This is a genomic window from Nocardia jejuensis NBRC 103114 (assembly GCF_001613145.1).
GTDB classification, from domain to species: Bacteria; Actinomycetota; Actinomycetes; order Mycobacteriales; family Mycobacteriaceae; genus Nocardia; species Nocardia jejuensis.
The window spans coordinates 1-46,616 of the sequence record NZ_BDBU01000067.1; the positions used below are offsets into that span (position 1 = coordinate 1).

Sequence of the window (46,616 nt, forward strand, 5' to 3'; positions counted from 1 at the left end):
GTGATGGGCAAGGATTCGGAGTTCCCGGGGCGCACCGGCTGGATCGCACCGGAGCACATCGACCCGTCCGGTACTCCGAAGGTGAACCATCGTCATCATCCCGGGGAGATGCTCGCCGCTGCCCAAGCACGCCGTCTCGAGCGTAAGCGGCGTGAGAAAGTGTGCCGCCAAGGGTTGTTGGCGCATCGCGCGAAACCCTTCCCACGCAGCTAGCCTGCAAGGCCAGGGCTCCGACAACGTCGGTTTCAGCGCGCGAGCGGTAGTCGACAGGCCGGTTGAGTCGCGGCCGCGATGTCGGTGGGCCGTGGCCATGACCGGCCACTCCGCCCCGTCCGACGCTCCCGGCGCAGATGGTGCGGAAATACGAACGCCCGGCTGGTCGATGCAGCCGGGCGTTCGTCGAAACCGTTGTCAGGACAGGAGTTTCGCCTTCAGGGCCGAGATGTCGGCGGGCGAGAGCTTCAGGCCGTCGCGGACGTAGTTGTCGAAGCTGCCGTAGGTCTGGTTCGCCTGGTCGAAGGCGGAGTCCAGGGCCGCGGCCGAGACGCCGTTGAGGGCGTCGCCGTCCTGGGCGTTGCGGTAGTAGTTCGACAGGAGGTAGTCGTAGGTGACCGTGTCGCGGTCCACGCCGAGAATGGTGAGCAGGACCGCGGAGGTCCAGCCGGTGCGGTCTTTGCCCGCGGTGCAATGGAAAAGGACCGCGCCGGGGTTGGTCGCGATGTCGCGCAGGACGCCGGAGAAAGCCTCGTTCGCGCCGGGGGCGGTGATGAAGGCGCGGTACAGGTCGGTGCCCGCGGACAGGGTGGACGCCATGACCTGCGGCGGAGCCTGGCCGATGACGTCGTCGTGGAACTCGGTCGCGCCGGCGGGGACCTTGTCCACGCCCATGAGCTGCTGCTCCATGGTGGTGCGCAGGTCGTGCACGGAGCGGACGTCACGGCGGGTCAGCTCGGCCAGGTCCGCATCGGTGGCCTTGGTCAGTTCGCCGGTGCGGTAGACCAGGCCGGTGCGCACGGTGTGACCATCGGCGGTGCGGTAGCCGCCGGCATCGCGGGCGTTCACCACGCCCTGCAGGTTCAGCGAGCGCGCGTCGGTGTTCACGAGCACGTTGCCGGTCGGGGCGGGCGGCTGGACCTGCTGCTGGGTGGCGGCGGGCGGGTCGGCCAGCGCGACGGTGGGCAGTGCGCCCAGCGACAGGGCCGCGCTCAACATCAGCGAGGCGCCGAGCGTGCGATTCACCTTCATACGAACTCCCTTTCGTCGAACACCCAGCTTGTGGCCGGGTGGTCGCCCGGCCGGTCGCCGGGCGGCGGGTCTCGCACAGGTCGCGAGACCCAAGTCTGTGGCGCGGTCAGCGCGTGGCAGGGCCGCCGCCGACCGGTCAGGCCGCAGTCGCCGGGGCTTCGAAACGGGAGAGCGCGAGCAGACGCGAGATCGCGCGCAGGTACTTCTTGCGGTATCCGCCGTCCAGCATCTCCTGCGAGAAGATCTGGTCCAGTTTGGCTCCGGAGACGGTGACGGGTGTGCCCGCGTCGTAGAGGCGGTCGGCCAGCACCACCACGCGCAGCGCCACGGCCTGATCGGTCACCTGGTGCACGCCGGAGATGTACACCGCCGAGACCCCGTTGATCAGCGCGTTGTAGCGCGAGGGGTGCAGGGTGCTCAGGTGCGCGAGCAGCTCGTCGAAGTCGTCGAGCGTGGAACCCGGTGTGGCGGAGGCCTTCTCGACCAGCTGCTCGGGCGAGGCCGGCTCGGGGGCGGGCGGCAGGTCACGGTGTCGGTAGTCGGGGCCGTCGACGCGGATGGGCTCGAACAGCGCGCCCAGCTTCTTGATCTCGCGCAGGAAGTCCTGGGCGGCGAAACGGCCCTCGCCCAGCTGGCCGGGCAGTGTGTTGGAGGTGGCGACGATGGACACGCCGCGCGAGGTCAGCTCGGACAGCAGGCGGGACACCAGCATGGTGTCGCCCGGATCGTCGAGCTCGAACTCGTCGATGCACAGCACGCTGTTGCCCGCGAGTCGCTCGACCGCGTTGTTGAAGCCGAGCGCGCCCACCAGATTGGTGACCTCGCCGAAGGTGCCGAAGGTCTTGGGCGCCGGGACCGAGTGGTAGATCGAGGCCAGCAGGTGGGTCTTGCCCACGCCGAAGCCGCCGTCCAGGTACAGGCCGATGCCGGAGACCGGCTTCTTCTTCCCGAACAGGGGCTTCTTGGATGCCGCCTTGTGCAGCTTGGTCACCGCCCCGGCGAACTCCTCGGCCTTGCGCACGGCGGCGGCCTGCGAGGGTTCCTTCGGATCCGGGATGTACGAAGCGAAGCTCACCTCGTCGAAGGTGGGCGGGGGGACCATCTGGGCCACCAGCTGGTCAGCCGGAACCTCCGGGTGGCGATCGACGAGGCGTTGTTGCACGCGGTTAGCGTACGGACGTGGTGAGATCGGTTCTCATGCAGCGTATGCCCAATGCGATCCAGCTCACAGATCTCAGCCCCGACGAACTGGTGGGGCTGTACGCGTACCCGGCCGGACCCGCGGCGCCGTACATCCGGGTCAACTTCGTCACCAGCATCGATGGGGCGGTTTCGGTGGACGGGCGCTCCGGCGGGCTGGGTACGCCCGCGGACAAGCGGGTGTTCGGGTTGCTGCGGTCGCTGGCCGATGTGATCGTGGTGGGAGCGGGCACCGCACGGGCCGAGAACTACGGTGCCGCACACACGGATTCGACGCTGCGGACGCGGCTGTGGCATCACGGATTCGGCGGCGATCCCGACGGCGCCGCGCCCCGCGTCGCGGTCGTGACCTCGAGCGCCGCGCTGGATCCGACGAGCCGGTTGTTCACCGACACCGGCGCGCGGCCGATCGTGATCACCACCTCCGCCGCGCCCGCCGAGAACAAGCGGGCCCTCGCCGAGGCGGGCGCGCAGGTGATCGAGGCGGGCGAGGCGACGGTCTCCGCCGACCGACTACGGGACGCGCTCGCCGAACTCCGATTGCGGCGGGTGCTGTGCGAGGGCGGACCGGCGCTGTTCGGTGATCTGATCACCGCCGGAGCAGTGGACGAACTGTGCCTGACGGTGTCTCCGATGCTGGTCGCGGGGACGGAGCGGCGAATCGCCGTGTCCCCCAATGCCATGCCCACACCGATGCACTGCAGGCATCTCGTGTTCGCCGAGGACGGCACGATTCTCACCCGATGGGAACGCTCGCACACCCGGTAAGTGAAACCGGCCGCCGGACCTGGCAGGCTGTAGCGCATGCGCTGGACTCGGGCCGCTCTGCTGGCGTCGACACTTTCGGTACTGGTGACCACCGGCTGCGGAGCCGGACCCTCGGACCGTCCCGCCGTCGCGGTCGAACGCCCGCATCAGGCCGGGGCCGTGGAGACCACCGCGCCCGCCGATGCGACGCCGCCCGCGCCCGAGGTGCCCAAATCCGAACTGAGCTGGCACGAATGCACCGTGCCGACCTTCAACCTGCTGGGACTGGGCACACCGCCCACCGGACTCATCCTCGATTGCGCGGAATACACCACGCAGGTCGACGCGGCCGGGGCCGTCGGCGGCAATTTCCGCAACGCGGCCATGCGCGCCCGCTATGACCGCACCCCCAAGGATGCCGCCCCGCTGGTGCTGACCTCGGGCTCGGACCGCTCCTCTACCGCGACGCTGGCCGGGCTCGCCGCAGGGTCCGGCAGTGCGCTGCTGGCGGCGCGGCCCGTGGTCGCGGTGGATCGGCGCGGCATCGGCAGCTCACAGGCGGTCAGCTGCCTGACCAACGAACTGCGCGACAAGCTCGGCAATCAGGCCCAGTTCACGCGCGGCACAACCGATCCCGTCGACGCGGTCGCCACGGCCAGCAAGGACGCCACGGTCGCGTGCCTGGACTTCCTGTCCCCCGCCCAGGGCACCTTCGACGCCGCGCACGCCGCGGACGACATCGAACAGCTGCGCAAGCAGTGGCAGGTCGATCACATCGGGCTGTTGAGCACCGGGTCCGGATCGGCCGTCGCGGTCAACTACGCGCGCAAGTACGGCGATCACCTCGGGCGGCTGGTGCTCGACTCGCCGCAGGCGATCGGGCTCGACGCGGTGGGTCGCACCGAACTGCGGGTGCAGGGTCAGGAAGCCGCGCTCACCGCGTTCGCGCAACGATGCGTGGCGCTGAACTGCTCGCTCGGTGCGGATCCCCCTGCGGCCGTGCTGGATCTGGTGAACCGGGCCGGTAGCGGCGGGTTCGGGGATCTGTCGGCGGCGGCGCTGGTCACCACGATCAGTGGCTACCTGGGAGATTCGCGTACGGCACAGAATCCGCAGATCACCGAGTTCGCCGACGCGCTCTCGGCGCTCGGGCGCGGGGACCGCGGGGCGATCACGCCGTTCGTGCAGCGCCAGACCACGGCCATCGCCAACGACGGCGAATTCGTGAATCGATGCAGCGACAACACCGAACCCGCCACGCCCGGACGCGCCAAGGAACTCGGGACCGCATGGGGCACGAAGTATCCGGTGTTCGGCAAGACCGCGGCCATCGATCTGATGACCTGCTCGGCATGGCCGGCCGCCGCGCCGTCGCCCGCGCTCGCCAAGTTCGACAAGCCGGTGCTGGTGCTCGGCGGCAGCGCCGACCCGGTGACCGGACAGGACGGGCGGGCATCGGTGACCGGCGCGCTCGGCGCGGCCGGAGCCCGCGCGGCCACGGTGGTGTGGCAGGGATGGGGGCATCCGACCTTCGCGCACTCCGGGTGCGCGCAGCAGGCCGTATCGGACTACCTGGGCAACGGCAAGCTGCCCGCCGACGGAACCGCCTGCCCGGCCTGAGCCCGACCCGCTGACAATCGGGGCTCGACCGGCGAGTCTCGTGCGCGCCACGGCACGCCAACGACGGGTCCCCGCACCCGTGACGGTGAGTTCCGGTGTACCGTGCCCGAGTGTTCCTTCGCCAGCTCGAGCCCCGCACGGCTCGCACGACCTCCGAGGTTCTGAACTTCGCGCTGTGGCCGTTCGCGGTCCTCACGGTGCTGAACCGGGTGATCATCAAGGCGGTCAACTACAACATCACCGACGACTTCAAGCCGGTGTACAACGCCTCGCTGGCGTTCCTCAACCACAAGCCGGTGTACGGCGCCAACTTCGACTCCGTCGATCCGCACTACCTGTACCCGCCCAGCGGGACGCTGCTCATCTCGCCGCTGGCGGTCATCGATCCGGAGAAGTCGCGCTGGTGCTTCATCCTGCTCAACGCGGCGGCGATCATCCTGGCCGGTTATCTGCTGCTGCGGCTGTTCAAGTTCAGCGTGCGCTCGGTCGCCGCGCCCGCGCTGCTGCTGGCCATGTTCGCCTCCGAGACCGTGACGAACACACTGGTGTTCACCAATGTCAACGGCTGCCTGCTGCTCGCGGAGGTCGGGTTCATCCACCTGATCCTGCAGCGCAAGGATCTGTGGGCGGGCGTGGTGCTGGGGTTGACGATCTCGATCAAGGGACCGCTGCTCGCGCCGCTGCTGTTCATTCCGCTGGTGCGCGGGCAGTGGAAGGTGTTCCTCACCGCCCTGGGCGTACCGGTGGCGCTGAACCTGATGGCGTGGCCGTTCATCGTGGACTACAAGCAGTTCTGGACGCACACGCTGCCGTACCTGACCGAGTCGCGGGACTACTTCAACAGCGCGATCGTCGGCAATGCCGGGTACTACGGCGTCGCGGACTGGCTGACCTGGACCATCCGAATCGCGATGGGGCTCATGGTCCTCGCCACACTGTGGATCCTGTACCGCTACTACCGCGATGACGAGGTGTTCTTCGTCTGCACCATCACCGGCCTGGTGCTCACCGCGACGCTGCTGCTCGGTTCGCTGGGTCAGATGTACTACTCGATGTTCCTGTTCCCGATGCTGATGACGGTGGTGCTGCGCAATTCGGTGATGCGCAACTGGCCGGCCTGGGTCGCGGTGTTCGGATTCATGTCGTACGACAAGTGGCTCTCGGATCAGTGGCAGAGTTTCGGGCGCACGCTCGAATACCTGCGCACCACCTTCGGCTGGGGACTGCTGCTCATCGTGGCGTTCTGCGTGCTGGGCGAGCGATACCTCGCCGCACGACGGGCCGGGACGCTCGAGCCGGGCAAGTCGCTGGATCCGGCGTGGATGCATCCCGAGACGGCAGCGCCCGTGGTGCCCGCCTCGCGGAACGGGCATACCCGGGACACCATCGCCGAACCGGTCGGCTGAAAACCCCTTCCGATACACCGACGGCCCGCCGACTCGACTTCGGCGGGCCGTTCGCGTCTCTCCCCGTGCAGCTGGGAGGGTCGGGAGCGATCGGAACGAGACGCCGATCGATGCGCGTATTAGCGTGGGAGCATGAGTTCCGACGCTGATACCTCGCTACCGGCACCGCGCATCCAGCTCACGCCGCAGGAGTGGCGCGCCAAGTTGAGCCCGGACGAGTACCGGGTGCTGCGGGAAGCCGGCACCGAACGCGCCTTCACCGGTGAATACACCGACACCGAGACCGACGGGGTGTACGAATGCCGGGCCTGCGGGACCGAATTGTTCCGCAGCGGTGAGAAATTCCACTCGCACTGCGGCTGGCCGTCGTTCTTCGATCCGGCGAAATCCGAGGCGGTGATCCTGAAGACCGACGACACACTGGGCATGCGCCGCGTCGAGGTGCTGTGCGCCAACTGCCACAGCCATCTGGGGCACGTGTTCGAGGGCGAGGGGTACCCGACGCCCACGGACAAGCGCTACTGCATCAACTCCATCTCCCTGCGGCTGAAGCCCGCACCGGGCTCCGACGGCTGAACCGCCGAAGCCCGGTCGCCGACCCGGGCCCCGGCGGCGCCGATCGGGAGCTGTACCGCGGGGTCGACCAGCGCCGGGTCGATTCAGCGCCGGGTCGACCAGTGCCGGGTCGACCAGTGCCGGGTCAACGCAGTGGAATCTCCAGGTGGACCGTCTGGAAGCGGCGCTCGGGCGCGCGATCGTCGTGGACGATGACGCCGAGCGACTTCCAGAAATCCAGCGCACCCGGCACACTCGCATCCGTATGCAGGTAGAGACGCTCGAAAACCGTTGTCCCGCGCGCGAAGTCGATGGCTCGCCGCACCAGCTCGGTGGCCAGCCCACGGCGGCGGTGCTCGGCGCGGACATAGACGCGGAACAGCTGGGCGGTGCTGTGATCCGGATAACGGTCCGCGAGCCAGGCCGGGTGCGGCGGGATTCGTGGGCCGCGCGCCCGGATCGCCGTGGTCGCGACGACCTGGTCGTCGTGGCGAGCCACCCACAGTCGCTGCCGAGGGTGGCAGAGGTAGGCGCGACCCGGGTCGATGACATCGTCGTGATGTTCGGGCAGGTAGCCGTAGCCCAGGTCGGTGTAGAAGGTGTCGAGCATGACGCTGCGCGCGCCCGCCAGGTCGTGCGGCAGCGCCTCGCGGACGACATAATCGCTCATTGGAGCGCACCGAGCTTGGCGGACAGCACTTCCAGCCCCTCCACGGCGACCGGTCCCGGGCCGGTGTAGCCGAAGGGGACCGCGATGACGCGATCGTTGCGAATCGCGCTGAGCGAGGCCAGTTCCGGGCGATCGCGCAGGGCTGTGCGCACCGAGTCCGGGGTCTGCTCGCCCTGAGTCAGCACGATCAGCACGTCCGGATCGCGGGCGATCAGCGTTTCGGTGTTCGCCTCGAAGCTGCGCTTGGCCACATCGCCGAAGACATTGGCCAGACCCAGCATTCCCATCTGGGTGTGCACGGTGCTGGTGCTGCCGTAGGCGCTCAGGGTCGCCCCGTCACGGGACAGGATGAGCGCCGCGGCGGGCCGGGCCGGGCCACCGGGCCGGTGCGCGTCGGCGATGGCGGCGACCCGGCCGCGTAGTGCGGTGAGCGTCGCGGCCGCCTGTTTCTCGGTGCCGAAAAGCCTTCCGTACAGGTCGATGTCGGCGAAAATGTCCTCGTAGGTGCCCGCCGCGTTCTTGCAGTAGCCACGAGTGACGAGCAGCGGGATGCCGGCCGTGGCCAGATCCTCGGGTCCGACGGCCGCGCCTTCGAAACTCACCACTACGTCGGGGCTGCGGGCGATGATTTGTTCACGAGCGAGATCCGCTGTGACGGTGACCATTTCGGCATTCTTCAGCGCCTCGCCGTATTCGCCGGGGAACGGTGCGGTCTCGAACGTCCGGGTGACGACGCGATCGGCGGCTCCGGCCGCGGCGATGAGCGGCGCCGCCACCGATCCGACGGTGATCACGCGGTCGGGTGCTCGTTCGAAGCGCACGTCCCGGCCGCAACTGGAGATGGTGAGCGGGAAGCCACCGGCCGCGGACGCCTCCTGGCGGGTCGGTGGTGCGCCGCACGAGCTCGTTGCGACGATCGCCGCGAGAGCGACCGGAACGATCGAGAGAGCGCGGTTGAGCACGATGGAACCAGACATATCGGGAGATACCTATCGGATAGTCGAAACGGGGAGGTTCAGGCGACCGGCTCGCGAAAACGCCGGACGAGAACGAGCAGCAGTGGCGCACCGACCACCGCGGTGACGATGCCCAGCGGTAATTCCCTGGGCGCGAACGCCGTTCGGGCGACCACGTCGGCGAGGACCAGAAAGTTCGCGCCCAGCAGCGCGGACATCGGGATCAGCCGCCGGTGCGCGCTCCCGGTCGCCAACCGCGCCACGTGCGGAACGATCAGACCGACGAAGCCGATGGCCCCGGCCACCGCGACCACCGCACCGACGCACAGCGCCACCACCGCCAGCGCCCCCACCCGCCAGCGGGTCGGCGCGATGCCGAGGGTCCGCGCGGTGTCGTCGCCCACGGCGAGCGCATCGAACCGGGTGGCCATGAGGAACAGCGCGGCAATAGACGCTCCCACCGCGGCGGCCGTGGTCACGACCGCGGGCCACGCCGCCGACCCGAGCGAGCCCAGCAGCCAGAACAGCACGGCCCGAGCGCCTTCCGGCGAATCGGAGGCGAAGATCAGGAAGCTGGTCGCCGCCGAGAAGATGTAGCCGATGGTGACACCGCCCAACAGCAGGCGCAGCGACGTCAACTGCCCATTGCTGCGGGCCACGGCGAACAGCAGCCCTGTCGCGCACAACGCACCGGAGAACGCGCTCGCGGACAGCATTCCACCCACGCCGAAGCCGAACAGCAACGACAGCGCCGCCCCGGTCGAGGCGCCGGAGGTGACGCCGAGAATGTGCGGATCGGCCAGCACGTTCCGCACCACGGTCTGCAGGACCGCGCCGCTGACGGCCAGGCCCGCGCCCACGAGCGCCCCCAGCAGCACCCGGGGCACCCGCACCCGCCAGACGATGGCATCCTGCGCCGCCGTCCACTCCGCGAGCGCGGGAATCCCGAACATATGGTGCCCGACGATGCGCGCCACCGTCAGCGGCGGCACCGTCACGGGTCCGATTCCGCACGCGCACACCAGCACCGCCGACAGGATCGCGGCCAGTCCCGCGATCCACATCACGGTGTGCCGACGGCGGCGCGCATGACCGAGATCGTCCGGTATCTCCTCGGACACCGCCTGTACCGATGTCATCGCGGAAACGCCCTTTCCGCGTCGGTGCGTGCTCCGAAGAGGAGCTGGGGTGCGCCGAAGGCCGACGAGCGGCGTACGCGGACGCCGTAGACGGGTTCGAGTATCTCCGGGATCAACACGTCGTCGACCGACCCGGCGGCGGCCACCCGACCGCGCTCGAGCAGGACGATGCGGTCGCAGTAGCGGGCCGCGAGGTTCAGGTCGTGCAGCACGATCACCGTGGTCACCGCGAGTTCGCCCAGGAGACCGAGCAATTCGTGCTGGTAGTGGATGTCGAGGTGGTTGGTCGGTTCGTCCAGGAGCAGATGATCGGCCTGCTGGGCGAGTGCGCGCGCGACGAGGACGCGCTGACGTTCGCCGCCGGAGAGGGTCGCGAACGCGCGCTCGGCCAGATCGCGCGCGCCGACCCGGTGCAGGGCGGCCGCCACGACCACGTGGTCCGCGTGGGAGTAACCGCGTACCGGCCCCGCCCAGGGCGCGCGTCCCAGCATGACCATGTCGGTCACCGTGAGCGGAGTCTGCGCCGGGTTCTCCTGGGTCACGACGGCCAGGCGCGCGGCGAGCTGTCTTCCGCGCAAATCGGATACGGGTCCATCGTCGATGAGCACGGTCCCGGTGCGTGGCCGCAGCGCGCGGTAGATGATCCGCAGCAGGGTCGATTTCCCCGACCCGTTGGGCCCGATCAATCCGAGAGTCGAGCCGGTCTCGGCGATCAGCCCGGCACCGGACAGTACGAGCGAGTCGCCGTAGCCGAAGCTCACATCACGCGCGGTGATCATCGGGCGACCGCCGCGGGCCAGTCCGGCGGGCCGGGACGCCAGCTGCGATGAACGCTCACCGCGGTCGCGTAGTCGGCCGAAATACGCTGTGCCTCAGCCAATTTACCCTCGTAGTCGGGGTCGTCGTCGGCGAGCAGAATGCCCGTGGTGGTCCCGCTGTGCGCGATCACCACGCCCAGCGCATCCATGCCCCGCGCCCCCGCGAGCGCCACATCCAGGTGCGGGCGTTCACGCAGCACCGAGTTCATCAGCGCGCTGCGGGTGGCGATCTCGCCGATCCCGCGGTGATCGCGCCTGGCCACCGCGTCGGTCAGGCCGCTCAGCAGACGCGTGTACTCGCGCTTGTCGGCGTCCGTGAAAGGCTTGTCACGACGGTTGAATTCGACGGTGTCGAGCTGACCGCCCTCGTCGGCGAGCACGACGGTCAGCCGGGGCAGCGTCCGCAGCCGAGTGAGCAGCCGTACCTCGCGGTGGTAGAAGGCCACCGGACCCGGATACATGACGCCGTCCGACGGCTCGATACCGCGCAGCAGGTCCTCGATCTCGGTGGCCTCGATCCGGCGTCCCGCCGCGTCGGCGACAGCACGGGCGGTGGCGACCAGGTCAGCGGTCGAACTGGCGAGTCCCTTACCCTCGGCGAGATCGCTCATGATCCGCAGGCGCCCGCCGCCAAGTGCGCCCGAGCGCGCCAGCATGAGTTCGGCCAGTGCGCGGGATTTGCTCTTGTGCGGCGGATCGACGTCGATACCGCCCGCGGTCGCGTCCGGTTCGAAGACGACGACCGATCCCTGTCGAATGGGCAGTGTGACCAGGAAGTCTCGATCGTCACCGGCGGTCACGCCCTGCAGCAGTTCACCGCAACTGCCGAAGGCGCTGCCGACGCCGATTCGGTCCGGCCGGTTCACCGGGCCCCGGACAGTGCCCGGCGGCGGGCCACCACATGGAGACGATCGCCGGTCAGCGCGCTGGATCGCACAGCGTCGGCGGACCACGCGGATCCGGCGAGCGGGCCGGGTTCGTCGAAAAGAGCGAGCGTCTCGAATCCACTGCTGTGCAACAGGTATCGAAGCTCCTCGGGAAAGAGCAGACGCCACGCGGTGTCCTGGGTCACCGGACCGCCGCCCGCCCAGGTCCACACTCGCCGACGGCGCAGCAGCTGAGCCGCGAGGTCCAGCGACAGCGCGGTGCGGGAGGTGTAGGCGACTCCCTCCCACTCGATGTCACGCACCGACACCTCGTCGAGCAGTTCTCGCCGCCCACGATCGGTGAGCAGGAAAGCCCCGTTGCGCATCTCGAGCACCAGGAGTCCGCCCGGTCGCAGGCAGGCGGCGAAACCGGACAGTGCCGTGACCACGTCGACGCTGGAATGCAAGTGCAGCAGCGTGCTGCCCAGGCAGGTGAGGACCTCGACCGGTTCGACTGTCCGGACCCGGCGCGCATCGCCGACCGTGAAGTCCACGCCCGGGTACGTCGCGCGCGCGTAGGCGACCATGCGCGGCGAAATGTCCACGGCGGACACGTCGTAGCCGAGTTCGGCCAAGCGCGCCGCATCACGTCCGGTACCGGAACCGACATCGAGCAGTCGCGGCGCGGTGCCCGCGGATCCGGTGGCGAATTCGGTCACCAGGTCGTGGACGAAACGAGCATTGCGCGCACCCGTATCGGGGAATGTCTTCTCGTACAACGCCGGATTGTCGGTGAGGAGGTTCTCGGTGGCCAGCACCGGTCCGGTCGCAGGGCTGCTCATCGGGAGCCTCGACTTTCTTTGTCAGGGGGTGCCTCGACAGCGGATACCGCTGTGATGACTGCTGTTTCGGTGGCGGGCGCGGGGAGAAGCCGGCGGTGATCGAGTGCGCGCACGGCGAGTGCGGAGAGGAATCCGGTTCCGGCGCACAGTGCCGCGGGCAGCCACCCCAGGGGGCCGCCGCCCCGATCCACCGCGGCGCCGACCAGCGAGGTCAGGCACACGGTGTACACGCCGGACACGAGATAGAAAGCGCCGAAATAGGTTCCGGTGAGACGCTCGCCGCCGAAGGCCGCGATCAGCTCGTTGACGAAGGGTTGCACGAGCATGACGCCCACCGTGAGCACCACGACGGCCGCGAGAATCGGAACCATCCGCAGCGCGGCGCCCGCGGCCGCTCCCCCGGTGCCGGAATCGACGAAAGGCGCTGCCAGCGGCGGGATCACGAAGGCGGCGCCCATGACCGCCATACCGCGGGCCATGGCAGGACCACGGGCTCCGCGCGCGATCCGCTGGGTGATCCGCACCTGCAGAAGCAGAATCACCGCGGTATCGACCAGGAACAAGGCCGCGACCGCCACTGTCGCGTGCGGACCCGCGACCCGCCGGGCCTGCAGGGTGAGGATGAAGTAGCTCTGGCTCTGCAGGGCGAACATGCCCGCGAGCGCCGCCGCGAATCCCCAGAACACTCGGTGGGAAAACAGATTTCGCATATCTCGCAGTACGCCGTGGCCGGTGCGGGACACCGCCCGCGACGGCAGGAACGCCAACTGGGCCAGGGTGAGCGCCAGGAAGATTCCCGCCGCCACCCCCGCGGTGAGCCGGAAACCCATGGCCACCAGCACAGTTCCGGCCACCGGACCCGCCGCCGAACCGACATTGCCGAACACGTTGAACAGCGCGAACGCCGATGCGGAGCGTTCGGCGCTGTCACGGGCGATATAGGCACGTACGGCCGGATTGAACAGCGCACCGGCGAAACCGGTCAGCACCGAAGCGAGCAGCACCACGGTCAGCGATCCGCCGACGGCGAACAAGGCGAAGCCGACGGCGCGCACGGCCGCGCCCACGATGATCACCCCGCGCGCGCCCAGCCGATCGGCGATGGCGCCGCCCACCAGGAACAGTCCCTGCTGACTGAGGTTGCGCACGCCGAGGACGACGCCGACCACCGCCGCGGACAGGCGCATATCGGTCAGTAGGTATCCGGCGAGGAAGGGCATGAGCATGTAGAAGCCGACGTTCCCGGCCAGCTGGTTGACCAGCAGCAGCCGCACCGACAGCGGGAAGGACCGGAACAGCCTCAGGGTGTTCACGATTCGCCCCGGCACCGGACGCCGAGCCCGGGTGCGCCGGGTCGGCGCAGGAGTCCGTCCGCGCCGCCGAGCCCCGTCCAGGGGTCCTCGGCCAGCAGCAGGTGCCCGTCGAGATCGACCCAGCGCGCCGCACCGGTCAGGTGTGCGGCCGCGGCGATGCTCAACGAGGTCGATGCCTGGCAGCCGAGCATGACCCCGACCCCGCGCGGGCGCGCCCAGTCGATCATGGACAGCGCCGCGTCCAGCCCGCCGCATTCGGCGAGTTTGATATTGATGCCGCCCAGTCCCCCGGGCAACGCGTCCAGATCCGATCGGGTCCCGGCATCCTCATCCGCGATGACGGGCATGGGCACCGAGTTCGACACTGTCGCGAGGTCATCCGGGAAGCCCGCCGGTACCGGCTGTTCCACCGCCGCGACGCCGAATTCCGCGAGCCTGGTCAGCACGTCGATCGCGGTGCGGGCGTCCCAGGCCCCGTTCGGGTCCAGCAGCAGTGCGGCCGCGGGAGCGGCGGCACGGATCGCCTCGACCCGGCCGATATCGTCGGCCGGATCGGGCGCGCCGAGCTTCACCTTTATCGTGGTGAATCCCCGGCGCATCAGCTGTCGCGCGCACCGGGCCGCGGTGTCCGGTGCGACGATGCCCACGGTGTAGGCGGTCGGCACCCGATCCCACACCGGCATACCCAGCACCTCGTGCAGGGGCACGCCCGCCTCGACGGCGAGCAGATCGTGCACGGCGGCATCGACCGCGGCCGCGACCGGCAGCGCGTGGGCCAGCCGGTTCCGCAGCTCGGGCAGACGCTTGCGGAGTCCGGCCGGATGCGATTCGGCTCCGACCCAGGAGGCCGCCGTGACCAGTGCCCGTTCGATCGCCGCGACGTCCAGACCCAGCCGAGGACTGGTCACGACTTCGCCGCGCCCGCGAATGCCCTGGTGCGACAGGGTCACCCATACCGCGTCCCGTTCGGTCATCGCGGCGCGGGAAATCCGCAGTGGTTCGGCCAGCCTCAGCCGGGCCACGCGATGGTCCAGCCTCATACCCGCACCCGCGCTTCGGCCGGATCGCGCACCACTGCGCACCGCGCCCATCCGCTCACCTCGACCAGGTTGGGGCTCGCTATTTCCACCGGCCGGGTCGCGACGGATTCGAACAGCCCACGCGCGGTGCACCATTCGTCGTCGTAGATGGTGCGCAGGTAGCGGTGCGGGCCGTCGGGGAACACGGTCACCACCCGGGCGCCGGGGTCGCGCCGGGCCGCCCACCCGGCAACCAGAGCCGCCGCGCCGGTACTCCAGCCACCCGCCAGACAGGTCCGGGCCGCGACTTCGCGACACGAGGCGACCGCCTCGGCCGGACCGACCCAGTGCACCTCGTCGTAGTCGGGGTAGACGACATTGCGCGGCAGGATGCTGCTGCCCAGTCCGCGCATGACGCGCTCGCGAGCGGGCTGGCCGAAGATCCGCGAGCCGACCGAATCGACTCCGATCACACGCAGTCCGGGCCGTCGCCGCCGCAGGGCACGGGTGAGTCCCGCGCAGTGCCCACCGGAACCCACGGTCGCCACCAGTACGTCCACCCGGTCGAGATGGTCGGTGATCTCGCGGGCCATATCCGCGTATCCCGCGGCATTGTCGGGGTTGTCGTACTGGTCGGGCCAGTACGCGCCCGGCACGGTCGCGAGGATCTGTGCGAGCCGATCGAGCCGCGCTTGCTGCCAACCGCCCTCCGGATGCTGCCGCCGGACCACCTCGAGGCGCACGCCGAAGGCGGCGAACAGTGCCCGCATATCCGGTTCCAGCTCATCGTCGACGATCAGGATGACCGGATGCCCCAGCGACTTGGCCGCCACAGCGAGCCCGATTCCCAGGGTGCCGCTGGTGGATTCGACCACCGTCGCACCGGGGGCCAGTTCACCGCGCAGGGCCGCGCCGGTGAGCATCGCCACGGCCGCGCGTGCCTTCATTCCGCCGACACCGGCGGACTCGACCTTGGCGTGGAAGCCGGTGTGCCCGCTCCGATCCGCGGGAATCCAGGCCATCGGCGTACCGCCGATGAGCGGCAGCAGTCCCCGATCACCGAACGCTACCCGCGACAAGGGAGCTCCTCGCCACGGTAGTGATAGTGCAGGCTCGGGCCACCGTCGAGCGAGAAGAACGGATAGGGTTCGGCCGCCACCGCCGTCAATCCGGGTGAGCCGACGAACCAGGGCAGCACCGCGCTTCCGGTCTGGGCGAACATGACCATCGGAATCCTGCGGCTCCGCGCATGCCCCAGGAGTTCGTCGAAACTGTCGTTGCCCAGGCACATTCCGGTGACGAGCAGGGCGTCGTAGGGCTCGAGGACGGTGTCGGCGCGGGTGCGCACCGGCTCACCCCATTCGGTGACGCCACCGGCCAGATCGCACGGAATGTAGTCGATCCCACGCCGGCGCAACTGTGCCAGCAGGGAATTCACCACGCCGATCACCAGGACGGTGCGCGTTCGGGCGGGCAGCAGATCGATCACACCGACGGCACGGGCCTGCGATTTCGCCAGCGACGAGACACCCGCCACCACTGATGTCCGGGCCCGGAATCCACCGGCATCGGGATGCGGGCGGGCATGCGCGAGATAGGCGTCGAGTCCGGCGATCCGCACCGTGCGGCGCGGGTGGTCCAGAAGTTCGGCGATGCTCGCGCCGACGCAGTCGTCGACCGCGTCCGCGTGGTCGGCGCGCTCGCCGGGCTCGAAGGCACAGGAGCCGACACCGGCGCCGACGCGAATGCTCAGAATCTCGTTGCGGTACAGCTGGTTCCGGCCCACGTGTCGGGTGCTGTGCACGGTGAGGAAGGCGCTCGCCACCCGCACCTCGGCGGGATCCGGGCCGAGCCGGGCGGCTCGAACCCAGGCCAGCAGCTCATCGACCGAGCGCGGTCGCCCGATGGCGTTCCGAGGCATCACGGTGGTCGTGACTTCGATCACGCGCTCACCTCGTCATGGCTGTAGACCACCCGCAGCGAGTCGATCAGCGCGCGCGCGGATTCCGCGGCGGCACCGGGCTTTTCGTCGACGACCATCACATGGGCCAGATATCCGTTGTTGTCGTTCGCGGGTCGTACCCGTCTGCCGGGAGCGGCCAGGTCGTAGTCCACGATTCGGGAATCCAGCGGCCAGTCCCGCGCGCCGGTGATGCCGCCCAGGACCCCGGCGGCCTCCGGAACGAGGAAAGCTATTGCGGCACTGCCGACTCCGGTGGGGGCGCCGCGCAGGTCCGGTTCCCGGCCCAGCGCGAGGTCGGCGTAGACGGCGGCGAGATCTATCCCGGTCACCCGGCGCACCAATTCGGTGATGCGGTTTCCCGCCGGCCGTGGGTTCACCTCCACCAGCCGCGGGCCACCGGCGGTGAGCTTGATCTCGGTGTGCGCCACCGTATCGTCGAGGCCCAGAGCGGCAATCGCCGCGCACGCGACCTCCGCGATCCGCGTCTCCAGCTCCGGGTCCAGCGCGGCCGGGAACATGTGCCCGGCCTCGATGAACCAGGGCGCACCGACCACCTGTTTGTCGGTGACCCCGATCACGGTGGTGTCACCGCCGAAAGTGACTGTCTCCACACTGAATTCAGGTCCGGTCAAGCACTCTTCCACGAGCACGTCCGCGCTGCGGGCCTGGCCCCGGGCGTTCACCGGGAATCCGGCGATCTCGGCGACGGCGGCCCGCAGCTCGACCGCATCGTTCACCCGGCGCACGAACATGCCGCCGCACAGGTCGACCGGCTTCACCACGACCGGGTATCCGATGCGATCCGCGGCGTCGATCAGCTCGTCCGAGTCGGCCGCGAGGGCGAACTCCGGTCCGGGAACCCCGGCGGCACCACAGATTCGGCGGGTACGGGCCTTGTCACAGGCTGCCGCCACTGCCTCGCGGCTCGGTCCGGGCAACCCCAGTTCCGCCGCCACCGCAGCGACCGTCGGCAGGTAGTAGTCACACGAGGACATCACCCCGTCGAAGGCAAGTGCGCCGTGCAGCAGTTGCACCCGCGGCAGCAGCCCCGCCTCGTCATTGGTCTCGGCGGTGACGATGTTCGCGGCCCCGAGCAACGGGTGCCCGGCGGACGGCGTGGCTCGCAGGTAGTGCCGCAGGTCCCGGGTCAGGAAGCTGAATCGATCTCCCTGCTCCTGAATCGCTTGCGGCAGCAAGGTACTCATCGATCCGACCCAACTCTCGATCATCAGCAGATGTCCCACTCGGTCTCCTCGCGCCGGCTGACAGGGGCTTAACGATAACGATTGTCATTATCCTTGTAAACCCGTAGGGTCACCCACCGCCGGGTCCGGCACTCGGCCTCCGCGCCGACGCCGACGACATCGCCCGAGCGCAATCCGCAACGTCCGATGAGGAATTCGAGGTCCATCGATGAGGTCCCACCGCCCCACGCTGTCCGTCGCACTGCTGCTGGCCACGGCGTGCGCCACCGCCGCCACAGCCACCGCCACACCGCCGGACACCGACGCCGCGGTGAGTTACACCGCGACCGTCTCGGAAACGAGCACGGTCATCCACACCGATGCCGGATCACTGGTCGACGACCACGGAGTCTTCAAGATCCTCGCGGCGGACGGCACCGTGCTGGGCGGGACCGAGCTGGCCTTCCGGGTGGACGATTTCCTCTTCCCGATCGCCGCGCGGATCAGCGGCCGGACCGCAACGCTGACGCCGCGATTCGACATGGCGCACGCGGTGTACGAGCCGGTCGCTCTGCCGTTCGAGCAGAGCGCGCCCTGGAAGTCGGAATACGACCGGGAACAGGCCGCCTGGAGCCGGATGACCAGCACCATCGGCATGGGCGCCACCATCGGCACCCTGGTCGGCGGTATCGGCGGCGCGGCCGTCGGCTGCCTCCTCGGCGGGGCGGCGGGGGCCACGCTCACCGGAGCGCTCACCGCCATGTTCGGCGCATTGCCGGGAGCGCTCGTCGGGTGCATCGCGGGCACCGCCGCCGTCGGCTTTCTGGGCACCCTCGCCGGACAACTCTTCATCACCGCGCCCACGGCGATCCTGGCCGCGGCGCAGTACTTCACCACGATCAATTCACCGTTCGCCGGGAAATGATCCCGGTCGGGTCCGTGATGAGAGTGAGGTTGTCTCATCGCACCGGCGGAGCCGTCTCACGCGGATACCGGCGCCCATAATCCGGGGGGCACGTGTTCGAGGGCGGGGTAATCCGCCGCCCACGGACAGGCGCGACTGCGTCGAGGTCATCTCCCTGCGTGTGCACCCCTCGGACAGCGCAGAGAGCTGACTCGCGGAAACTTTATGGGATGCATGCGGATTCACGCATGCCCCGAATTCTTCGGGCATGACAGGGCGAATTCGCCGCGTCTCACGGCGGTTCGCCGGGTGCGGTGCCGCAGGCTGTGAAAACGAGTGAGCCCGGCCGCGATTCGCGGCCGGGCTCACCGGTTCGGTGCTGGTGGGGCTATTTCACGGCAGAGCGGAGATCAGCTTGTCGACCTCGACGCGCGGGCCGGTGAAGAACGGGATCTCCTCGCGCACATGCAACCTCGCCTCGGTGGCGCGCAGATCGCGCATCAGGTCCACGATGCGGTGCAGTTCCGGAGCCTCGAAGGCCAGGATCCACTCGTAGTCGCCCAGGGCGAAGGAGGCGACGGTGTTGGCGCGCACGTCCGGGTAGCCGCGGGCGGCCTTGCCGTGATCGGCGAGCATCTTCTTGCGCTCGTCGTCCGGGAGCAGGTACCAGTCGTAGGAGCGCACGAACGGGTACACGCAGATGTACGCGCCCGGCTCCTCACCGGCGATGAACGCCGGGACATGGCTCTTGTTGAACTCGGCCGGGCGGTGCAGGGCCGCATTGCTCCAGACCGGGTTGCTGACCGAACCCAGCTCGGTGAGGCGGCGGAAATCGGCGTACGCGGCCTGCAGATCCTCGATCTTCTCCGCGTGCCACCAGATCATGTAATCGGCGTCGGCGCGCAGACCGGCCACGTCGTAGAGACCGCGCACGACCACGCCGCGATCCTCGAGCGAATCGAAGAACGCCTGGGCCTCCTTGATGGCGGCCTTACGGTCGTCGCCCAGTACACCGGGCTCCACCTGGAACACCGAGAACATGAGGTAGCGAATGGTGTCGTTCAGGGCTTTGTAGTCGAGTCGCGCCATGACCCCCATCGTGCCACTGGACCCGAACGACTCGGACACCCGGTACGCCGGCGGTCACCGAGGAATCCCCGCGGGATCACCTAGGGTTTCGGAGGTGAGCAGCCATCCGCCGTCCGGCTCGAGTCCGTATCCGTACGACCCGGCGGGGCGGCAACCGTGGGACCCGGCCGCGGCGCCGGTCGGGGGTTCCGGGGGTCGGCGGGATCCGGCTTCGGCGGTGCTGCTGATTCTCGCGGCGGTGTTGTCGGTGGTGGGGTCGTTTCTGACGTTGGTGAAGTCCGATGGGTCGCTGGGGATCGTGACCGATGGGGTGGGTGAGTTCGACTTCCATGCGAAGTGGACAACGTGGAGGTCGGTGTTCGAGAGCGGGTACGGGGACTCCGACACCCAGGTACAGCTGACCGGAGTGCCGTTGGTCGTGGGGGCGGTGTTCGGGTTGATCGCGGCGGGCCTGCTGGCGGCGGGGCCGGGGGCACGAAGCCGGGTGGTTCGAGCGGTCGGAACGTTGTCCGCCGGAGCGCTTGTCGGTGTGACGCTGGTCGTGGCGCTCAGTGGGGCGTCCTCGACGCTGGGCGGGTCGGAGTTCTCGGAGACGACGCTGGGGGCGGGGTTCTGGACGCTGGTGGTCGCGGCGGGGGTGTCGCTGGGAGCGTTGCTCGTCGGGCTGATCGCCGGGGGTGGGCAGGCTGCGGGCTCCGGCCCGGGGCAACCACCGGTGGATAGCGACGCGGGGGCGTCGGGGGCCGATATCTGGACCGCGGTGTTGCTGGCGTTGCTCGCTCTGGTGGTGGCGGTGGGGTCGTTCCTGAGTCTGCTCGCCGATATTTCGTGGACGGCGTGGAGCATCGGGGACGCGGATCATTCCTCGGTCCAGTTGCCGGGGGTGGCGTTACTGGTCGCGGCATTGTTCGCGCTGGTGGCGGCGGTGCCGTTGTTCGCGGGATTCGGGGCACGTCGGCCGGTGGGACGGGCGCTCGGATCCGCCGCTGCCGGAATGATTTTCGGGGTCACGCTGGGCACGATCTTCACTGTGCTGTCCGCGACCGTGGCGAACGACGACCTGTCCCGGATCGGCGCGTACGGGCCGGGATTCTGGGTCATGCTGCTGGCCACCATGCTGTCCGTGGTGACCCTCGCCTCGAGCCTGGTGTCGTGCCGGACGCCGAGGCCGCTCGCGTATTCGCCCACAGCGCACCACCATTCGCCCGGCGCGTACTACTCGCCACCGAACGGTCCTGCGGGACAAACGTATTACGGGGCCGCGCCCCAACCGGGTCAGCCGATGCTCTATACCGCCCAGCCCGGAGACGGGTCACAGCCGGGCTACTCGACGCCGTATCCCACCCACACCGCGCCGTACCCGCCCGGAGCCGCGCCACAGCCGGGCCACGGAGAACATCACCCCCAGGCAGAGCCTTATCAGGGTTACTCCGCACCCCAGCCGGGGTGGCATCCGGGTGAGCCCGCATCGCCGCCGAGTCCGCACCAGGGTCAGCCGATGCCCCAGCAGGCACAGCCGTGGGACACGGATCCGCCGGCGCGGTAGCAGGGTCGGCCCGGGCATCCCCGCGACTCGCGCGCGATCGGGCACGTAGCGTGGAGTCCGTCCGCAGGCAGTCTCGGCGAAGGCCGGCGGGTCACGCGTCACCGATATCGCGCGTCGCCCGCACGGCCCCTCGCAGCGACGTTCGCCCGGTACGTTCACCGGCGGGCATCACGCGCACCCTCGACCTGCTGTCGCGACCGAGTATCGAATCGAGAAAACGAAGGACGACGAGTGCATCCGACCTACGCCGATGTGAAGGCCGCCGCCGACCGGATCTCCGGGCGCACCCGGCCGATCGTGCTCGCGCCGATGGAGGCCGGGAGTCATCCCGCGACCTCGGACGGCGGGCACGTGTGGCTTGCGCTCGAGCACCTGCAGCACACCGGAAGCTTCAAGGCTCGCGGGGCCGCGAATTTCGTTCTCGCGCAGCGGGAGTCGGGGCAGTTGCCGCAGGCGGGTGTGACCATCGCCTCGGGTGGGAACGCCGGGGTCGCCTGTGCGTGGGCGGCTCGGATGGTGGGGGCGACCGCCATGGTGTTTCTGCCCGCTTCCGCACCGGCGGTCAAGGTCGCGCGGTTGCGGGACCTCGGCGCACAGGTGCGGGTCGGGGGTGACTCGTTTGCCGACGCGGCCGCGCAATGCGAGAGCTACGCCGTCGAGAGCGGGGCGCTGCGCTCGCACGCGTACGACGATCCGTACATCGCCGCGGGCGCGGGCACTCTCCTGGACGAAATCCTCGGCCGGATACCGGATCTCGACACGGTGATCGTCGCGGTCGGGGGTGGCGGCCTGTTGACCGGCACCATGCTCTCCGCCGCCCACCACGGCGTCCGCGTGATCGCGGTCGAACCCGAGAATTGCCGCGCCTTCCATGCCGCGCTCGACGCCGGTCACCCGGTGGATGTTCCGGTGGATTCGGTGGCCGCCGACTCCCTCGGCGCGCGTCGCGTCTCGGAGATGTCCGTGGCCACGGCCGCCGCCACGGACCTGCGCTCGCTCCTGGTCACCGACGCGTCGATCATCGCCGCCCGCCAGTCCCTGTGGGACGAGCGCCGTCTCGCGGTGGAACACGCCGCCGCCACCGCTGTGGCGGCCCTGGACTCCGGTGCCTACGTCCCCCGCGCGGGTGAGCGCGTGGCGGTCGTCCTCTGCGGCGCGAACACCAACCCGTCGGACCTCGTCCGTTAGCTACGACACTCCGCGCGACGCCGAGCCGTCCGGGCACGATGCCCTCGCGGGCACGCGGTGCTCGATCAGCTGAGGTAGGTCAGGATTCGATGGGCGGCGGCGGTGCCGGTGGCGGCGCAGGCGGGGACGCCTACGCCGGAGAGGTAGGAGCCTGCCACCGCGAGGCGGTCGAGATCGGCCAGGGCCGTGCGGAAGTCGGCGATGCGGGTGGTGTGGCCGGGCGCGTACTGCGGGAGGCCGCCGGGCCAGCGCTGGACCACAGCGGTGACGGGGGTGATCTCGATGCCGGTGACGGCGGAGAGGTCTTGCACGGCGGCGGTGATCAGTTCGGCGTCGGTCCAGGACAGCGGGGCGTCGTTGCCGAAGCGGCCGAAGGAGGCTCGGACCAGGGCTACCTCGCGGGTGGCGAGGTGCGGCCATTTGCGGCTGGAGAGGGTGAAAGCCTTGGCGCGCAGCGGTTCACCGGTCGCGACGAGAATTCCGGAGTTGTCGGGAAGCGGGGTGTCCGGAGGGAGGGCCAGCGCCACCACCGCCGAGGAGGCCAGATCGATTCCGGCGGCGAGATCGGCTGCCCCGGGCGCGATCTCGCGCAGGAGGGCGGCGGTCACGGGGGCGGGGGTGGCGAGGATCACCGCGTCGAAGTCGCCGAGGGGGTCCAGGGTCCAGCCGTGCCCGGCGCGGGTGAGACGCGTTGCGGCGGTGCCGGTCTCGACCTTGACGTCGGCGGCGGTGCGCAGGGCTTCGAGCAGAACGCCGTAGCCGTCACGAATGCCGCCGAACACCGGTGCACCACTGGGCGCCGGAAGCGCCTGTGCCACAGCCTCGCTCAGGCTCGTCGCGCCCGCGTCCAGGGCCGCGGCCAGGGTGGGGAGCGCGGCGCGCACACCGATCGACTCTGCGCGCCCGGCATACACCCCGCCGAGCAGCGGGTCGACGCTGCGCCGAACCACCTGCTCCCCGAACCGATCCCCCACCAGCGCGCCCACGGACACATCCGAACCCGGCTCCCAGGACAGCGGCCGAGTCGGCTCGTCCTGGATCCGGGCCACGGTCTGCGCGTCGACCAGGCCCGACACCGATTGCGCCCCAGCGGGAATACCCATCAGCGTGCCCTCGGGAAGCCGATGCCCCACTCCCCCGGACCAGACCAGCGGCCGCCGTCCGGCGGGATGGACCAGTTGCTCCTCGATGCCCAGTTCCCGCATCAGTTCCGGGATCTCGGGCCGCCGACCTACGAACGCCTCGGCTCCCAGATCGACCGGCTCCCCCGCGATGTCCACGGTCCGCAGAATGCCGCCCACCCGCGACCGGCGTTCGACGAGCACCAACTCGACGCCACTCCCCAGCGCCCGCCGCAGCCGATACGCGGCCACGAGCCCACTGATACCCCCGCCAACCACCGCGATCCGCATCGACCACTCCTAGTCACCTGATACCCGACCCGCCTCGGAACCGACCGGCCACCGTGCCACACCATCCGCCCGCACCGACGAGCCGCACTTCGAACCTACCCCCGCCCACTTCCCACCCCGTGCCCGGTTCACACCCCGTTCAGGTCGGGTGGGAAACAGCACAGGCCCTGACGGTCGGGGACCGCAGGGCCTGTGGGTGTGGAGTGATCAGAGTGGCGAGGGGAGGCTGTGGATCAGGGCGACCGTGTCGGTGATGACCGCGGGGTCGGTGTTGGGCAGGACGCCGTGGCCGAGGTTGAAGATGTGGCCGGTGGCGCCGAGGGCCAGAGCCGCGTCGGCCTCGCGGGCGATGCGGCGGACCTCGGAGTCGATGGCGGCGGGGCCCGCGAAGAGCACCGCGGGATCGAGGTTGCCCTGCAAGGCTTTTCCGGGTCCGACCCGGCGCACGGCGGTGTCGAGCGGGACGCGCCAGTCGACGCCCACGACGTCCGCGCCCGCCTCACCCATGGCACCCAGGAGTTCACCGGTGCCGACACCGAAGTGGATGCGCGGGATGCCCGCGTCGGCGGTCTCGAGGAACACGCGCTCGGAATGCGGGAGCACGAACTCGCGGTACTGCGCGAGGGTGAGCGCACCGGCCCAGGAGTCGAAGAGCTGAATGGCGTCGACGCCCGCGCCGATCTGGGCGCGCAGGGTCTCGATGGTGATGTCGGTCAGGACGCCGAGCAGCTGATGCCAGGTCTCGGGGTCCGCGAGCATCATGGCCTTGGTGCGCTCGTGGTTCTTGCTCGGACCACCCTCGACCAGGTACGACGCCAGGGTGAAGGGCGCACCGGCGAAGCCGATCAGCGGAACCTCACCGAGCTCGTCCAGCAGCAGGCCGATGCCGTCGGTGACCGCGCCGATCTCCTCGGCACGCAGGCGCGGCAGCGCGCGCACATCGGCGGTGGTGCGCACCGGATTGGCCACCACCGGGCCGACGCCCGGCACGATGTCCAGGTCGATGCCCGCGGCCTTGAGCGGAACCACGATGTCGGAGAACAGGATTGCCGCGTCCACGTCGTGGCGGCGGATCGGCTGCATGGTGATCTCGCACAGCAGCTCCGGATCGAAGCAGGATTCCAGCATGCCGATGCCGGCGCGCAGTTCACGGTATTCGGGCAGGGAACGCCCAGCCTGCCGCATGAACCACACCGGGCGCCGACGCGGCACCCCACCGGTTGCGGCCACGAGGAAGGGGGCATCGGTCAGCTTGCGGCGGGTGTGAGTGCTCATCACGGCCCATCGTAAAGGGGACGGGCGGCGCGCCTTCCACGACACCGCGCCCCGGAGGTCTACCGTTGCCTTTCGTGACACCGCTCGACTTCCGCGACGGCGCCGCACCGACCCCGGAACCCGAAGAACCTGCCAGGTTCCGCGCCGCGGTCGATGCGATGGGTTCCGTGACCGTGCACCCCCGGATCGAGCTGGCTCCGATCCGCCCTCCGCAACGCCTGGCTCCGTACTCCTATGCACTGGGCGCGGAGGTCACGCGCCCCGAGAGCAATGTGGTGCCCGTCGACTCCGACGATGACGCCTTCGGGCGGCTGATCCTGCTGCACGACCCGAACGGTCAGGACGCCTGGCACGGCGTGTTCCGGCTGGTCGCCTACATCCAGGCCGACATAGATTCGGCCCTGGCCGCGGATCCGCTGCTGCCGGAGGTGGGCTGGAGCTGGCTGGTCGACGCCCTGGAGTCGCGCGCGCCGTTCACCGCCCTCGGCGGCACGGTCACCTCGACGAGTTCGGTGCGCTACGGCGATATCGCCGGTCCGCCGCGCGCACATCAATTGGAGCTGCGGGCCTCCTGGACCGTCGGCGACACCGAGATGCGCCCGCATGTCGAGGCCTTCTGCGAGGTGCTCGCGTACGCGGCCGGACTACCGCCCGCCGGCGTGACCCGGCTCGACGTCCGCGACGACGGCGAGGACACGCAATAGTTCGCAGCCCGCGGAAGTAGCTCTCACCATCGAGAACTTCTGTACTGCAACCAAATCGACATCGGGCACGTACGATTCCGAATGGCCCGGCGTCGTGCCGCGGGCTTCCGTTTCACCTACGTGACGCGGATCGCGCCTGCCCTACCCGTAAAGTTCAAGACCATGTCCGTACCAGAAGAACCCGAAGCCACTGCCGCGGTACCGCTGCTCGCGCCAGTGGACGGTGTGCCGCCGGTATCGGACAGCCCTGCCGACATCATCGACGCCGCCCGCCGCCTCGCGGCGGGTACGGGCCCGCTCGCGGTCGATGCTGAACGAGCGTCCGGTTTCCGCTACTCCAATCGCGCCTACCTGATCCAGCTGCGACGCGAAGGTGCGGGCAGCTTCCTGATCGATCCGATTCCGGTCGCCGAAGATCTGGCCCCGCTGGCCGAGGCGATCAACGGACTCGAATGGGTGCTGCATTCCGCCGACCAGGACCTACCGGGCCTAGCCGAGCTCGGACTACACCCGACCCGTCTGTTCGACACCGAACTCGGCGGCCGCCTCGCCGGATACGAACGCGTCGGACTCGCCGCCATGGTCGAGAAACTGCTCGGGCGCGAACTCAAGAAGGGCCACGGCGCGGCCGACTGGTCGACCCGGCCACTGCCCGACGAATGGCTCAACTACGCGGCGCTGGACGTGGAACTCCTACTGGAGCTACGCGACGCGGTCGCCGCCGATCTCGAGAGTCAGGGCAAATCCGACTGGGCCGCACAGGAATTCGAGCACGTGCGGGCGGCCGAGCCGTCCGCGCCGAAATCGGATCGCTGGCGTCGCACCTCCGGGATTCATACGCTGCGCCGCGCACGACAGCTGGGCATCGTCCGGGAACTGTGGATCACCCGTGATCGACTGGCCCGGCTGCGCGATGTCGCGCCGGCGCGAATTCTTCCGGACTCCGCCATCGTGGCCGCCGCGACCGGCGAGCCCAAGACCATCGCGCAGTTGCGCGCGCTGCCCGTGTTCGGCGGTCCTCGCCAGCGCCGGTACTCGCGCGAATGGCTCGGCGCCGTCGATCGGGCGCGTGCCCTGCCCGACAACGAACTGCCGCCGCTGACTCAGCCCTTCGACGGCCCGCCACCGGTGAACCGCTGGGAACGCCGCGATCCGGCCGCCGCCGCCCGCCTGCAACGTGCCCGCTCCGCGATGACCGACCTGTCGGGCGAGGTCGCCGTCCCCGTCGAGAACCTGCTGATGCCGGACCTGCTGCGCCGCATGTGCTGGGACGGCCTGCCCCGCACCGCGGTCAACGGCCGGGCCCCGGCACTGATCGACGAGTTCCTCGCCACCGGCGGAGCTCGCCCGTGGCAGCGCGAGCTCGCGGTCGGCCGGCTGGCCGAAGCCCTGTACCCCGCCCCGGACGACGACGCCTGATCAGTCCTCGAAGATCGGGGGACGACGGTCCTTGCGGGCTCGCACGGCCTCGTCGAAGTTGTCGGTGGTGAGCCGGACGTAGAGCTGGGCCATGCCCTCGTGCTGCATATGCGATTCGAAGCTGCCCGCCTCGAGACCGCTCCAGAGCATGCGTTTGGTCAGTTCACCTCCGACCCGGCTCCAGCGGATGATCTGGTCGGCGGTGTCGTAGCAGGCCTCGAGCAGCTTGTCGCCGGGGACCACGCGCGAGACGATGCCGATCCGTTCGGCCTCGGCGGCATCGACGTCCCGGCCGGTGAGCATGATCTCGAACGCGCGGGTCGCGCCGACGACACGCGGGAGCAGATAGCTGATGCCCAGCTCCGCGGAGGTCAGGCCGTTGTTGATACCCGCCGCGCGGAAGTAGGCGTCCTGCGACGCGATCCGGATGTCGGTGCCCACCGCCAGACAGAAACCGCCGCCGATGGCCGCGCCGTTGACGGCCGAGATGACCGGCTGATGCATGCGGCGGATGGTCAGCATGACGTTGTTGAGCAGGTCCATCGACCGGCGCGCGATGCTGGTGCGGGTCAGTCCCTCCACACCGGGGACGCGGCCCGAATGGGTGAGGTCCGCGCCGGAGCAGAATCCCGGGCCCGCGCCGGTGAGCACCACCACGCGCACGTCGTTGTCGGCCGCGACCGCTTCCAGGGTTTCGCGCAGCGGCACCATCACGTCGAACGCCATGGCGTTCATCCGGTCCGGGCGATTGAGGGTGACCAGTGCGATTCCCGGGCGCGGCTTCTCGACGAGCACGAACGACATGCGACCTCCTTGACGCAGAAAACTGAAACCTGTTCCAGAATCTACGCGAGAAGGTCGGCGCCGCACAGGGAAACGTGAAGGGCTCCCGCCGATGACGGCAGGAGCCCTTTCGCTGAGTCCGTGACTACGGGGCCAGCGCCCGATCCGCCGCGTCCGAGGCACGCAGTTGCTGCGCGACCTCCGGCGGCAGTGGACGATCCGCGGCATCACGCTCGGCCTGGACCGTTCCCGCGTCGTCACCCAGCCAGCCGCTGATCCGCTGCGCCACATCGGCCGGGGTCAGCCCCAGCTCCTGCTGCACCTGCGCGACCGAGGCGTGATCCAGGAAACGTTGCGGCACACCGATATCGCGGGCGGGCACGTCCACACCGGCGGAGCGCAGGCGCGCCGAGACGGTACAGCCGATGCCGCCGTGCAGACCGCTGTCCTCCAGAGTCACCACCATGCGGTAGTTCTCGGCCAGCTTCACCACGGTGTCGGACACCGGCAGCACCCAGCGCGGGTCGATGACCGTGACCGAAACACCTTGGGACTGCAGCAGATCCGCGGTGAGCAGCGCCAGCTCCGCGAAGCCGCCGATCGCGACCAGCAGTACGTCACCGTGCACCGACTGCGCGGTGGCGTCCCGCACGTCGGGCATGCGCAGCACGTCCACGCCGTCGAAGCGTTCCACCGCCGAGATGTCCTCGGGGACAGTGCCCTTCGGGAAGCGCAGCGCGGTGGGGCCGTCGCTGATGTGCAGGGCCTCGCCGAGTTCCTCGCGCAGGGTCGCCGCGTCACGCGGGGCCGCGACCCGGATTCCGGGCACGATGCCCAGCACCGAGAAATCCCACATGCCGTTGTGCGACGCGCCGTCCTCACCGGTAATGCCGGCGCGGTCCAGCACCAGGGTCACCGGGAGCTTCAGCAGCGCCACATCCATCAGGAGCTGATCGAAGGCGCGGTTGAGGAACGTGGAGTAGATGGCCACCACCGGATGCAGACCGCCCAGCGCCATACCGGCCGCGGAGGTCATCGCGTGCTGTTCGGCGATGCCGACGTCGAACATGCGCTCGGGGAAGCGATTACCGAACGGGGTGAGACCGGTCGGGCCGGGCATGGCGGCGGTGATGGCGACGATGTCGTCGCGCTGCTCGCCCTGCTCGATGAGCTCCTTGGAGAACACCGACGTCCAACTCGGACCGGACGAACCGGTCACGGACTCACCGGTTTCCGGATCGATGCGGCCGATGGCGTGCATCTGGTCGGCGACGTGGTCCTCGGCGGGCTTGTAGCCGTGGCCCTTCTGGGTGACCGCGTGCACGATGACCGGACCGCCGAAATCCTTGGCGCGCCGCAGCGCACCCTCCAGCGCGGCCTGATCGTGCCCGTCCACCGGGCCCACGTACTTCATGCCCAGATCGCTGAACAGCTCTTGCGGCGCGACCGCGTCCTTGATGCCGGTCTTGATCGCGTGCAGCACCGAGTACGCCGAATCCCCCACGCGCGGAATGTTCTGCACGATCCGCTTGGTGGCGTCCAGGGCGTGCTCGTAGGCGGGCTGCATGCGCAATCCGGCGAGCCGGTCGGCGAGGCCGCCGATCGTCGGCGCGTACGAGCGGCCGTTGTCGTTCACCACGACGATCACCGAACGGTCCTGACCGGCGGCGATATTGTTCAACGCCTCCCAGCCCATACCGCCGGTGAGCGCACCGTCGCCGATCACCGCCACGACGTGGCGTTTCTGACGGGTCAATGCGAACGCCTTGGCCAGGCCGTCGGCATAGGACAGCGAGGCCGACGCGTGCGAGGACTCGACCCAGTCGTGCGCGCTCTCGGCCCGGCACGGATACCCCGACAGGCCGCCCTGTTTGCGCAGCGTGTCGAAGCCGTCCTTGCGGCCGGTCAGGATCTTGTGGACATAGGCCTGATGGCCGGTGTCGAAGATGATCGGGTCGACGGGCGAGTCGAACACCCGGTGCAGCGCCATCGTGAGCTCCACGACGCCGAGGTTCGGACCCAGGTGCCCGCCGGTGACGGCGACCTTCCGCACCAGGAACTCACGAATCTCCTCGGCCAGTTCGCGCAACTCCGGTGCCGACAGCCGGCGCAGGTCCTCGGGTGTATCGACCCGGGAAAGCACTCCCACGGCTATTGCTCCCTCCGGATGTCTCCATGTGTTTGCAACAGTCTACGGAGACCGAACCGGACTCCTGTGCCAGGAACGAAACGCCACCTGCGACATCCGTCATGGATGTGAGGCTGAACACACAGTACCCGGATACAGTTGTCCAGTGGTCCTCAATCTTCCGGCTACCGGTGGGTCTGTTGTCGCGGCCACCGATGGTGTCGTGGCCCGCATCATCGCCGAGGTGTACGAACAGTGCAGATCCGACACCTCGGGGACTCTCGCCGACTACATTCCGGAACTCGCGGCGGTGCAACCCGATTCGTTCGGCATCTGCCTGGCTACCTCCGACGGGCAGGTGTACGGCAGCGGAGACCTGGACACCGCCTTCACCATTCAGTCCATTTCGAAGCCGTTCACCTACGCTCTGGCGCTGGCCGATCGCGGGCCCGCGGAGGTCGCGACGCGGATCGACGTGGAGCCCTCGGGGGAACCGTTCAACGAGATCAGCCTGGATCCCGAGACGCAGCGGCCGCGCAATCCGATGATCAACGCCGGCGCCATCGCGGCCGCGGCGCTGATCGACGGCCGCGACGCCGCGGATCGATTCGAGCGAATTCGCCGCAGCTACAGTCGATTCGCGGGCCGCGAGCTGCGAATGAACGAAGACGTCTACGCCTCCGAGGCGCGCACCGGCTATCGCAATCGCGCGATCGGATACCTGCTGCGCGGAGTGGGTGTGATCGACATCGATCCGGACGAGGCGGTGGACCGCTATTTCCGGCAGTGCTCGATCGACGTGACCTGCCGCGATCTCGCGATGATGGCCGCGACGCTCGCCAACAACGGCGTGAACCCGATGACCCGCGAACGCGCGCTCTCGGCTCCCCTGGTCGAGCAGGTGCTCTCGATCATGACCACCAGCGGCATGTACGACGCGGCCGGGGACTGGGTGACCACGGTCGGACTGCCCGCGAAAAGTGGTGTGGGAGGCGGCATTCTGGCGGTGCTGCCCGGGCAGATCGGGATCGCGGTGTACTCGCCGCGACTGGACGCGCACGGCAGCAGCGTGCGCGGGGTCAAGGTCTGCCGGGAGCTCTCGAGCCGGTTGGGGCTGCACTTCCTGCATGTCACCCGGGCGGCGCACACCGCGATCCGGACCGCGTACACGGTGGCCGAAGCACCCTCCCGGCTGCGCCGCGACGCGGACGAACTCGCGATCCTGCGGCAGTACGGCGACCACGCCCGCATCTTCGAACTGCACGGCGATCTGTTGTTCGCCGGTGCCGAATCCACGGTGCGCGCGGTGGAGCAAACCTCAGGCGAACTCGAAGCGCTGGTGCTGGACCTGCGCGAAGTCGGTGATGTGAGTCCCATCGCGGTGCGCATGCTGGATGATCTGCAACGCGAACTCGCCGCCACCGGAGCCAAGGTCGCGCTCGTGGATCCGGATTCGAAACTGGGCCATATGGTCTCGAGCCTGGACCCGGCCGATCCGCGCGGCCGCGTGTTCATCGATCGCGACGCCGCCACCGAATGGTGCGAGCAGCTCGTCCTGGACAGGCATCGCGCACCCGGGCATCGCGAGCACTCGGCCTTCACCGTGGAGCAGCATCCCGCGCTGGCCGAGATGCCCGATGACGATCGCCGGACACTGGCGAAGGAGTTCGAGACTCGCACGCTCGCACGCGGGGAACTCATCGTGCCGCGCGGCAGTCCGCGCGCCGGGCTGTTCCTGATCCTGGACGGCCGGGTCCGTTTCACCTTCGACGATCGGGCCGGGCGGCGGCACCGACTCGTATCGCTCTCGGCGGGAATGTCCTTCGGCGAGATCGCCATGCTGGCCGACGCCACCTTCTCCAACGACGTCTACGCCGAGACCACGGTGCGCCTGGCGGTGCTCCCGCCGGACAAGTTCGACCTGCTCACCAGCCAAGCTCCGGAAATCAAACTCGCGCTGCTGGAACGGCTCGCGGCCGCCGCCTACGCGCAGGCCGACGCCGCCGTCCGGGCGCTCACCGCGCACGGCGGGGCCTGATCAGGATTCAGGGGTGTAGCTCGAGTAGGTGACACCGGCCCGGAACGCGTGGGACTCGATCAGGCGCAGGCGCGGGACCGTGTAGCCCTCGGGGAACAGGCGGCGGCCGCGGCCCTGCACCACCGGGTAGACGAAGAATCGGTACTCGTCGACGAGCCCGGCCTCGATCAGGCTGTGGCACAGGGTGATACTGCCCGTCGCCACGATGTCCAGGCCCGGCTGCCGCTTGAGCGCCCCCACCTCGGTCACCGGATCACCGGACAGGACGGTGCTGTGCCGCCAGACCGGATCGGTCAGCGTCGAGGAGACGACGAACTTGTCGACCGCGTTCAGGTAGTCCGCGATGCCGGTCGGATCGTCGGACAGGGGCGACCAGTAGGCGCGTAGATCCTCGAACGTGCGACGGCCGGTGAGGAACGCGTCCGACTTGCGGTCCTGGCGGCGGATCTCCTGCAGCAGGTCCGAGCGATCGGCCTGGTCACGCGGATCGAACCAGTCGTCGAGCATCTCGATGGAGCCATCGAGGGTGATGTTCTGCGTGATCACGAGTTTGCGCACGGTGTTCTCCTGTCATCTCGGCGGCGCGGCCCCACGGGCGGCGCACCACCCTCATCGATTGAACCCTCATCGATAGGACGATGTGACAGACGCGGAGTGATCGCTACTGCGATCCCGGTCTGACCGAGCCCGCACCTGAAGACCGTTCGTCGGCGGTGACCGAATCGATTGGTTCGACGCGACGGGCCAGGTGAGGGTAGTCGATCACGAGGCCGTCGCGGTCGAAGAGCAGATCACTGCGGAAAGTACCCGATTCGTAGCGCACCCGGACGCCGCCCTCGTCGGGGCCGAGATGGGTGTACTGCTGGCGCGAGGGCACCACCCGCAGGGTCGGGAGCTCGACGAACGCCATGGTGAATCGGTGCGAGCCCGGCTGCCGATGCAGGTCGTGCCGCAGCACCGGCATGGTGTTGGTCATCGGGGAGCAGGCCAGATCGCAGTCCAGGGCCTCGGACAGGTCGGGACGCGCCGTACCGTTCACGGTCCACTCGGTACCACCCCGGCGCAGATCCAAAGTCAGTGTGCGATCGCGCAGGTGGCAGACGACCTCGAGCCGGGTGGTGGCCGCCTCGTCGTCGGTGTCCAATCGATAGGACAGCCGGTACGGCTCGGGTAGCTGACCGGCCACGGTGCCGTCGGCCCGCAGCCGACGTCCGTCCAGGTTCGCCCACGCCGATTCGAAACCGGCCGTCTCCCGGATCTGCCACAGTACGGAACGCTCGAGGCTCACGCGGGGTCCTTTCCTCACCAGACATGCCGACCTGTCCATCGAATCACACTGTCCGCCAGGACTTCCGGTCCGACCGTGGACTCCCCCGGTAGACATCGACCGGCGACCACCTCATAAGCGGGCCTTATGGCTAAATGTCGGAATTCTCCGGTTTCGGAGGCCGCGTTCGGGGAATGTGAAAGCGCGGCCCGACGCCAGGAGGGTGGAGGCCCGGCGGCTCGACCGGACCGAGGCCGGCGGCAGACTAGTGTGAAACGGTCACCTGTGGAACCGGGTGGGCGAGTGGATGAGGGGATTGCTGCGGATGAGCGACGACGGACGGATCCTTGTTCCCGGGCAGACGTGCTGGCAGATCGCGGAGGCCGATCGGCTGGCGTGCATCGTCGACGCTGCCGACTATTTCCGGCACGCCAAGTCCGCGATGCTGCAGGCGCGCAAGCGAATCGTGTTGATCGGATGGGATTTCGACACGCGGATCAAGTTCGAACCCGAGGAGAAGACGCTCGAGGGGCCGAACCGGCTGGGGAAGTTCCTGTCCTGGCTGCCGAAGGAGCGGCCCGATCTCGAGATCTATCTGCTGAAGTGGAACGTGGGCGCGCTGGCGGCGATCGGGCGCGGGATGACGCCGATCTTCATCGCCAACTGGATGACCGATCGGCGGCTGCACTTCGAGATGGACGCCGCGCACCCGATCGGGTCCGCACACCACCAGAAGATCGTGGTGATCGATGACGCGCTCGCGTTCTGCGGCGGCATCGACATGACCGTCGATCGCTGGGACACCAGCGACCACCGCGACGACAACCACTACCGCACCGAACCGAGCGGCAACCGCTACGGACCGTGGCACGACGCCACCACCGCCGTCGACGGGAAGGCGGCGAAGGTGATCGGCGAGCTGGCGCGCGCCCGCTGGAAAGCGGCCACGGGCGAACAACTCGACGCGGTGCAGGGTCTGGACGGGGACTCGCCGTGGCCCGAGGGTCTCGCACCGACGATGGAATCGGTCGCGGTCGGGGTCGCGCGGACCTTCCCCGAACTGGCCGATCGCGCCGAGGTCCGGGAGATCGAGGCGCTGTATCTGGCGGCGATCGCGGGCGCGCGCGAGTCGCTCTACATCGAGAGCCAGTACCTGGCCTCGCGCACACTCGCCGAGGCCATCGCCGCGCGACTACGCGAACCCGACGGCCCCGAGATCGTGCTGGTGCTGCCGCGCAACGCCGACGGCTGGCTCGAACAGCTCGCGATGGACGGCGCTCGCCGCAGACTGCTGCATCTGCTGTGGAAGGCGGACACCGGGAACCGGCTCGGCGTCTACTACCCCGTCACCCAGGCCGGTGATCCGATCTACGTGCACGCCAAGGTGCTGGTCATGGACGACCGGCTGCTACGGGTGGGCTCGTCCAACCTCAACAACCGGTCGATGGGATTCGACAGCGAATGCGATCTGGCCGTGGAGGTCACGCCCGACACCGCGAACGGCGACCAGCTGCGCGACACCATCCTGGACATCCGGCGGCGGCTGCTGTGCGAGCACCTGGCGGCGGAACCGGCGAAGTTCGACGCCACCCTCGCCGAGACCTCCTCGCTGCTGCGGACCGTCGAGGCACTGCGCGGCACCGGCCGGACCCTGATGCGATTCGAGCCCGAAACGGTCGAGGACGAGAACAGCGCGCTCGCCGAGAACGAGCTCATGGATCCCGAACGCACCCCGCCGAGCTTCTGGGACAACCCGGTATTGAGCCGGGGGCTCCGACATCTGAAGGGCGCAAAGGTCTTTCGCTGACGGAGCGGGAAGCCGAACGTCAGCATGACCGGCATGGTCACTTCGGCCACCGCGGGCCGACGCCGCAGCACTGCCCGGAGTGGCTATTCGATCGCGCCCGATCACCCCGTCGACGCCTCGAAACGGTGGCAGCAGTGATCCCGACGGTGTCGGCGTCGGCGGTCTCGAACAGTGGCGGTGGCGGCAATAGCGGTGGCGAGTGTCGCCGACGGCAGTGGGACCGGGTGGGCTCGGGGCCTGGGTAGCATCGGCGGGGTCGTAGCGGAACGAGCCAGGAGGTCATGGTGAGCAGCAGCGCAGCGGAACCCGGCACGATCACGACGGTCGGATCCGGGAGTGCCGGCGCCACCCCCGACATCATGCGGGTGACCGTGTCGATCGAGGTGCACGCCGAATCGGTGGCGGACGCCTACTCGCGCGCCGGAGAGCGCACCGACGCGGTCATCGGATCGCTGCGCGGGGACGGCGTGCGGTCGCGCGACATCTCCACCAGCGGACTGTCGGTGCGCACCGAGACGGTCTGGACCGAGGGAAATCGGGAGAAGATCGTCGGTTACGTGGCGAGCACCGCCCTGACGGTGACCCTGCGCGAAATCGGCACGGAGACAAAGACAACAGTGGGCGGACCCGCGACGATCATCGCGCACGCCGTCGACGCGGGCGGCGACGACGTCCGCCTCGGCGGCCTCACTCTGACCGTTGCCGACGAGGAATCCCTGCTCACCCGGGCCCGCGATGCGGCCTGGGACCACGCCCGGGCGAAAGCCGACCAGTACGCGAACCGCGCGGGCCGGAACCTCGGCACCGTGGTCGAGATCACCGAATCGGTCTCGGACCCCATCCCCGCCCCGCGAATGGCCTTCGCCGCCAAGAGCATCGGCGGCGCGAGCGATATCGCCATGCCCATCGAACTCGGCGAGAGCGAGCTGTCCGCCACGATCCGCGTCACCTGGCAGCTGAACTGACCCGCGAACCGCCGGTTCTCGAGCGGGGCCCGGTCGGTGGACCGGTCGGGGCCTACACCCGCCGACCGGAGATGCCCGAGAGCGAGTCGCCCGTGACTCGAGCCGGTCCTGTTCGTCGAGCAGGTCTGCCCGCCCCTCCCCCAGCGACTCGAGTCGGTCCTGTTCGTCCAGCAATTCTGCCCGGCCCGCCCCCGGTGACTGCGCCGGCGGTGCACGCGTATCGATGAACCCGGGGCGACGAGCACCGCGACAGATCCGTTCGCACGGCGGCACATCGTGCGAACCCGTTCAGCTGTGCGATCTTTCGTTGTTCCCGGTGAGTCAGCGCTCGAGCACGGTCACGCATTCGACGTGGTGGGTGCCGGGGAAGGCGTCGAAGACCCGCAGCGCCGAGGGTTCGTAGCCCGCGGCGCGGTAGAGGCTCACATCGCGGGCGAAAGAGGCCGGGTCGCAGCCGATGTGGACGATTCGGCCGGGGGTGCGTTCGACGAGGGCGGTGATCACCTCTTTGCCCGCGCCCGCGCGGGGTGGGTCCAGGACCACGACATCGGGTGCGGTGGAGGGCTGTTCGGTGATCCAGCGTTCGACGCGTTCGGCGGTGAGCTCGACCGTGGGGAGGTCGCGCAGGGCGGCGGTCCCCTCGGTGACGGCGGTGCGGGCGGATTCGACGCCGTGCACCATGCCGGTCGGGCCGACCTGTTCGGCCAGGCGAGCGGCGAAAACGCCTACGCCGCAATAGAGATCCCAGGCCAGCGCGCCGGGAGCGGCATCCGACCATTCCGCGACGAGGTCCGAATAGCGTTGCGCGGCACCGTAGTGCGGCTGCCAGAAACCGGTGGCGGACAGCTCCCACCGGCGGTCGCCCACGTACTGCACGGTGCGTCCGGTGCCGTCGAGCACGGTTTCGGCGCGCGGTCCGGCCGCGGCCGCCCGGCGCGCGGAGGTGCTGCGCCGACCGCCCGCGCCGCGACGACCGTCGCGCTCCTGCTGGACCGGAGCCAGTTCCACCAGGTGGCGGATGCCGTCGCCGTCCACGGCGACGACGAGGTCGGCACCCGGCGTCCACTTGCTTTCGGCGATCCCGTCCATCGCGCCCGCCATCGGCTGGGGGCAGCGCAGATCGGTGATCACCTCGGTGCTGCGGTAGCCGTGCACTCCGGCGCGGCCCTCGGCGTCCACGACGAGCCGCATGCGACTGCGCCAGCCGGACTGGCCGTCGGCGGGTACGGCGGCAGACGGCACGGGTGCGCCCGGCGTGCCCGGCAACTTGGTCGCCACGCCGCCGACCCGGCCGGGAACGCCCGCCCGCGCGCCGTGCGCCGCCGGAGTGCCCCGGTGCACCCCGAGCGGTATCGCGGGGATCTGCTCGACCACGAACTCCGGCTCCCAGCCCGCGAGCCTGCGCAGCTGCTCCGCCACCACCGACGCCTTCAGCGCCCGCTGGGCCTGCGGTGTGGCGAAGGAGAAATCGCAGCAGCCGGCACCGCCGGGACCCGAGACCGGGCAGGTCGCGGGCACCCGATCCGCGGAGGCCTCCAGGATCTCCACGGCGTCGGCGCGGCAGAACGAGCCGCGATCCTCGGTGACCACCGCGCGCACCAGCTCCTCGGGCAGTCCGTGCCGCACGAACAGCACGCGACCCTCGTGCCGCGCCACACAGAAACCGCCGTGACCGGGCTGGCCGAGGCGCACCTCGAAAACCTGTCCACGCCAGTCGTTGTCGCTGGAACCCACTGTTATTCGTCTCCGAATCCACGCCGCACCGAACCCGGTGCATTGACCACACGCCCGGGGCCGGCGGCCTTGGCGGAAGAGCTCAGCTGCCACGGGACGCTGGTCACCATGACACCGGGCTCGAAAAGCAGACGGCCCTTGAGCCGCAACGCACTCTGGTTGTGCAACAACTGTTCCCACCAGTGACCGACCACGTATTCGGGAATGAACACGGTCACGATGTCGCGCGGGGAATCCTTGCGCACGCGCTTCACGTAATCGACCACGGGCTTGGTGATTTCACGGTACGGCGATTCGATCACCTTGAGCGGCACCGAGATATCGCTGCGCTCCCATTCCCGCACCAGATTACGGGTATCGGGTTCGTCGACGTTCACCGTGATGGCCTCGAGCGTATCGGGCCGGGTGGCGCGCGCGTACGACAGGGCACGCTTGGTCGGCAGATGCAGTTTGGACACCAGCACGATGGAATGCGTGCGACTGGGCAGCACGCCGTCCCATTCGGTCTCGTCGAGTTCCTGCGCGACCCGGTCGTAGTGGCGGCGAATGAGTTTCATCAAACCGAAGATCGCGGCCATGGTGACGATGGCGATCCACGCGCCCGCCAGGAATTTGGTGATGAGCACGATCACCAGCACGGTCGCGGTCATCGTCAGGCCGATGCCGTTGATCACGCGCGAACGCTTCATCCGCGCGCGCTGCGCCGGATCGGTCTCGGTGCGCAGCAGACGCGTCCAATGCCGCAGCATGCCGGTCTGGCTCAGCACGAAGGACACGAACACACCCACGATGTAGAGCTGGATGAGTTTGGTCACTTCCGCGCCGAACAACACCACGAACGCGATCGCCGCACCGGCCAGGAACAGAATGCCGTTGCTGAAGGCGAGCCGATCACCGCGGGTGTGCAGCTGGCGCGGCAGGAATCGGTCCTGCGCCAGAATCGAACCCAGCACCGGGAAACCGTTGAACGCGGTATTGGCGGCCAGCACCAGGATCAGCGCGGTGACGATGGTGATGAAGTAGAACCCGGCCGGGAAACCGTCGAACACCGCGCCCGCCAGCTGCGCGACCATCGTCTTCTGCTCGTAGCCCGCGGGGGTCCCGATCAGATCGTCGGAGCTGTGCGCGTAGACCATTCCGATCTTCTGCGCGAGCAGGATGATGCCCATCAACAGCGTGATCGAGATTCCGCCGAGTAGCAGCAGCGTGGTCGCCGCGTTGCGGGATTTCGGTTTGCGGAATGCAGGCACGCCATTGCTGATGGCCTCCACACCGGTCAGCGCCGCACAGCCGGAGGAGAAGGCGCGGGCGATCAGGAAAACGAACGCGAGGCCGTACAGATGATCGCCCTCGGGCTTGATCTCGAATCCGTAGGACTCCGCGTGAACCTGGTCGCCGAAGATTTCGATCCGGGTGAATCCCCACGCCAGCATGATGACCATGCCGATCATGAAGGCATAGGTGGGAATCGCGAAAGCGGTACCGGATTCGCGCACGCCGCGCAGATTGATGGCAGTGAGAATCACGATCGCGGCGACCGCGAACAGCACCTTGTGCGTGGAGACGAACGGCACAGCGGAACCGATATTGGACGCCGCCGAGGAAATCGACACCGCCACCGTCAGCACGTAATCCACCAGCAGCGCACTGCCCACGGTGAGACCGGCGGTCGGGCCGATGTTCTTCGTCGCGACCTCGTAATCACCGCCACCGGAGGGATAGGCGTGCACGTTCTGCCGGTAACTGGCGACGACCACCGCCATCACCAGGGCAACGACCAGGCCCACCCACGGCGCGTACGTATAGGCGGACAGACCGGCCACCGAGAGCACCAGGAAGATTTCCTCGGGCGCGTATGCCACCGACGACAACGCGTCCGAAGCGAAGACCGGAAGCGCGATTCGTTTGGGCAGCAGCGTGTGCCCGAGGGAATCGCTACGGAAAGGGCGGCCGACCAGCATGCGCTTGGCGGCCGTCGTCAACTTCGACACTTTAGGCAGCATAGGGGGTCCTGAGGCCGGTCGCGTCCACGGCGCGACGGGTCCCGGTCAGGACCGTAGGCTGGCGGCAGAACAGCGTGAGCTTTTCCGGTTCCGGTTTGGAGGACAACCCGAGGGGGAAAGTGCTGCGGGGGAAACTCGAGCGGTACGGTTGCCACCCGACAAGAAACCAAACCGCACACCACGCTTTTCGGGAATGGGGTTCGCAGGGTGTACGTAGTGATCATGGGGTGTGGGCGAGTAGGTTCCTCGCTCGCGCGGGCCCTGGTCCGCATCGGCCACGAGGTCGCGGTGATCGACCAGAACTCCAGCGCTTTCCTGCGGCTGGGCCGCGATTTCCCCGGCCTGTGCATCACCGGCGTGGGATTCGACCGTGATGTGCTGACCCGCGCGGGAATCGAACGCGCCGGCGCGTTCGCCGCGGTCTCCTCCGGCGACAACTCCAACATCATCTCCGCGCGCGTGGCCCGCGAGACCTTCGGCGTGGAACGCGTCGTCGCGCGCATCTACGACGCCAAGCGCGCCGCGGTGTACGAGCGCCTCGGCATTCCGACCATCGCCACCGTGCCCTGGACCACCGACCGCTTCCTGCGCAATCTGGTCGCCGACCAGAGCACCACCACCTGGCGCGACCCCACCGGCACCGTCGCGGTCACCGAGCTCATCCTGCACGAGGACTGGTACGGCCGGACCGTGCACTCGCTGGAGCAGGCCGTCGGGGCCCGCGTCGCGTTCCTCATCCGGTTCGGGCAGGGCATGCTGCCCAACGGCAAGACCGTGCTGCAGGCCGACGACACCGTGTACGTCGCCGCCACCTCCGGAACCGTCGGCGAAGCGGTCGCCTTGGCCGGCAACGCACCTGCGAGCGAGGACTAGGTCATGAAAGTAGCCATTGCGGGCGCCGGCGCCGTCGGCCGATCCATCGCCCAGGAGCTACTGCGCGGCGGCCATCAGGTCATGCTGCTGGAGCGCCGCCTCGATCACATCGACCCGACCAGCGCACCCACCGCCCTGTGGATCCACGCCGATGCCTGCGAGCTGGAAACGCTCGAAGAGGCCGAGATGGAGTCCTACGACGTGGTCATCGCCGCCACCGGCGACGACAAGGTCAACCTGGTGTTCGCGCTGCTGGCCAAGACCGAGTTCGGGGTGGGCCGGGTCGTGGCGCGCGTCAACGATCCGCGCAACGAATGGCTCTTCGACACCTCGTGGGGTGTGGATGTCGCGGTCTCGACGCCGCGACTGCTGGCCTCGCTCGTGGAGGAGGCCGTCTCCGTGGGTGACCTGGTCCGCCTGATGACACTTCGTCAGGGTCAGGCCAACCTGGTCGAGATCACGCTGCCGACCGATACGCCGTTGGCGGGCAGGGCCGTTCGCACGCTCAAGCTGCCGCGCGATGCCGCGCTGGTGACCATCCTGCGCGGCGGCCGGGTCATCGTGCCGCAGTCCGACGACCCGCTCGAGGGCGAGGACGAACTGCTGTTCGTCACCTCCGTCGAAGCCGAGGACGACCTGCGTAAAGTGCTCGGCGTCAACGGCTTCGGCGAACTGTCCTGAATCTCGCTGTCCTTAATCTCGCTGTCCTGCAATCGCTTCCGAACCACTCCGGTCCCTGACCCGCTTCGGCGGACTCCCCGTACCGCCGACCCGCGGGCCCCTGGGGCGTTCAGGAGGCGGCTCGCAACTCCGCGCGCAGCTTGTTCAGCGCCCGGTGCTGCATGACCCGGACCACGCCCGGGCTGGTGCCGATGGCCTCGGCGGTCTCCGCCGCGGTCCAGCCCAGCACGATGCGCATGACCAGGACCTCGCGATGGGTCGGGGCCAGCACCTGCATGAGATCGCGAGTGGCGCGGCGGGTTTCGGACTGCAGCGCTCGCTCCTCCGGCCCGGCCTCGAGGTTGGGCTCGTCGGGGAACTCCGCGACCGGGTAGGCCGGATGCTGCTGGGCCCGGCGGAACGCGTCGGCGACCTTGTTGGCCGAGATGCCGTACACGAACGCCAGGAACGACTTGCCCTGATCGCGGTAGCGCGGGATGGCCTGCACGGTGGCCATGCAGATCTCCTGCGACACGTCGTCCGCGGTCACGTGCAGGTGACCCGAACCGCTCATGCGGGCCGCGCAGTAGCGGCGCACCAGCGGGTAGACGATCTTCAGGATTTCCGACACCGCCGCGCGGTCACCGGCCGCGGCCGGTCCGATCAGCTTCTCCAGTTCGGCCGCGGCACGCCGCGATTCCGAGGTGGCGACACTGTTGCTCTTGGTGGTCCCCCGTGCCGCCTGGTGCCGGCGAGAGACCGTGGACTGCACCACCGCGCCGGACTCTTCGGTCCGGTCCTGCGTGAGTGCTGCTGCCTTACCGTCGGTAACCAATTCAGCGATCCTTTCTCGTACCTTCTGAGAAAGATCGTGCTCGGATCCGAGCGTCCGAAATAGGCACCCCAGGGGTGGGTTGGTCACCCCCTGCAGCCATCGACCACCCCCGAAGGTGTTGCGCAACGGGGACTCAGCGCGATAAGGCGCTGGTGAACGGCTACTTACGAGACAGACTGGCCGGTCTTGCCGGACACGGCGGGCAGATGGCCCGCACGGCGCACCGCCCAGATCGTGACCACCAGGGCCACACCCGTGAGCGGCCAGCCCATGGCCAGGCGCGCCACCGCCAGGTATCCGGTGCTGTCGGAGGCGTAGAGGTGGTTCTGCACCAGGTAGCGGGCCAGGAACACCACCGCCCACACCGCGGTGGCGATGTCGTACAGGCGCATGGCCCGGCGATCGGAGCGCCAGTCGGTGCCGTGCCCGTTCAGCACACCCCAGATGACGCCCGCCAGTGGCCAGCGCACCACCAGTGAGAGCAGGAACGCGCCCGCGTAGACCAGGCTGGCGTAGATGCCGAACAGGAAGAAGCCCTTCGCCTCACCCATCCGGTAGGCGATGAAGGCGCACACGCCCACACCCAGGAACCCGGAGATAGCGGGCTGGATCGGGCCGCGGCGCACCAGGCGCCAGACCAGGATCGCGGTCGCCACGCCCAGCGCGGCCCAGATCGCGGCGGTCAGCCCGCGCAGCGAATTCACCGGAACGAACACCAGCACCGGGAGCGAGGAGTAGATCAGGCCGCTGAAACCGCCCATCTGCTCGAGCAGGGTCTGCTCGGCCTCCTCCTCGCGTTCCTCCTCGAGCGCGAGATCCCGCTCGGCGTCGGTCCCGGAGGACTCGCCGGCGTCAGAGGGCTCGTCACGATCCGCGTCGGCGAATCGGGAGCGCCCGGGATCGGTCAGCTCGGCGGCCGCGTCGTCCAGCTCCGGTGCGAGGGTGGCCGCGACATCGTCGGGCGACACTCCGGGGACCTGGTAGTCGTCGTCACGCAGCGCGTGCCGGGGCTCGCGGCCCTCGAAGTTACTGGAAGGTATCGGCATGCCTCAGGAATTCTCGCGAAGTTCGTAGTAGGGGTTGAAGATCACCTTGCCGCCGTCACGCTGACCGATGCGGCCGCGGACCAGGATACGACGCCCCGGCTCGATTCCCGGGATGCGACGCCGTCCGATCCAGACCAGCGCCACGCTGTCGGTGCCGTCGAAGAATTCCGCCTCGACCTCGGCGCCCGCCGCCTTCGGACACGCCTCGACGCTGCGCAGCCGGCCCAGCATGGTGACTTCCTCGCCACGGCGACACTCCGAGGCCCGGCACGCGCCGGACGCCTGCGCGGTCTCCGCGAGCTCCTCGGCGTCCAGACGATCCAGATCCGCGGTCAATCGGCGGCTCAGTCGCCGGAAGTAGCCTGAGGGAGTGTCCTTCCCACCGGGGGATGACATGTCGCACGCTCTCCTGTAGAGCAACACGGCGTGGGTTTCACGTCGTTCGTTCTTCCCACATACCCGGTTGGGTCACTTGTTAAAACGGCCCACTCGAACGGCTGTGGCCGTACCTCCGCCACTGTAGAGGTGACAGGCTGCCCCCGCTACGCGCGGTGGCCCTCAGTACGCTCGGCCCGTGCCCGATCTTCCCACTCCGGCGGTCGCCGTCGCCCTGCCCGGAACCGGCTCCGACGCCCACTTCGCCCGACGCGCCTTCGAATCTGCTTGCGCCGCAATGAATCTGCCCTTCATCGCGGTGGACCCGGATCCACGCCGTGTGATCGGCAGCTATCACGAGGCACTCGATGCCGCCGCCGGATCGGGACCGGTACTTGTCGCCGGAATCTCACTCGGCGCGGCCGTCGCGCTCGACTGGGCCGCGCGGCATCCGGACTCGGTCTACGGCGTGGTCGCGGCGCTGCCCGCCTGGACCGGCGCGGACACCACCGGCTGCCCCGCCGCCCTGAGCGCCGCCGCGACGGCCGCGCAATTGCGCGAGGCCGGGATCGACGCCGTCATCGAACGAATGCGGGCCTCGAGCCCGGACTGGCTCGCCGAGGCACTCACCCGATCCTGGCGGTCCCAGTGGCCCGAGCTGCCCGCCGCCTTGGACGAAGCCGCCGGCTACGCCTGGCCCGAACCCCCGATGCTGTCCGGCATCACGACGCCGGTCGCGATCATCGGCGCGATCGACGACCCGGTGCATCCGTTCGCGGTCGCCGAGCGCTGGGCCGAACTGATCCCCGCGGCCACCCTGCACACGATCACCCTCGACGAGCTCGGGCACGACCCGGCGGTCCTGGGCGCACACGGCCTCACTGCCCTGCTGCCGCGCCGCATCACCACGCCCTGACCCGAAACCCGGCACTCCGCACCCGGCACACCGGGAGCGATCGCATCGAGCGCAGCAGGGCCTACAGACCATCCGTGACGAAGACGGCATCGCCCCATCCACCGAATCGGCGGACGGGGCGAGGCGGATCTCGCGGGATCGGCTAGTTGAGGCCGAGCTGCTGCATGGCCGAACCCTCGGCGCCGCGGCGCGGTTCGGCGGGATCCTGCTGGGGTGCGCCCTGATACGGGGCGCCGCCCTGCATGGCGGCGAGCTGGGCGGCCATCGCCTGCTGCTGCGCCTCCAGCTGCTGCTGGTGCGCGGCGGCGAGCTGGTCGGCCAGCTCCTGGGGTAGGACCACCGGGAGTGGTTCCCGCACGGGTAGTGGCTCATCGCCACGACGCACCACGGTCTCACCGAGAATGGCGCGGGCCGCGCGAACCAGGTCCGAACCCTCGTCGGCCGAACCCGACGGACCGGCCGCGACCAGGCGCACCATCCAGCGGTGCCCGTCCACGCCGATGAATCGCAGATCCGCGCCCTCGGTGACGGCGTGCAGTTCGCGTCCCCACGGACCCTGCTGCACCGACACCTGCGCGCCGTCCTTGCGGAGCGTGTCCGCGAGATCGGCTGCCACGGAACGCCATTGACCCGCCGACTTGGGCGCGGCGTACGCGGCCACGGTGATCCGGCCGTGCTGGGTGGCCAGATGCACGGCCTGCGGCGTGCCGTCCGGGGTCATCTCGACCTGCAGCTGCCCGCCCGGCGGCACCGGCACGATGACCGAGCCCAGATCCAGGCGCTGCTCGGCGACCGTCTCCAGCTGCTCGGACACGTCCTCGTAGTCGTAGGGGCCGGTGCGGGGGCCGGCGGGCGCGGCGACCGGTTCCTCGGCCTCCTCGTACGCCTGCTCCACGTACTGCGCGGCCTCGTAGTCGTCCTCGTCGTACTCGTCCTCGTACTCGTCGTACTCGACGTAGTCCTCGTCGTACTGCGCCGCGCCGTCCGCGTCGCCGTCCCTGCGTTTCTTGCGTCCGAACATCGTTATGCCTCCTCGCCGGCTACCGCCGGACCCGCCCCATCGGATCCCGTGATCAGGCTGGCATGCCCACCACTGGACCCGTATCCTCCAGCGCCGCGCTCGGTTTCGTCGAGCGTGGCCACCTCCACGAATTCCACCAGTTCCACCCGCTGCACCAGCAACTGCGCGATCCGGTCACCACGCCGGAGCTCGATGGCGGTGCGCGGATCGTGATTGATCAGACACACCTTGATCTCCCCCCGATAGCCGGCGTCGACCGTGCCGGGGGTGTTGACGACCGACAGGCCCGACTTCGCGGCCAGACCGGATCGCGGATGGATGAGCCCCACCGTCCCGAGCGGGAGAGCCACCGCGATGCCGGTTCCGACCAGCACCCGCTCCCCCGGTTCGATGATGACGTCCTCGGTAGTGCACAGGTCCACGCCCGCGTCGCCCTCGTGAGCGCGCTTGGGTACGGGGATGCCGGGATCGAGCCGCAGCATGGGAACAGTTGGAATACCGGTCACGTGGGCCGAGCCTACGCGTTCACCCCCGCAGCCATTGACCTAGTCTGAAGTCGTGTCCGACCAGTCCCCTCAGGTGAGCAGCGCAGCGTCGTCCGGCGACCGCGCGGCGGCGCCGGAAGCATCCCAGTCACCCTCCGCCCCGCTCTACTCCGAGCGCCTCTGGGTGCCGCTGTGGTGGTGGCCGGTCGGACTGGCGATCACGGGTCTGCTCGCGGCCGAAATCCACATGGGCGCACCGGGAATCCGGGCGTGGCTGCCGTACGTGCTGCTGTTCCCGGTACCGGTGTGGGTACTGATGTGGTTCTCGCGGCATCGCGTGGAAGTGGTCCGCGACTCGACCGGCACGCCGGAACTGCGCGCGGATCGCGCGCATCTGCCCGCGACCTTCGTCAAGCGGGCGGCGGGCGTGCCGACCAGTGCCAAGAGCGCGGCGCTGGGCCGACAGCTCGACCCGGCCGCGTATGTGCAGCACCGAGCCTGGATCGGCCCCATGCTGCTGCTGGTGCTCGACGATCCGGACGACCCGACTCCGTACTGGTTGGTCAGTACGCGCCGGCCCGAACGAATCCTCACCGCGCT

The 46,616-nt window shown here is 69.2% G+C and carries 43 protein-coding genes and 1 pseudogene; 17 read left to right on the forward strand and 27 right to left on the reverse strand.

What is annotated here, in order from left to right; translation table 11 throughout:
* Positions 1-213, forward strand: a pseudogene (locus tag NJ1_RS40295) (HNH endonuclease); the annotation flags it as partial.
* Positions 214-411: 198 nt separating this feature from the next.
* Here the strand turns inward: NJ1_RS40295 and NJ1_RS35530 are convergent.
* Both NJ1_RS35530 and zapE read right to left on the reverse strand, forming a co-directional pair.
* The gene (locus NJ1_RS35530; RefSeq protein WP_067703996.1) at positions 412-1,245 is read right to left on the reverse strand and encodes a tyrosine-protein phosphatase; all 834 of its coding nucleotides are present in this window, start codon (positions 1,243-1,245) and stop codon (positions 412-414) included.
* Between the two features lie 136 nt (positions 1,246-1,381).
* On the reverse strand, positions 1,382-2,407 hold the full coding sequence (zapE, locus tag NJ1_RS35535) for a cell division protein ZapE (RefSeq protein WP_067703998.1): 1,026 nt from the start codon (positions 2,405-2,407) through the stop codon (positions 1,382-1,384).
* 17 nt (positions 2,408-2,424) lie between these two features.
* Between zapE and NJ1_RS35540 the strand changes: the two genes are divergently transcribed.
* The 4 genes from NJ1_RS35540 to msrB all read left to right on the forward strand — a co-directional run bounded on the left by NJ1_RS35540 (position 2,425) and on the right by msrB (position 6,794).
* On the forward strand, positions 2,425-3,213 hold the full coding sequence (locus NJ1_RS35540) for a pyrimidine reductase family protein (protein ID WP_339381272.1): 789 nt from the start codon (positions 2,425-2,427) through the stop codon (positions 3,211-3,213).
* A gap of 36 nt (positions 3,214-3,249) precedes the next feature.
* The gene (locus tag NJ1_RS35545; protein ID WP_067704002.1) at positions 3,250-4,812 is read left to right on the forward strand and encodes an alpha/beta hydrolase; all 1,563 of its coding nucleotides are present in this window, start codon (positions 3,250-3,252) and stop codon (positions 4,810-4,812) included.
* Positions 4,813-4,922: 110 nt separating this feature from the next.
* Positions 4,923-6,218, forward strand: coding sequence for a glycosyltransferase family 87 protein (locus NJ1_RS35550; RefSeq protein ID WP_067704004.1), 1,296 nt, complete (start codon positions 4,923-4,925; stop codon positions 6,216-6,218).
* A gap of 132 nt (positions 6,219-6,350) precedes the next feature.
* Complete coding sequence (gene msrB / locus NJ1_RS35555; protein ID WP_067704008.1) at positions 6,351-6,794, forward strand: peptide-methionine (R)-S-oxide reductase MsrB; 444 nt, start codon at positions 6,351-6,353, stop codon at positions 6,792-6,794.
* Positions 6,795-6,918: 124 nt separating this feature from the next.
* Here the strand turns inward: msrB and NJ1_RS35560 are convergent, their stop codons facing one another.
* Genes NJ1_RS35560 through NJ1_RS35610 form a run of 11 tightly spaced genes read right to left on the reverse strand, consistent with a single transcriptional unit; the run spans position 6,919 to position 17,564 of the window.
* Positions 6,919-7,443 carry a GNAT family N-acetyltransferase gene (locus NJ1_RS35560; protein WP_067704011.1) on the reverse strand — a complete coding sequence of 175 codons (525 nt, stop codon included), beginning with the start codon at positions 7,441-7,443 and terminating at the stop codon, positions 6,919-6,921.
* Entirely contained in the window at positions 7,440-8,420 is a 981-nt protein-coding gene (locus NJ1_RS35565; RefSeq protein WP_067704014.1) for an ABC transporter substrate-binding protein, read from the reverse strand. Before NJ1_RS35565 ends, NJ1_RS35560 begins: the two co-directional genes overlap by 4 nt.
* Positions 8,421-8,458: 38 nt before the next feature.
* Positions 8,459-9,538, reverse strand: a complete 1,080-nt coding sequence (locus tag NJ1_RS35570; protein ID WP_067704017.1) for a FecCD family ABC transporter permease — start codon at positions 9,536-9,538, stop codon at positions 8,459-8,461.
* Positions 9,535-10,317, reverse strand: coding sequence for an ABC transporter ATP-binding protein (locus NJ1_RS35575; protein WP_067704020.1), 783 nt, complete (start codon positions 10,315-10,317; stop codon positions 9,535-9,537). Before NJ1_RS35575 ends, NJ1_RS35570 begins: the two co-directional genes overlap by 4 nt.
* Positions 10,314-11,222, reverse strand: coding sequence for a GHMP family kinase ATP-binding protein (locus tag NJ1_RS35580; RefSeq protein WP_067704023.1), 909 nt, complete (start codon positions 11,220-11,222; stop codon positions 10,314-10,316). The genes NJ1_RS35575 and NJ1_RS35580 overlap by 4 nt, the downstream gene beginning before the upstream one ends.
* Positions 11,219-12,064, reverse strand: a complete 846-nt coding sequence (locus NJ1_RS35585) for a class I SAM-dependent methyltransferase (protein ID WP_067704027.1) — start codon at positions 12,062-12,064, stop codon at positions 11,219-11,221. Before NJ1_RS35585 ends, NJ1_RS35580 begins: the two co-directional genes overlap by 4 nt.
* Positions 12,061-13,377, reverse strand: a complete 1,317-nt coding sequence (locus tag NJ1_RS35590) for an MFS transporter (protein WP_067704030.1) — start codon at positions 13,375-13,377, stop codon at positions 12,061-12,063. The genes NJ1_RS35585 and NJ1_RS35590 overlap by 4 nt, the downstream gene beginning before the upstream one ends.
* A complete protein-coding gene (locus NJ1_RS35595) occupies positions 13,374-14,417 on the reverse strand; it encodes an enolase C-terminal domain-like protein (protein ID WP_067704093.1) in 1,044 nt (347 codons plus the stop codon). The genes NJ1_RS35590 and NJ1_RS35595 overlap by 4 nt, the downstream gene beginning before the upstream one ends.
* Positions 14,414-15,475, reverse strand: a complete 1,062-nt coding sequence (locus tag NJ1_RS35600) for a PLP-dependent cysteine synthase family protein (protein ID WP_067704032.1) — start codon at positions 15,473-15,475, stop codon at positions 14,414-14,416. The genes NJ1_RS35595 and NJ1_RS35600 overlap by 4 nt, the downstream gene beginning before the upstream one ends.
* Positions 15,463-16,341, reverse strand: coding sequence for a Rossmann-like domain-containing protein (locus NJ1_RS35605; RefSeq protein WP_245717728.1), 879 nt, complete (start codon positions 16,339-16,341; stop codon positions 15,463-15,465). Before NJ1_RS35605 ends, NJ1_RS35600 begins: the two co-directional genes overlap by 13 nt.
* On the reverse strand, positions 16,338-17,564 hold the full coding sequence (locus tag NJ1_RS35610) for an ATP-grasp domain-containing protein (RefSeq protein ID WP_245717729.1): 1,227 nt from the start codon (positions 17,562-17,564) through the stop codon (positions 16,338-16,340). Before NJ1_RS35610 ends, NJ1_RS35605 begins: the two co-directional genes overlap by 4 nt.
* 208 nt (positions 17,565-17,772) lie before the next feature.
* On the opposite strand from NJ1_RS35610, the gene NJ1_RS35615 reads away from it, so the two are divergent.
* Positions 17,773-18,468, forward strand: a complete 696-nt coding sequence (locus NJ1_RS35615; protein WP_067704037.1) for a DUF8020 domain-containing protein — start codon at positions 17,773-17,775, stop codon at positions 18,466-18,468.
* Between the two features lie 372 nt (positions 18,469-18,840).
* Here NJ1_RS35615 and hemQ read toward each other — a convergent pair whose 3' ends face one another.
* Positions 18,841-19,536 (reverse strand): hydrogen peroxide-dependent heme synthase, encoded by a 696-nt coding sequence (gene hemQ, locus NJ1_RS35620; protein ID WP_067704099.1) that lies wholly within the window; start codon positions 19,534-19,536, stop codon positions 18,841-18,843.
* Positions 19,537-19,630: 94 nt separating this feature from the next.
* On the opposite strand from hemQ, the gene NJ1_RS35625 reads away from it, so the two are divergent.
* Together NJ1_RS35625 and NJ1_RS35630 are read left to right on the forward strand one after the other, a co-directional pair.
* Complete coding sequence (locus NJ1_RS35625) at positions 19,631-21,082, forward strand: hypothetical protein (RefSeq protein WP_067704039.1); 1,452 nt, start codon at positions 19,631-19,633, stop codon at positions 21,080-21,082.
* A gap of 231 nt (positions 21,083-21,313) precedes the next feature.
* Positions 21,314-22,270 carry a threonine/serine dehydratase gene (locus NJ1_RS35630; protein WP_067704042.1) on the forward strand — a complete coding sequence of 319 codons (957 nt, stop codon included), beginning with the start codon at positions 21,314-21,316 and terminating at the stop codon, positions 22,268-22,270.
* A gap of 65 nt (positions 22,271-22,335) precedes the next feature.
* Here the strand turns inward: NJ1_RS35630 and NJ1_RS35635 are convergent, their stop codons facing one another.
* Positions 22,336-23,682 carry a protoporphyrinogen oxidase gene (locus tag NJ1_RS35635; RefSeq protein ID WP_067704044.1) on the reverse strand — a complete coding sequence of 449 codons (1,347 nt, stop codon included), beginning with the start codon at positions 23,680-23,682 and terminating at the stop codon, positions 22,336-22,338.
* A 207-nt stretch (positions 23,683-23,889) separates the two neighbouring features.
* Positions 23,890-24,957: a uroporphyrinogen decarboxylase gene (gene hemE / locus NJ1_RS35640; protein ID WP_067704048.1), complete on the reverse strand. Its 1,068-nt coding sequence runs from the start codon at positions 24,955-24,957 to the stop codon at positions 23,890-23,892.
* Between the two features lie 74 nt (positions 24,958-25,031).
* On the opposite strand from hemE, the gene NJ1_RS35645 reads away from it, so the two are divergent.
* Entirely contained in the window at positions 25,032-25,661 is a 630-nt protein-coding gene (locus tag NJ1_RS35645) for a DUF3000 domain-containing protein (protein ID WP_084479198.1), read from the forward strand.
* Between the two features lie 162 nt (positions 25,662-25,823).
* Positions 25,824-27,080 carry a ribonuclease D gene (locus NJ1_RS35650; RefSeq protein ID WP_067704105.1) on the forward strand — a complete coding sequence of 419 codons (1,257 nt, stop codon included), beginning with the start codon at positions 25,824-25,826 and terminating at the stop codon, positions 27,078-27,080.
* Here NJ1_RS35650 and NJ1_RS35655 read toward each other — a convergent pair whose 3' ends face one another.
* Positions 27,081-27,884: an enoyl-CoA hydratase gene (locus NJ1_RS35655; protein WP_067704051.1), complete on the reverse strand. Its 804-nt coding sequence runs from the start codon at positions 27,882-27,884 to the stop codon at positions 27,081-27,083.
* Between the two features lie 124 nt (positions 27,885-28,008).
* Entirely contained in the window at positions 28,009-30,012 is a 2,004-nt protein-coding gene (dxs, locus tag NJ1_RS35660) for a 1-deoxy-D-xylulose-5-phosphate synthase (RefSeq protein ID WP_084479199.1), read from the reverse strand.
* A gap of 145 nt (positions 30,013-30,157) precedes the next feature.
* Between dxs and glsA the strand changes: the two genes are divergently transcribed.
* Entirely contained in the window at positions 30,158-32,029 is a 1,872-nt protein-coding gene (gene glsA, locus NJ1_RS35665; RefSeq protein ID WP_084479200.1) for a glutaminase A, read from the forward strand.
* Here the strand turns inward: glsA and NJ1_RS35670 are convergent, their stop codons facing one another.
* Both NJ1_RS35670 and NJ1_RS35675 read right to left on the reverse strand, forming a co-directional pair.
* Positions 32,030-32,587, reverse strand: a complete 558-nt coding sequence (locus NJ1_RS35670) for a dihydrofolate reductase family protein (protein ID WP_067704057.1) — start codon at positions 32,585-32,587, stop codon at positions 32,030-32,032.
* A gap of 103 nt (positions 32,588-32,690) precedes the next feature.
* Entirely contained in the window at positions 32,691-33,317 is a 627-nt protein-coding gene (locus tag NJ1_RS35675) for a putative glycolipid-binding domain-containing protein (protein ID WP_218025313.1), read from the reverse strand.
* Between the two features lie 304 nt (positions 33,318-33,621).
* Between NJ1_RS35675 and NJ1_RS35680 the strand changes: the two genes are divergently transcribed.
* Both NJ1_RS35680 and NJ1_RS35685 read left to right on the forward strand, forming a co-directional pair.
* Positions 33,622-35,103, forward strand: coding sequence for a phospholipase D-like domain-containing protein (locus tag NJ1_RS35680; protein ID WP_067704063.1), 1,482 nt, complete (start codon positions 33,622-33,624; stop codon positions 35,101-35,103).
* A 281-nt stretch (positions 35,104-35,384) separates the two neighbouring features.
* Positions 35,385-36,068 carry an SIMPL domain-containing protein gene (locus NJ1_RS35685; RefSeq protein WP_067704066.1) on the forward strand — a complete coding sequence of 228 codons (684 nt, stop codon included), beginning with the start codon at positions 35,385-35,387 and terminating at the stop codon, positions 36,066-36,068.
* Between the two features lie 321 nt (positions 36,069-36,389).
* On the opposite strand, the gene NJ1_RS35690 is transcribed toward NJ1_RS35685, so the two are convergent.
* Together NJ1_RS35690 and NJ1_RS35695 are read right to left on the reverse strand one after the other, a co-directional pair.
* Positions 36,390-37,802, reverse strand: a complete 1,413-nt coding sequence (locus tag NJ1_RS35690) for a class I SAM-dependent RNA methyltransferase (RefSeq protein ID WP_218025314.1) — start codon at positions 37,800-37,802, stop codon at positions 36,390-36,392.
* 2 nt (positions 37,803-37,804) lie between these two features.
* Complete coding sequence (locus NJ1_RS35695) at positions 37,805-39,793, reverse strand: APC family permease (protein WP_067704069.1); 1,989 nt, start codon at positions 39,791-39,793, stop codon at positions 37,805-37,807.
* 219 nt (positions 39,794-40,012) lie between these two features.
* On the opposite strand from NJ1_RS35695, the gene NJ1_RS35700 reads away from it, so the two are divergent.
* Both NJ1_RS35700 and NJ1_RS35705 read left to right on the forward strand, forming a co-directional pair.
* On the forward strand, positions 40,013-40,678 hold the full coding sequence (locus tag NJ1_RS35700) for a potassium channel family protein (protein ID WP_067704072.1): 666 nt from the start codon (positions 40,013-40,015) through the stop codon (positions 40,676-40,678).
* Between the two features lie 3 nt (positions 40,679-40,681).
* The gene (locus NJ1_RS35705) at positions 40,682-41,359 is read left to right on the forward strand and encodes a potassium channel family protein (protein WP_067704075.1); all 678 of its coding nucleotides are present in this window, start codon (positions 40,682-40,684) and stop codon (positions 41,357-41,359) included.
* Between the two features lie 109 nt (positions 41,360-41,468).
* On the opposite strand, the gene NJ1_RS35710 is transcribed toward NJ1_RS35705, so the two are convergent.
* The 3 genes from NJ1_RS35710 to NJ1_RS35720 all read right to left on the reverse strand — a co-directional run bounded on the left by NJ1_RS35710 (position 41,469) and on the right by NJ1_RS35720 (position 43,615).
* Entirely contained in the window at positions 41,469-42,173 is a 705-nt protein-coding gene (locus NJ1_RS35710; RefSeq protein ID WP_422615807.1) for a sigma-70 family RNA polymerase sigma factor, read from the reverse strand.
* 164 nt (positions 42,174-42,337) lie between these two features.
* Positions 42,338-42,934 (reverse strand): DUF3159 domain-containing protein, encoded by a 597-nt coding sequence (locus tag NJ1_RS35715; RefSeq protein ID WP_067704114.1) that lies wholly within the window; start codon positions 42,932-42,934, stop codon positions 42,338-42,340.
* A gap of 288 nt (positions 42,935-43,222) precedes the next feature.
* Positions 43,223-43,615: an OB-fold nucleic acid binding domain-containing protein gene (locus NJ1_RS35720; protein WP_067704078.1), complete on the reverse strand. Its 393-nt coding sequence runs from the start codon at positions 43,613-43,615 to the stop codon at positions 43,223-43,225.
* 178 nt (positions 43,616-43,793) lie between these two features.
* On the opposite strand from NJ1_RS35720, the gene NJ1_RS35725 reads away from it, so the two are divergent.
* Positions 43,794-44,510, forward strand: a complete 717-nt coding sequence (locus NJ1_RS35725) for an alpha/beta fold hydrolase (protein WP_067704081.1) — start codon at positions 43,794-43,796, stop codon at positions 44,508-44,510.
* Positions 44,511-44,652: 142 nt separating this feature from the next.
* On the opposite strand, the gene NJ1_RS35730 is transcribed toward NJ1_RS35725, so the two are convergent.
* Together NJ1_RS35730 and dut are read right to left on the reverse strand one after the other, a co-directional pair.
* Positions 44,653-45,531, reverse strand: coding sequence for a DUF3710 domain-containing protein (locus NJ1_RS35730; protein ID WP_067704084.1), 879 nt, complete (start codon positions 45,529-45,531; stop codon positions 44,653-44,655).
* Positions 45,532-45,533: 2 nt separating this feature from the next.
* A complete protein-coding gene (gene dut, locus NJ1_RS35735; protein WP_067704087.1) occupies positions 45,534-46,013 on the reverse strand; it encodes a dUTP diphosphatase in 480 nt (159 codons plus the stop codon).
* Positions 46,014-46,200: 187 nt separating this feature from the next.
* On the opposite strand from dut, the gene NJ1_RS35740 reads away from it, so the two are divergent.
* Positions 46,201-46,616, forward strand: a 416-nt coding sequence (locus tag NJ1_RS35740; RefSeq protein ID WP_067704117.1) for a DUF3093 domain-containing protein, incomplete at its 3' end; no start/stop codon positions are given.

Coding starts and splice junctions, on each gene's coding strand:
- NJ1_RS35530 (WP_067703996.1), bottom strand. CDS start 1,245: ATGAAGGTGAATCGCACGCTCGGCGCCTCGCTGATGTTGAGCGCGGCC.
- NJ1_RS35545 (WP_067704002.1), top strand. CDS start 3,250: ATGCGCTGGACTCGGGCCGCTCTGCTGGCGTCGACACTTTCGGTACTG.
- msrB (WP_067704008.1), top strand. CDS start 6,351: ATGAGTTCCGACGCTGATACCTCGCTACCGGCACCGCGCATCCAGCTC.
- NJ1_RS35560 (WP_067704011.1), bottom strand. CDS start 7,443: ATGAGCGATTATGTCGTCCGCGAGGCGCTGCCGCACGACCTGGCGGGC.
- NJ1_RS35565 (WP_067704014.1), bottom strand. CDS start 8,420: ATGTCTGGTTCCATCGTGCTCAACCGCGCTCTCTCGATCGTTCCGGTC.
- NJ1_RS35570 (WP_067704017.1), bottom strand. CDS start 9,538: ATGACATCGGTACAGGCGGTGTCCGAGGAGATACCGGACGATCTCGGT.
- NJ1_RS35575 (WP_067704020.1), bottom strand. CDS start 10,317: ATGATCACCGCGCGTGATGTGAGCTTCGGCTACGGCGACTCGCTCGTA.
- NJ1_RS35585 (WP_067704027.1), bottom strand. CDS start 12,064: ATGAGCAGCCCTGCGACCGGACCGGTGCTGGCCACCGAGAACCTCCTC.
- NJ1_RS35595 (WP_067704093.1), bottom strand. CDS start 14,417: ATGAGGCTGGACCATCGCGTGGCCCGGCTGAGGCTGGCCGAACCACTG.
- NJ1_RS35610 (WP_245717729.1), bottom strand. CDS start 17,564: ATGAGTACCTTGCTGCCGCAAGCGATTCAGGAGCAGGGAGATCGATTC.
- NJ1_RS35615 (WP_067704037.1), top strand. CDS start 17,773: ATGAGGTCCCACCGCCCCACGCTGTCCGTCGCACTGCTGCTGGCCACG.
- hemQ (WP_067704099.1), bottom strand. CDS start 19,536: ATGGCGCGACTCGACTACAAAGCCCTGAACGACACCATTCGCTACCTC.
- NJ1_RS35635 (WP_067704044.1), bottom strand. CDS start 23,682: ATGCGGATCGCGGTGGTTGGCGGGGGTATCAGTGGGCTCGTGGCCGCG.
- hemE (WP_067704048.1), bottom strand. CDS start 24,957: ATGAGCACTCACACCCGCCGCAAGCTGACCGATGCCCCCTTCCTCGTG.
- NJ1_RS35650 (WP_067704105.1), top strand. CDS start 25,824: ATGTCCGTACCAGAAGAACCCGAAGCCACTGCCGCGGTACCGCTGCTC.
- NJ1_RS35655 (WP_067704051.1), bottom strand. CDS start 27,884: ATGTCGTTCGTGCTCGTCGAGAAGCCGCGCCCGGGAATCGCACTGGTC.
- NJ1_RS35680 (WP_067704063.1), top strand. CDS start 33,622: ATGAGCGACGACGGACGGATCCTTGTTCCCGGGCAGACGTGCTGGCAG.
- NJ1_RS35685 (WP_067704066.1), top strand. CDS start 35,385: ATGGTGAGCAGCAGCGCAGCGGAACCCGGCACGATCACGACGGTCGGA.
- NJ1_RS35705 (WP_067704075.1), top strand. CDS start 40,682: ATGAAAGTAGCCATTGCGGGCGCCGGCGCCGTCGGCCGATCCATCGCC.
- NJ1_RS35715 (WP_067704114.1), bottom strand. CDS start 42,934: ATGGGCGGTTTCAGCGGCCTGATCTACTCCTCGCTCCCGGTGCTGGTG.
- NJ1_RS35720 (WP_067704078.1), bottom strand. CDS start 43,615: ATGTCATCCCCCGGTGGGAAGGACACTCCCTCAGGCTACTTCCGGCGA.
- NJ1_RS35730 (WP_067704084.1), bottom strand. CDS start 45,531: ATGTTCGGACGCAAGAAACGCAGGGACGGCGACGCGGACGGCGCGGCG.
- dut (WP_067704087.1), bottom strand. CDS start 46,013: ATGCTGCGGCTCGATCCCGGCATCCCCGTACCCAAGCGCGCTCACGAG.